The organism is Streptomyces sp. CB01635, from assembly GCF_002803065.1.
In the GTDB taxonomy this organism is placed as follows: Bacteria; Actinomycetota; Actinomycetes; order Streptomycetales; family Streptomycetaceae; genus Streptomyces.
On sequence record NZ_NNBL01000001.1, the window covers coordinates 1 to 57,671 of the forward strand.

General features: G+C 70.7%; 46 protein-coding genes, 1 tRNA gene and 1 pseudogene (1 of these 48 running past the window's edge). 28 read left to right on the forward strand and 20 right to left on the reverse strand.

What is annotated here, in order from left to right; translation table 11 throughout:
* Positions 1-174: 174 nt before the first annotated feature.
* Positions 175-837, forward strand: a complete 663-nt coding sequence (locus tag CG723_RS00005; protein WP_199841645.1) for a DegT/DnrJ/EryC1/StrS family aminotransferase — start codon at positions 175-177, stop codon at positions 835-837.
* Between the two features lie 85 nt (positions 838-922).
* Positions 923-995, forward strand: a tRNA-Thr gene (locus CG723_RS00010).
* 52 nt (positions 996-1,047) lie between these two features.
* Here CG723_RS00010 and CG723_RS00015 read toward each other — a convergent pair.
* Complete coding sequence (locus CG723_RS00015) at positions 1,048-3,726, reverse strand: SpoIIE family protein phosphatase (RefSeq protein ID WP_234374060.1); 2,679 nt, start codon at positions 3,724-3,726, stop codon at positions 1,048-1,050.
* A 271-nt stretch (positions 3,727-3,997) separates the two neighbouring features.
* Here CG723_RS00015 and CG723_RS00025 point away from each other — a divergent pair, with 271 nt between their 5' ends.
* The 9 genes from CG723_RS00025 to CG723_RS47260 all read left to right on the forward strand — a co-directional run bounded on the left by CG723_RS00025 (position 3,998) and on the right by CG723_RS47260 (position 18,622).
* A complete protein-coding gene (locus CG723_RS00025; RefSeq protein ID WP_100591066.1) occupies positions 3,998-9,511 on the forward strand; it encodes a HAMP domain-containing protein in 5,514 nt (1,837 codons plus the stop codon).
* A 274-nt stretch (positions 9,512-9,785) separates the two neighbouring features.
* Positions 9,786-10,469: a response regulator gene (locus tag CG723_RS00030; protein ID WP_100591067.1), complete on the forward strand. Its 684-nt coding sequence runs from the start codon at positions 9,786-9,788 to the stop codon at positions 10,467-10,469.
* Between the two features lie 115 nt (positions 10,470-10,584).
* Complete coding sequence (locus CG723_RS00035) at positions 10,585-13,356, forward strand: DNA translocase FtsK (protein WP_100591739.1); 2,772 nt, start codon at positions 10,585-10,587, stop codon at positions 13,354-13,356.
* A 280-nt stretch (positions 13,357-13,636) separates the two neighbouring features.
* On the forward strand, positions 13,637-14,515 hold the full coding sequence (locus tag CG723_RS00040) for a helix-turn-helix domain-containing protein (RefSeq protein ID WP_100591068.1): 879 nt from the start codon (positions 13,637-13,639) through the stop codon (positions 14,513-14,515).
* Between the two features lie 78 nt (positions 14,516-14,593).
* Complete coding sequence (gene rimO, locus CG723_RS00045; RefSeq protein ID WP_100591069.1) at positions 14,594-16,054, forward strand: 30S ribosomal protein S12 methylthiotransferase RimO; 1,461 nt, start codon at positions 14,594-14,596, stop codon at positions 16,052-16,054.
* Entirely contained in the window at positions 16,051-16,731 is a 681-nt protein-coding gene (gene pgsA, locus CG723_RS00050; RefSeq protein ID WP_100591070.1) for a CDP-diacylglycerol--glycerol-3-phosphate 3-phosphatidyltransferase, read from the forward strand. The genes rimO and pgsA overlap by 4 nt, the downstream gene beginning before the upstream one ends.
* A 53-nt stretch (positions 16,732-16,784) precedes the next feature.
* Positions 16,785-17,381 (forward strand): CinA family protein, encoded by a 597-nt coding sequence (locus CG723_RS00055; RefSeq protein ID WP_100591740.1) that lies wholly within the window; start codon positions 16,785-16,787, stop codon positions 17,379-17,381.
* A gap of 109 nt (positions 17,382-17,490) precedes the next feature.
* Positions 17,491-17,865, forward strand: a complete 375-nt coding sequence (locus tag CG723_RS00060) for a helix-turn-helix domain-containing protein (protein WP_100591071.1) — start codon at positions 17,491-17,493, stop codon at positions 17,863-17,865.
* 421 nt (positions 17,866-18,286) lie between these two features.
* Positions 18,287-18,622: a hypothetical protein gene (locus CG723_RS47260; protein ID WP_100591741.1), complete on the forward strand. Its 336-nt coding sequence runs from the start codon at positions 18,287-18,289 to the stop codon at positions 18,620-18,622.
* Here the strand turns inward: CG723_RS47260 and CG723_RS00070 are convergent.
* From CG723_RS00070 to CG723_RS00080, 3 genes are all read right to left on the reverse strand, one after another.
* Positions 18,570-19,346, reverse strand: coding sequence for an SDR family NAD(P)-dependent oxidoreductase (locus tag CG723_RS00070; RefSeq protein WP_100591072.1), 777 nt, complete (start codon positions 19,344-19,346; stop codon positions 18,570-18,572). The two genes, CG723_RS47260 and CG723_RS00070, sit on opposite strands and share 53 nt — an antisense overlap.
* A gap of 81 nt (positions 19,347-19,427) precedes the next feature.
* On the reverse strand, positions 19,428-20,258 hold the full coding sequence (locus CG723_RS00075; protein WP_100591073.1) for an Fpg/Nei family DNA glycosylase: 831 nt from the start codon (positions 20,256-20,258) through the stop codon (positions 19,428-19,430).
* Positions 20,259-20,398: 140 nt separating this feature from the next.
* Entirely contained in the window at positions 20,399-25,318 is a 4,920-nt protein-coding gene (locus tag CG723_RS00080) for an ATP-dependent helicase (protein ID WP_100591074.1), read from the reverse strand.
* 111 nt (positions 25,319-25,429) lie between these two features.
* Here CG723_RS00080 and CG723_RS00085 point away from each other — a divergent pair.
* The 3 genes and pseudogenes from CG723_RS00085 to CG723_RS00095 all read left to right on the forward strand — a co-directional run.
* Positions 25,430-26,185, forward strand: a pseudogene (locus CG723_RS00085) (AraC family ligand binding domain-containing protein); the annotation flags it as partial.
* 140 nt (positions 26,186-26,325) lie between these two features.
* Positions 26,326-27,201, forward strand: coding sequence for an AzlC family ABC transporter permease (locus tag CG723_RS00090; RefSeq protein ID WP_442802515.1), 876 nt, complete (start codon positions 26,326-26,328; stop codon positions 27,199-27,201).
* A complete protein-coding gene (locus tag CG723_RS00095; protein WP_100591076.1) occupies positions 27,198-27,506 on the forward strand; it encodes an AzlD domain-containing protein in 309 nt (102 codons plus the stop codon). Before CG723_RS00090 ends, CG723_RS00095 begins: the two co-directional genes overlap by 4 nt.
* 45 nt (positions 27,507-27,551) lie before the next feature.
* On the opposite strand, the gene CG723_RS00100 is transcribed toward CG723_RS00095, so the two are convergent.
* Positions 27,552-28,862 carry an MFS transporter gene (locus CG723_RS00100; protein ID WP_100591077.1) on the reverse strand — a complete coding sequence of 437 codons (1,311 nt, stop codon included), beginning with the start codon at positions 28,860-28,862 and terminating at the stop codon, positions 27,552-27,554.
* Positions 28,862-30,253, reverse strand: a complete 1,392-nt coding sequence (locus tag CG723_RS00105) for an alkyl sulfatase dimerization domain-containing protein (protein ID WP_100591078.1) — start codon at positions 30,251-30,253, stop codon at positions 28,862-28,864. The genes CG723_RS00100 and CG723_RS00105 overlap by 1 nt, the downstream gene beginning before the upstream one ends.
* 164 nt (positions 30,254-30,417) lie before the next feature.
* Between CG723_RS00105 and CG723_RS00110 the strand changes: the two genes are divergently transcribed.
* The gene (locus CG723_RS00110; RefSeq protein ID WP_100591079.1) at positions 30,418-31,602 is read left to right on the forward strand and encodes a PucR family transcriptional regulator; all 1,185 of its coding nucleotides are present in this window, start codon (positions 30,418-30,420) and stop codon (positions 31,600-31,602) included.
* Between the two features lie 19 nt (positions 31,603-31,621).
* Here CG723_RS00110 and CG723_RS00115 read toward each other — a convergent pair whose 3' ends face one another.
* Complete coding sequence (locus tag CG723_RS00115; protein ID WP_100591080.1) at positions 31,622-32,575, reverse strand: hypothetical protein; 954 nt, start codon at positions 32,573-32,575, stop codon at positions 31,622-31,624.
* 79 nt (positions 32,576-32,654) lie between these two features.
* On the opposite strand from CG723_RS00115, the gene CG723_RS00120 reads away from it, so the two are divergent.
* Positions 32,655-32,849 (forward strand): DUF3046 domain-containing protein, encoded by a 195-nt coding sequence (locus tag CG723_RS00120; protein ID WP_100591081.1) that lies wholly within the window; start codon positions 32,655-32,657, stop codon positions 32,847-32,849.
* Between the two features lie 59 nt (positions 32,850-32,908).
* Positions 32,909-34,189 carry an AI-2E family transporter gene (locus CG723_RS00125; RefSeq protein WP_199841612.1) on the forward strand — a complete coding sequence of 427 codons (1,281 nt, stop codon included), beginning with the start codon at positions 32,909-32,911 and terminating at the stop codon, positions 34,187-34,189.
* A gap of 25 nt (positions 34,190-34,214) precedes the next feature.
* Here the strand turns inward: CG723_RS00125 and CG723_RS00130 are convergent, their stop codons facing one another.
* The 3 genes from CG723_RS00130 to CG723_RS00140 all read right to left on the reverse strand — a co-directional run bounded on the left by CG723_RS00130 (position 34,215) and on the right by CG723_RS00140 (position 35,864).
* Positions 34,215-35,033 (reverse strand): hypothetical protein, encoded by an 819-nt coding sequence (locus CG723_RS00130; RefSeq protein WP_234374063.1) that lies wholly within the window; start codon positions 35,031-35,033, stop codon positions 34,215-34,217.
* Complete coding sequence (locus CG723_RS00135; RefSeq protein WP_100591083.1) at positions 35,033-35,470, reverse strand: hypothetical protein; 438 nt, start codon at positions 35,468-35,470, stop codon at positions 35,033-35,035. Before CG723_RS00135 ends, CG723_RS00130 begins: the two co-directional genes overlap by 1 nt.
* A gap of 151 nt (positions 35,471-35,621) precedes the next feature.
* The gene (locus tag CG723_RS00140) at positions 35,622-35,864 is read right to left on the reverse strand and encodes a hypothetical protein (protein WP_100591084.1); all 243 of its coding nucleotides are present in this window, start codon (positions 35,862-35,864) and stop codon (positions 35,622-35,624) included.
* An 816-nt stretch (positions 35,865-36,680) separates the two neighbouring features.
* On the opposite strand from CG723_RS00140, the gene recA reads away from it, so the two are divergent.
* The 4 genes from recA (at position 36,681) to CG723_RS00160 (ending at position 42,049) form a co-directional block, all read left to right on the forward strand.
* On the forward strand, positions 36,681-37,805 hold the full coding sequence (gene recA, locus CG723_RS00145) for a recombinase RecA (protein WP_100591085.1): 1,125 nt from the start codon (positions 36,681-36,683) through the stop codon (positions 37,803-37,805).
* 3 nt (positions 37,806-37,808) lie between these two features.
* Complete coding sequence (gene recX, locus CG723_RS00150) at positions 37,809-38,576, forward strand: recombination regulator RecX (RefSeq protein WP_100591086.1); 768 nt, start codon at positions 37,809-37,811, stop codon at positions 38,574-38,576.
* 210 nt (positions 38,577-38,786) lie between these two features.
* Positions 38,787-39,512, forward strand: coding sequence for an ArsR/SmtB family transcription factor (locus CG723_RS00155; RefSeq protein WP_100591087.1), 726 nt, complete (start codon positions 38,787-38,789; stop codon positions 39,510-39,512).
* Entirely contained in the window at positions 39,509-42,049 is a 2,541-nt protein-coding gene (locus CG723_RS00160) for an FtsX-like permease family protein (protein WP_100591088.1), read from the forward strand. Before CG723_RS00155 ends, CG723_RS00160 begins: the two co-directional genes overlap by 4 nt.
* A gap of 77 nt (positions 42,050-42,126) precedes the next feature.
* Here CG723_RS00160 and CG723_RS00165 read toward each other — a convergent pair whose 3' ends face one another.
* The 7 genes from CG723_RS00165 to CG723_RS00195 form a co-directional block, all read right to left on the reverse strand.
* Entirely contained in the window at positions 42,127-42,570 is a 444-nt protein-coding gene (locus CG723_RS00165) for a rhodanese-like domain-containing protein (RefSeq protein ID WP_442802516.1), read from the reverse strand.
* Positions 42,571-42,617: 47 nt separating this feature from the next.
* A complete protein-coding gene (locus tag CG723_RS00170) occupies positions 42,618-43,145 on the reverse strand; it encodes a cysteine dioxygenase (protein ID WP_100591089.1) in 528 nt (175 codons plus the stop codon).
* A 218-nt stretch (positions 43,146-43,363) separates the two neighbouring features.
* The gene (locus tag CG723_RS00175; protein WP_100591090.1) at positions 43,364-44,971 is read right to left on the reverse strand and encodes an FAD-dependent monooxygenase; all 1,608 of its coding nucleotides are present in this window, start codon (positions 44,969-44,971) and stop codon (positions 43,364-43,366) included.
* Positions 44,972-45,156: 185 nt separating this feature from the next.
* The gene (locus CG723_RS00180; RefSeq protein ID WP_100591091.1) at positions 45,157-46,044 is read right to left on the reverse strand and encodes an amino acid ABC transporter permease; all 888 of its coding nucleotides are present in this window, start codon (positions 46,042-46,044) and stop codon (positions 45,157-45,159) included.
* Positions 46,041-46,688, reverse strand: a complete 648-nt coding sequence (locus tag CG723_RS00185) for an amino acid ABC transporter permease (RefSeq protein ID WP_100591744.1) — start codon at positions 46,686-46,688, stop codon at positions 46,041-46,043. The genes CG723_RS00180 and CG723_RS00185 overlap by 4 nt, the downstream gene beginning before the upstream one ends.
* A gap of 135 nt (positions 46,689-46,823) precedes the next feature.
* The gene (locus CG723_RS00190; protein WP_100591092.1) at positions 46,824-47,744 is read right to left on the reverse strand and encodes a glutamate ABC transporter substrate-binding protein; all 921 of its coding nucleotides are present in this window, start codon (positions 47,742-47,744) and stop codon (positions 46,824-46,826) included.
* Positions 47,745-47,806: 62 nt separating this feature from the next.
* Entirely contained in the window at positions 47,807-48,583 is a 777-nt protein-coding gene (locus CG723_RS00195) for an amino acid ABC transporter ATP-binding protein (protein ID WP_100591093.1), read from the reverse strand.
* Positions 48,584-48,876: 293 nt separating this feature from the next.
* Here CG723_RS00195 and CG723_RS00200 point away from each other — a divergent pair, with 293 nt between their 5' ends.
* Together CG723_RS00200 and CG723_RS00205 are read left to right on the forward strand one after the other, a co-directional pair.
* Positions 48,877-49,563 carry a response regulator transcription factor gene (locus tag CG723_RS00200; protein ID WP_100591094.1) on the forward strand — a complete coding sequence of 229 codons (687 nt, stop codon included), beginning with the start codon at positions 48,877-48,879 and terminating at the stop codon, positions 49,561-49,563.
* A gap of 9 nt (positions 49,564-49,572) precedes the next feature.
* Positions 49,573-50,979 carry a HAMP domain-containing sensor histidine kinase gene (locus CG723_RS00205; protein ID WP_100591095.1) on the forward strand — a complete coding sequence of 469 codons (1,407 nt, stop codon included), beginning with the start codon at positions 49,573-49,575 and terminating at the stop codon, positions 50,977-50,979.
* Positions 50,980-50,997: 18 nt separating this feature from the next.
* On the opposite strand, the gene CG723_RS00210 is transcribed toward CG723_RS00205, so the two are convergent.
* A complete protein-coding gene (locus CG723_RS00210) occupies positions 50,998-51,993 on the reverse strand; it encodes a TAXI family TRAP transporter solute-binding subunit (RefSeq protein WP_100591096.1) in 996 nt (331 codons plus the stop codon).
* Between the two features lie 99 nt (positions 51,994-52,092).
* On the opposite strand from CG723_RS00210, the gene miaB reads away from it, so the two are divergent.
* Together miaB and CG723_RS00220 are read left to right on the forward strand one after the other, a co-directional pair.
* The gene (gene miaB / locus CG723_RS00215) at positions 52,093-53,577 is read left to right on the forward strand and encodes a tRNA (N6-isopentenyl adenosine(37)-C2)-methylthiotransferase MiaB (protein WP_199841613.1); all 1,485 of its coding nucleotides are present in this window, start codon (positions 52,093-52,095) and stop codon (positions 53,575-53,577) included.
* Positions 53,578-53,624: 47 nt separating this feature from the next.
* Positions 53,625-54,350 (forward strand): class III extradiol dioxygenase subunit B-like domain-containing protein, encoded by a 726-nt coding sequence (locus CG723_RS00220; protein ID WP_100591745.1) that lies wholly within the window; start codon positions 53,625-53,627, stop codon positions 54,348-54,350.
* Positions 54,351-54,450: 100 nt separating this feature from the next.
* On the opposite strand, the gene CG723_RS00225 is transcribed toward CG723_RS00220, so the two are convergent.
* Together CG723_RS00225 and CG723_RS00230 are read right to left on the reverse strand one after the other, a co-directional pair.
* Positions 54,451-54,714, reverse strand: a complete 264-nt coding sequence (locus CG723_RS00225; RefSeq protein ID WP_100591098.1) for an antitoxin — start codon at positions 54,712-54,714, stop codon at positions 54,451-54,453.
* 24 nt (positions 54,715-54,738) lie between these two features.
* On the reverse strand, positions 54,739-55,026 hold the full coding sequence (locus tag CG723_RS00230) for a hypothetical protein (RefSeq protein ID WP_100591099.1): 288 nt from the start codon (positions 55,024-55,026) through the stop codon (positions 54,739-54,741).
* Between the two features lie 182 nt (positions 55,027-55,208).
* Between CG723_RS00230 and miaA the strand changes: the two genes are divergently transcribed.
* From miaA to dapF, 3 genes are all read left to right on the forward strand, one after another.
* Positions 55,209-56,147 (forward strand): tRNA (adenosine(37)-N6)-dimethylallyltransferase MiaA, encoded by a 939-nt coding sequence (gene miaA / locus CG723_RS00235; RefSeq protein WP_100591100.1) that lies wholly within the window; start codon positions 55,209-55,211, stop codon positions 56,145-56,147.
* 107 nt (positions 56,148-56,254) lie between these two features.
* The gene (locus tag CG723_RS00240) at positions 56,255-56,722 is read left to right on the forward strand and encodes a hypothetical protein (RefSeq protein WP_100591101.1); all 468 of its coding nucleotides are present in this window, start codon (positions 56,255-56,257) and stop codon (positions 56,720-56,722) included.
* 84 nt (positions 56,723-56,806) lie between these two features.
* Positions 56,807-57,671 carry the 5' portion of a diaminopimelate epimerase gene (dapF, locus tag CG723_RS00245; RefSeq protein ID WP_100591102.1) on the forward strand. The gene runs 14 nt beyond the window's last position, so only the first 865 of its 879 coding nucleotides appear in the window; its start codon is at positions 56,807-56,809; its stop codon lies beyond the right edge, outside the window.

Below are 57,671 nucleotides of genomic sequence, written 5' to 3' on the forward strand. Positions count from 1 at the left end.
CCTCACAGCGCCGATGGTACTGCAGGGGGGACCCTGTGGGAGAGTAGGACGCCGCCGAACTCCTTTTATAGAGCTGGTCCCCGAACTTCGGTTCAGGGACCAGCTCTTTTTTGTTTTGCGTCACTTGGCGTTCACGTTGCGCAGCCAACATCCCGTGTCATGGGGACAGTTGCAATGCTGAGGGCCGCCGGTATCGGAACCGGTGACGAGGTCATCGTGCCCGCCTACGGAAACGTCGAGGTCGCGGAGGCCGTCGAACTGGCGGGAGCCAGGCCCGTGTTCGCGGACATAGACCCGGACACATACTGCCTCGCCCCCGCTTCGGTCGAGGCCGGCGTCAGCGCACACACCGCGGCGATCATCGCCGTACACCGCTTCGGGCAGCCGGCCGATGTGGCGCGGCTTCGGCAGATCGGTGGGCGGCGCGGGCTGCTCGTCCTGGAGCAGGGCGAGTCGGAGCAGCCGCACGACGGGCTCGCCGAGCGGCGGGCGCACGCCGGCTATCTGAACGCGCGGCTCAGCGGCGTACGGACACCCGCCGGGAGTGAGCGGCACACCTACCAGCAGTACGTCGTCCGGGTGCCCGGCAACGGGCGGCCCGACCGTGACGCGTTCGCGCATGCCGTGCGGGCCAGGGGAATTGAGTGTCGCGTGCCGGTGAAGACGCCCGTGCACCGGTTGCCGCGGTTCCGGCGTGACGTCGCGCTGCCGGAGACCGAGCGGGCCGCCGACGAGACTCTTGCGCTGCCCGTCAGTGCCACGCTGTCGCGGCGCGAGCTGCAGAAGGTCGTCTCCGCATGCAATGCGCTCGGCGGGCTGCTGCAGCCTGCTTTCTGACGCGCAGGCGGGGCGGTTCGAACCGAGCTGAAGTTCGGGTATGCTTAATTCCGTTGCTGCGGGGGAAAGCCCGGGAAAGCAACAGGCCCCTATAGCTCAGTCGGTAGAGCGTCTCCATGGTAAGGAGAAGGTCAGCGGTTCGATTCCGCTTGGGGGCTCAGACATAAAGGCCTCCGCCCTTTCGGGCGGGGGCCTTTTGCGTTGGGGCTCTCAGTCCTTCTGGAGTTCCGGGACACGCATCGTCAGGATGGCCATGTCATCCGAAGGGGCGTCAGACGCGAAACGCTCGACCGCGCGCATGATGCGGGCCGCCACGGCGCCGGCCGTCAGGCCCGTACAGGTCGTCAGGACGTCCGCCAGGCCGTCGTCGCCGAGCATGCGGGTGCCTTCGCGGCGCTCGGTGATGCCGTCCGTGACGCAGAGGAGGACGTCGCCCGGGTCGAGCGTCATCGTCTGCTCGTAGAGCTCCAGGTCCTCCATGACGCCGAGGAGCGGCTGCGGCTCCGCGTACGGTTCGACCGTGCCGTCCTGGCGCAGGCGCAGGGGGAGCGGGTGGCCGGCGCAAACCATCTTCAGGACCGCCGAGCCGTCCTCCTGCGGCCACAACTCGCCGTAGAGGAGCGTGAGGAAGCGGCTGCGGGCGCCCTCGTCGAGGATCGCGGCGTTCAGACGCTCCAGGACCGCGGGGCCGCCGAAGCCCTCGCGGGCCAGGAGACGCAGGGCGTGACGGGCCAGGCCGGTCACTGCCGCGGCCTCGGGTCCCGTACCGCAGACGTCGCCGATGGCGAAGCCGTAGGCGCCGTCGCGGATCGGGAACAGGTCGTAGAAGTCGCCGCCCACCTCGTTGCCCTCGCCGGCCGCGCGGTAGATGACCTCTACCTCGACGCCCGGGATGTGCGGGAGCTCCGGTGGGAGCAGGCTTCGCTGGAGGGACTGGCTGATGGCCATGCGCTCCGAGTAGAGGCGCGCGTTGTCCAGGGCGAGCGCGGCACGGCGGCTCAAGTCCTCGGCCAGTTCCAGGATTTCCTGGCGGAAGTGTTCGTCGGACGGCTTGCCGAGCGTGAGCATGCCGATGACGCGGTTGCGGGCGACCAGGGGGAGAACGACCGTCTCGCCGCCGACCGCGGAGGCCGTCGCGAGGGTCGTGCCGATGCCCGAGCTGACGCTCGTCGGTGCGCCGAGGCCGAGGCTGCGCTTGGACGTCCGTAGAGCCGCCTGGTGGGCCGCCTCGGCGGGCGCCGCCCAGACGCGGGCTCCGGGAGTGGGGACCGGGTCGGGCGGGGCGATCTTGGAGAGGAGCGCCTTGAGGCCGTCGATGCGCTCCTCGTCCTCGTGCAGGACGTACGAGAGGTACGGCTCCGAGGACTGGTCGGCGATCGTGTAGACGGCGCACCAGGTGGCGAGCGTCGGGACCGTCATCTGGGCCATCAGGGCCAGGGTCTGGTCGCGGTCGAGGGTGCCGGCGAGGAGGTCGGAGGCCTCGACGAGGAAGCTGAGGGAGCCGCGGCGGAGCTTTTCGAGCTCGCCGAGGCGGGCCGACTCGACGGCCAGTGCGATGCGGTCGGCAGCGAACTGGAGGCGCAGTGCCTCCTCGTTCGAGTACCGGTCGGGTGCCTCGGCTGCGACGCCGAGGGAGCCGGTGAGGCGGCCCTCGACCTTGAGCGGGACCGTGACGACCGAGCGCATGCCTGTTCCGTTGAGGAGCGGGACGGCGCCGGGGACGACCGTGAGGTCCTCGTGGACGGCCGGCATGCGGGCCGAGCCGTAGCGGCCGGGGCCCACCTCCACGGGGACGCGGGCGAAGCGCTGGCGGGCCGAGGGCAGGCCTGTGGAGGCGCGGACCTCCAGTTCGGTCTCGTCGTCCGTCGCGAGCAGCAGGAAGGCGGAGTCGCCGTCGAGCATGTCGCGGGCGCGTTCGACCGTGCGCTGGAGCAGGCCGTCGAGGTCGTCGGGGGCGGGTGAGCCGATGAAGACCTGGAACGGGTCGGACGCGTTGCCCTCGGACAGAGTCCCGCTCTCCGAGGTGGTCTGGCCGCGCAGCGGGGTCTGGAGGACGGCGCGCTCGTGGTCGCGTACGAGGAGGCAGACCGTGGAGGGATCGCCGTCGGCGTCGCGGACGCGGAGGTGGGACGCGTAGACGGGCGTCACGCGGCCGTTGGCGCCGCGGATGCCGTAACTGCCCTCCCAGCGCGAGAACTGCAGCGCGTCGGCGATCCCCGTGCTCGTGCCGGGGGTGTGCGGCCAGGCCGCGAAGTCGGTGAGGGGTTTGCCGACGACCTGTTCGGCGACATATCCGAACAGGTGCTCCGCGTCCTCGCTCCAGGCGGCGACGGCTCCCGTGCGGTCGATCTGGACGACGGCGACCCGGACTCTGCCGTCGGCCAGCGGAAGGAGGTCGGTGGGGAGCGCGGGGCCCGCGGTGCGGGTGCCTACCGAACGCTGGGGAAGGGCGAGTTGGAACCAGACGAGTTTGTGCGTCGGCGTGTAGTCGACGCCCCAGCGGGTGGCGAGGGCGGCGCAGAGCTGGAGGCCGCGGCCGCCCTCGCGGTCGGGGCTGCCCATGTTGATCGCGGCCTGCTGGAGCGGGATCTCGCGTTCCGGGTAGCGGTCGGCGACCTCGATGCGTACGCCGTCGTCGGTGCGCAGGCACAGGACCTCCGCGGAGGTGCCGGCGTGCACCACGGCGTTCGTCACGAGCTCGCTGGTCAGGACGACCGCGTCGTCGATGATGTCGGGGAAGCCCCACCCCTGGAGGGTGTCGCGCACAAAGGCGCGGGCGGTCGCGACGGACCGCCCGACGGGGTCGAAGGTGGCAGCCGCGCGCGCGGTGATCACAGAACTCCCTGTATCAGTCGTACAAGTCTCGACGCCCATGTCTCCCGAACTCATGGCGCGGCCGCCCCCTCCGATGCCCGTCGTCCTCGTGCCACCGCCCTGGCCGGGCGGACCGGGGTGGGTGGACAGCCGCATGCAAGGTTACTTACCTTCGCCGTCCATGCGGATGCCGGTCGCGAGTGTTTCCGCCCGGAGGGTGTGCGGACGGTGTGCGAAGCTGCCGAACTGTTATGGCCTGGTTCTGCCATGGTGAAACACTGGGCAGGCTTCCGAAGAGAACCCGAGCAATCCGAGCAGTACGGCCGACCCTTGCGGGAGGGACACAGTGGAGTCTGGCGCAGCGTCGCGAGGCACGAATACGCGCGCAAAGGGCGGACAGTCCCTGGCGAAACAGCGTAAACCGCGCAATGGGACCACAGCGGTGGACACCGCTGCCCTGAACAGACTGCTCGCCGGGCTTGTGGCGATGCGGGACGGCAACTTCCGCAAGCGGCTCACGGTGTCGGGCGACGGCCTCATGACCGAGATCGCGGCGGTCTTCAACGAGGTCGCGGACCGGAATCTGCACCTCACCGGCGAGCTGTCGCGGGTGCGGCGGATGGTCGGGCGTGAGGGAAAGCTCACTGAACGGCTCGAGACGGGCGCCTGTGAGGGCTCGTGGGCCGCGGCGATCAACGCCTCGAACGCCCTGGTCGACGACCTCGTACGCCCGGTCTCCGAGGTCGGACGGGTGCTCACGGCGGTCGCGGAGGGCGATCTGTCGCCGCGCATGGAGCTGCGCTCGCAGGTGCCGGACGGCAATGGCCATCCGCTGCGGGGCGAGTTCCTCAAGGTCGGGCGCACCGTCAACAACCTGGTGGACCAGCTGTCGACGTTCACCGACGAGGTCACACGGGTGGCCAGTGAGGTGGGCACGGAGGGAAAGCTGGGCGGTCAGGCCCGGGTGCGCGGTATGTCTGGTTCGTGGAAGGATCTCACGGATTCGGTCAACACCATGGCGTACCGGCTGACAGCTCAGGTGCGTGACATTGCTCTCGTGACGACCGCGGTGGCGAAGGGCGATCTGTCCCGGAAGGTCACGGTTCACGTCGCGGGCGAGATGCTCGAGCTGAAGAACACCGTCAACACGATGGTGGACCAGCTGTCGTCCTTCTCGTCCGAAGTGACCCGGGTGGCCCGCGAGGTGGGCACGGAGGGCGAGCTCGGCGGTCAGGCGCAGGTGCCGGGTGTGGCGGGTGTGTGGAAGGACCTCACCGATTCCGTAAATCTTATGGCCGGCAACCTGACGGCCCAGGTGCGTGGGATCGCGCAGGTCACGACGGCGGTCGCCAACGGTGATCTGTCGCAGAAGGTGACGGTGTCGGCACGCGGCGAGGTCGCCCAACTCGCCGAGACGATCAACCAGATGACCGAGACGCTGCGCACGTTCGCCGACGAGGTCACGCGCGTGGCCAACGAGGTCGGTGCGGAAGGGCAGCTCGGCGGCCAGGCGAATGTGCCGGGTGCGGCGGGAACGTGGAAGGACCTCACCGATTCGGTGAACACGGTCTTCCGGAATCTGACCACTCAGGTGCGCGACATCGCGACCGTCACGACGGCGGTGGCGAACGGTGATCTCTCGCAGAAGGTGACCGTCGATGTCGCCGGCGAGATGCTCGAACTGAAGAACACCGTCAACACGATGGTCGATCAGCTCTCCGCGTTCGGCTCGGAAGTCACGCGCGTGGCGCGGGAGATCGGTGTCGAGGGTGAGCTGGGCGGCCAGGCGCACGTCCAGGGCGCGGCCGGTACGTGGAAGGACCTGACGGACTCCGTCAACACCGCCTTCCGCAACCTGACGGGCCAGGTCCGCAACATCGCGCAGGTGACGACGGCGGTGGCCAACGGCGACCTGTCGCAGAAGGTCACCGTCGACGTGTCCGGCGAGATGCTCCAGCTGAAGAACACCGTGAACACGATGGTGGACCAGCTGTCCTCGTTCGCCGACCAGGTGACGCGCATGGCGCGCGACGTGGGCACCGAGGGCCGGCTTGGCGGTCAGGCGCGCGTGGACGGCGTGTCCGGCACCTGGAAGGAACTCACCGACTCCGTCAACTTCATGGCGGGGAACCTGACTTCGCAGGTGCGCCAGATCGCACAGGTGACCACGGCGGTGGCGCGGGGTGATCTGTCGCAGAAGATCGACGTGGACGCGCGCGGCGAGATCCTCGAACTCAAGAACACCATCAACACGATGGTCGACCAGCTCTCCGCGTTCGCCGACCAGGTGACCCGGGTGGCCCGTGAGGTGGGTACGGAGGGCCGGCTCGGCGGGCAGGCGCAGGTGCCCGGCGTCGCCGGTGTGTGGCGCGACCTGACCGACTCCGTGAACGGCATGGCCGGCAACCTCACCGCCCAGGTGCGCAACATCGCGCAGGTCGCCACGGCGGTGGCGCGCGGTGACCTGTCGCAGAAGATCGACGTGGACGCGCGCGGCGAGATCCTGGAGCTGAAGAACACCCTCAACACGATGGTGGACCAGCTCTCGAACTTCGCCGAGCAGGTCACGCGGGTCTCCCGCGAGGTGGGTACGGAGGGCATCCTCGGCGGGCAGGCCGAGGTCCAGGGTGTCTCCGGCACCTGGAAGGACCTCACGCAGTCCGTGAACGGCATGGCCAACAACCTGACCCTTCAGGTGCGCAACATCGCCGAGGTCACCACGGCCGTCGCGCGGGGCGACCTGTCCAAGAAGATCACCGTCGACGCGAAGGGCGAGATCCTCGAACTCGTCACGACCGTCAACACGATGGTGGACCAGCTGTCGTCGTTCGCCGAGCAGGTGACCCGCGTGGCCCGTGAGGTGGGTACGGAGGGCCAGCTGGGCGGCCAGGCGCGCGTTCGGGGCGTCACGGGCATCTGGAAGGACCTCAGCGACAACGTCAACCTGATGGCCAACAACCTGACCAGCCAGGTGCGCAACATCTCGCAGGTCGCGACGGCCGTCGCCAACGGAGACCTCACCAAGAAGGTCACGGTCGAGGCGCGCGGTGAGGTCGCGCAGCTCGCCGACACGGTCAACACCATGGTGACGACGCTGAGTTCGTTCGCCGACCAGGTGACCCGGGTGGCCCGCGAGGTGGGCACCGACGGCATCCTCGGCGGGCAGGCCCGCGTACCGGGAGTCTCCGGTACGTGGAAGGACCTCACCGAGTCCGTGAACGGCATGGCGTCGAACCTGACCGGACAGGTCCGCAACATCGCGATGGTCACGACCGCCATCGCCAAGGGCGACCTGACCAAGAAGATCGACATCGACGCCCGCGGCGAGATCCTCGAACTCAAGACGACCATCAACACGATGGTCGACCAGCTGTCGTCGTTCGCCGAGCAGGTGACCCGTGTCGCCCGTGAGGTGGGTACGGAGGGCCAGCTGGGCGGCCAGGCGCGCGTGCGCGACGTCGACGGCACCTGGCGCGACCTGACCGAGTCCGTGAACGAGATGGCCGGGAACCTGACCCGTCAGGTGCGCGCCATCGCGGCCGTCGCCACGGCGGTGACCCGCGGCGACCTGAACCTCAAGATCGACGTCGACGCGGCGGGCGAGATCCAGGTCCTCCAGGACAACATCAACAAGATGATCTCCAACCTGCGCGACACCACGATCGCCAACGAGGAGCAGGACTGGCTGAAGGGCAACCTGGCGCGCATCTCCGGCCTCATGCAGGGCCGCCGCGACCTCGAGGACGTGGCCTCGCTGATCATGAGCGAGCTGACGCCGGTCGTCTCCGCCCAGCACGGCGCGTTCTTCCTGGCGCTGCCGACGGACGAGGCCGAGGCCGGTGGCGCGCCCGAGGACGCGTACGAGCTGCGCATGCTCGGCAGTTACGGCTACTCGATGGGGTCCATGCCGACGTCCTTCCGGCCCGGTGAGACGCTGATCGGGACCGCGGCCCAGGAGAGGCGCGCGATCCTCGTGGAGAACGTGCCGCAGGGCTATCTGAAGATCGCTTCCGGGCTCGGGGAGGCGCCGCCCGCACATGTCATCGTGCTGCCGGTGCTCTTCGAGGGGACGGTCCTCGGTGTGATCGAGCTGGCGACGTTCCAGCCGTTCACGCAGATCCAGAAGGACTTCCTGAACCAGATCGCCGAGATGATCGCGACGAGCGTGAACACCATTTCCGTCAATACGAAGACGGAGGTGCTGCTCAAGCAGTCGCAGGAGCTCACCGAGCAACTGCGCGAGCGTTCCGCCGAGTTGGAGAACCGGCAGAAGGCGCTCCAGGCGTCCAACGCGGAGCTGGAGGAGAAGGCCGAGCTGCTCGCCCAGCAGAACCGCGACATCGAGGTCAAAAACACCGAGATCGAAGAGGCCAGGCAGGTCCTGGAGGAGCGCGCCGAGCAGCTCGCGGTCTCCATGCGGTACAAGTCCGAGTTCCTGGCGAACATGTCGCACGAGCTGCGTACGCCGCTCAACTCCCTGCTGATTCTGGCCAAGTTGCTCGCCGACAACGCGGACTCGAACCTGACCCCGAAGCAGGTCGAGTTCGCCGAGACGATCCATGGCGCCGGCTCCGACCTGCTCCAGCTGATCAACGACATCCTCGACCTGTCGAAGGTCGAGGCGGGCAAGATGGACGTGTCGCCGACCCGCATCGCTCTGGTGCAACTCGTCGACTACGTAGAGGCCACTTTCCGCCCGCTGACCGCCGAGAAGGGCCTCGACTTCTCCGTACGGGTCTCTCCCGAACTGCCCGCGACGCTCCACACGGACGAACAGCGCCTGCTCCAGGTGCTGCGCAACCTGCTGTCCAACGCGGTCAAGTTCACCGACTCCGGAGCCGTCGAACTGGTCATCAGGCCGGCGGGCGCGGACGTGCCCAACGCCATCCGTGAGCAGCTCCTCGAGGCGGGCTCCCTGCGGGAGGCGGACGGCGACCTGATCGCCTTCTCCGTGACCGACACCGGCATCGGCATCGCGGCCAGCAAGATGCGGGTGATCTTCGAGGCGTTCAAGCAGGCCGACGGGACGACGAGCCGCAAGTACGGCGGTACGGGTCTCGGCCTGTCCATCAGCCGTGAGATCGCGCGGCTCCTCGGCGGTGAGATCCACGCGCAGAGCGAGCCGGGCCGTGGTTCCACGTTCACGCTGTACATGCCGCTGCACGCGAGCGAACTGCCGCCGCAGGGCTACCCGCAGCTCGCTCCGTCCATCGAGCCGGGGATGTACGCCGTGCCGATGGAGGGTGCCATGCCGACCGAGGCGTCGATGCCGCCGGAGGTCAGGTCGTACCAGGACACCCAGCACGGTCCCGCCGCGCTCTTCAGGCGGCGCCGCAAGCAGGTGGCCGCGCCCGAACAGCGGCCGGCGCTGCCGGGACAGCCCGAGCAGCAGGCACCGGTGGCACCCTCGCAGGACCGTGCCCAGGAGCAGTGGGCGGGGACCGGACAGGAAGGGGCGCCGCAGGAGCGACGCACGTTCCTCTTCGGTGGCGAGAAAGTGCTCATCGTCGACGACGACATCCGTAACGTCTTCGCGCTCACCAGCGTCCTGGAGCAGCACGGTCTGTCCGTGCTGTACGCCGAGAACGGCCGGGAGGGGATCGAGGTCCTCGAACAGCACGACGACGTGACGGTCGTCCTGATGGACATCATGATGCCGGAGATGGACGGCTACGCGACGACGACGGCGATCCGCAGGATGCCGCAGTTCGCCGGGCTGCCGATCATCGCGCTCACGGCGAAGGCGATGAAGGGCGACAGGGAGAAGGCCATCGAGTCCGGGGCCTCCGACTACGTCACGAAGCCGGTCGATCCGGATCACCTGCTTACGGTGATGGAGCAGTGGATGCGCGGGGAGTGACCGGGTAGGTGTGCGTTACTGAGCAGTTGTTGACTGAGTGTGGCCGAAGCCGTGTAGAAGTGCGGTATTCGGGGAACCTTCTGGTCTCCCACTGCGTTTGTGCTACGTGCACAGTGACATCGCGGTGACAGGGTGTGGCGACAGGCGGGGTGCGGCTACCATGACCGGCACAAGGACGGGCGACGCAAGGGAGTCGCCCTCTGGGGCGGCTTCCGGAGCCGTCCCAAGTCCTGCGGACAGGGGCGGCCCCATGCCGGGGCGAGGAGGGCGGGCCATGGTGCAGAAGGCCAAGATCCTCCTGGTCGATGACCGGCCGGAGAATCTGCTGGCGCTGGAGGCCATCCTCTCCGCGCTCGATCAGACACTGGTGCGGGCATCGTCCGGGGAGGAAGCACTCAAAGCGCTACTCACGGACGATTTCGCGGTCATTCTGCTGGATGTTCAGATGCCGGGAATGGACGGTTTCGAAACCGCGGCGCACATCAAGCGCCGTGAGCGGACACGCGACATCCCGATCATCTTCCTCACTGCCATCAACCACGGCCCGCACCACACGTTCCGTGGGTACGCGGCCGGTGCGGTGGACTACATCTCGAAGCCGTTCGACCCGTGGGTCCTGCGCGCGAAGGTCTCGGTCTTCGTCGAGCTGTACATGAAGAACTGCCAACTGCGGGAGCAGGCAGCCCTGCTGCGGCTCCAGCTCGAGGGCGGCGGGAAGTCCGACGTCGGCGGCCCCAAGGAGCCGGCCGGGCTGCTGGCCGAACTCTCCGCGCGGCTCGCGGCCGTTGAGGAGCAGGCCGAGGCGCTCTCGAAGCAGCTCGACGACGACTCGGCGGACGCCGCCGCGGTCGCCACGGCAGCGCATCTCGAGCGCAAACTCACCGGACTGCGCCGCGCTCTTGACGCCCTGGAGCCCGGCACGGGAAGCGGCGCACCGTCACTTCCCTCGCAGAACTGAGCAGCAGCCCACCTTTTGAGGAAGCGTCACCTCCGGGCACACCGATCCGCGACACGGACGGGTGAAGCAGTAGGCACACGTGTCCGTGGTGGTCTCCACCGGTAACCTCACACCCATGGCCTCACGTCCCGCAGCCAAGAAGTCGCCCGCAAAGAGGGCGGCCGCGCCGACCAAGGCCCCGGCGAAGAAGGCCCCTGCCAAGAAGGTGGCCGCGAAGAAGCCCGCGGCCAAGAAGGCGCCCCCGAGGAAAGCCGCGGCGAAGAAGCCCGCGCCCAAGCCGGCGCCCAGCCCCACCGGGGGCGTGTACCGGCTCGCGCGCGCGCTCTGGCTCGGCGTCGCGCACAGTGTGGGCGCGATGTTCCGCGGCATAGGACGTGGCGCCAAGGGGCTCGACCCGGCACACCGCAAGGACGGCCTCGCACTCCTGCTCCTCGGCCTGGCGCTGATCGTCGCGGCGGGCACCTGGTCCAATCTGCGCGGACCCGTCGGCGACCTCGTCGAAATGCTCGTCACGGGCGCGTTCGGCCGCCTCGACCTGCTCGTACCGCTGCTGCTCGGCGGCATCGCCGTACGCCTCATCCGGCACCCCGAGAAGCCCGAGGCCAACGGGCGCATCGTGATCGGCCTGTCCGCGCTCGTCATCGGCGTGCTCGGCCAGGTCCACATCGCCTGCGGCTCGCCCGCCCGCACCGACGGCATGCAGGCCATAAGGGACGCCGGAGGGCTCATCGGCTGGGGCGCCTCCACCCCGCTGAGCTTCACCATGGGGGAGGTGCTCGCGGTACCGCTCCTCGTCCTGCTCACCGTCTTCGGACTGCTCGTGGTCACCGCGACGCCCGTGAACGCGATCCCGCAGCGGCTGCGGCTGCTCGGCGTGAAACTCGGCGTCGTCCATCCGGACCCCGAGGGCGACCTTCGCGGCGCCGACGGTGCGGCGGACGACGACGAGCGCTACGACGACCAGTGGCGCGAGTCCCTGCCCGCGCGCTCCAGGCGACGCCCGGCGGACCCGGAGGCGTACGACCCCGACCAGGCGGAGCAGGAGGCGCTCTCCAAGCGGCGCAGGCCCCGGCGCACGCCTGTGCAGCCCGTCGTGACCCGGCCCATGGACGCGGTCGACGTGGCCGCGGCGGCCGCTGCAGCGCTCGACGGGGCCGTGCTGCACGGCATGCCGCCGTCGCCGCTCGTCGCCGATCTGACACAGGGGGTCGGTACGGAGCGGAAAAGCGCTCCGGAGCGCACGGCGCCGGTACCGACCGCGCGGGCGAAGACCCCGGTGAAGGAGACCAAGGAGGCGGACCCGGAGCCCGCGGCCGCGGCGGCCAAGGCCGGCGTGCCCGACCTGACGAAGTCGGCCCCTGACGCCCCCCGCGACCTCCCTCCGCGCGCCGAGCAGCTCCAGCTGTCCGGCGACATCACCTACTCGCTGCCCTCGCTCGACCTCCTGGAGCGCGGCGGCCCCGGCAAGTCGCGCAGCGCGGCCAACGACGCCGTCGTCGACTCGCTGTCGAACGTCTTCTCCGAGTTCAAGGTCGACGCCACCGTCACCGGCTTCACGCGCGGCCCGACGGTCACCCGCTACGAGATCGAACTCGGCCCCGCCGTGAAGGTCGAGAAGATCACGGCGCTGGCGAAGAACATCGCCTACGCCGTCGCGTCCCCGGACGTCCGGATCATCTCGCCCATCCCCGGCAAGTCAGCCGTCGGCATCGAGATCCCGAACACCGACCGCGAGATGGTCAACGTGGGCGACGTGCTGCGCCTCGCCGACGCGGCCGAGGACGACCACCCGATGCTCGTCGCGCTCGGCAAGGACGTCGAGGGCGGCTACGTCATGGCCAACATGGCGAAGATGCCGCACATCCTCGTCGCCGGCGCCACCGGCTCCGGAAAGTCCTCCTGCATCAACTGCCTGATCACCTCGATCATGTGCCGGGCGACCCCCGAGGACGTGCGCATGGTCCTCGTCGACCCCAAACGCGTCGAGCTCACCGCGTACGAGGGCATCCCGCACCTGATCACGCCGATCATCACCAACCCCAAGCGGGCCGCCGAGGCGCTGCAGTGGGTCGTGCGCGAGATGGACCTGCGCTACGACGACCTCGCGGCATTCGGATACCGGCACATCGACGACTTCAACCAGGCGATCCGCGACGGCAAGCTCAAGACGCCGGAGGGCAGCGAACGCGAGCTGAAGACGTACCCGTATCTGCTGGTCATCGTCGACGAGCTCGCGGACCTGATGATGGTCGCGCCGCGGGACGTCGAGGACTCGATCGTGCGCATCACGCAGCTCGCCCGCGCGGCCGGCATCCACCTGGTGCTCGCCACCCAGCGGCCGTCGGTCGACGTCGTCACCGGCCTCATCAAGGCCAACGTCCCCTCCCGGCTCGCCTTCGCCACCTCCTCGCTCGCCGACAGCCGCGTCATCCTCGACCAGCCCGGCGCCGAGAAGCTGATCGGCAAGGGCGACGGGCTCTTCCTCCCGATGGGCGCGAACAAGCCCACCCGTATGCAGGGCGCGTTCGTCACCGAGGACGAGATCCACGCCGTCGTCCAGCACTGCAAGGACCAGATGGCGCCCGTCTTCCGGGAGGACGTCACCGTCGGGACCAAGCAGAAGAAGGAGATCGACGAGGACATCGGCGACGACCTCGACCTGCTGTGCCAGGCCGCTGAGCTGGTCGTTTCCACGCAATTCGGGTCCACGTCGATGCTCCAGCGCAAGCTGCGCGTCGGCTTCGCGAAGGCCGGGCGGCTCATGGACCTCATGGAGTCGCGGAACATCGTGGGCCCGAGTGAGGGTTCGAAGGCACGTGACGTTCTTGTGAAGCCTGACGAACTGGATGGAGTGCTCGCCGTGATCCGCGGGGAGGCTCAACCCTGAGGCGCGCGTCGCAGGGACAGCGCGCGCCCCCGCAGAAAGAACGGACGGCTCACACTCGCGATCGACGCTCACTCGTAAGGGAGCGTGAGGCAACCGTTTCCCCTCCTCGTACGTCAAGTTGGGGGAGGGGCCAGGTACGTGTCCCAGCATCGGGGTGACCGGCCGTTGTGTCCGGCCATTCCGATGGCGTACAAAGTCGGACCGCCCGGTTGCCCCACCCTTTCGTACCCCCCCTAGACTGAACCTCCAGCAGGTGGTTACACGCTCGAAAGGCGCCCCCGTGTCCATCGGCAACTCCCCTGAAGACGACCGTCCTTCGGATGACCTTCACGCGACGCCCCCGCCGGCCGTCGAGCAGGTGCCCACGCCCGCGGACGACCGTCCCTCGATCGGACGTGTCCTCCGTCAGGGGCGCGTCGACGCCGGGATGACCGTCGACGAAGTCAGTACGTCCACCCGGGTGCGTGTCCCGATCGTGCACGCGATCGAGGAGGACGACTTCTCCCGGTGCGGCGGCGACGTCTACGCCCGCGGTCACATCCGGACCATCGCGCGCGCCGTGGGCATCGATCCCGAGCCGCTTCTCGCCCAGTTCGCCGACGAGCACGGCGGGCGGCCCGCCCCGACTCCGGCCGCTCCGCTGTTCGAGGCCGAGCGGATCAGGTCCGAGCCGCGCCGGCCGAACTGGACGGCGGCCATGGTCGCCGCGATCGTCGCGGTGATCGGCTTCGTCGGGTTCACCGCGTTCGGCGGCAGCGACGACGGTGCCAAGCAGCAGGCGGCCGAGGGTGCGACACCGGCCACCGGCAAGCCCAAGCCCACGCAGACCCCCAAGGCCAACAAGCCCACCGACCCCAAGCCCGACCCGACGGACAGCGCGATCGCGGCCGCACCGCGCGACAAGGTCACCGTCAAGATCAACGCGGCGGACGGGCGCAGCTGGATCTCCGCGAAGGACCACAACGGACGGATCATGTTCGACGGCCTGCTCGAGCAGGGTGAGTCGAAGACCTTCCAGGACAACCAGAAGGTCGACCTCGTCCTCGGCGACGCGGGCGCCATCCAGCTGTACGTGAACGGCAAGCAGGTGGACAACGAGTTCGAGCCCGGACAGGTCGAGCGCCTTACCTACACCAAGGGTGATCCCGAGGTCGGATGAGCGGGAGGTTGCCCGGTGATGATCTCCGGGTAACCCTCGCGGGCGGGGCTGTCGGTGGGACGAAGTAGTCTTGAGCCCATGCCCGAACGCCGTACCGTCGCCCTTGTCACTCTTGGCTGCGCCCGTAACGAGGTGGACTCGGAGGAGCTCGCAGGCCGCTTGGAGGCGGACGGCTGGGAGCTCGTCGAGGACGCCGAGGCCGCAGACGTCGCTGTCGTCAACACCTGTGGCTTCGTCGAAGCCGCCAAGAAGGACTCCGTCGACGCCCTTCTCGAAGCCAATGACCTCAAGGGCCATGGCAGAACCCAGGCCGTCGTGGCCGTCGGCTGCATGGCCGAGCGGTACGGCAAGGACCTGGCGGAAGCCCTCCCCGAGGCCGACGGCGTGCTCGGCTTCGACGACTACGCGGACATCTCCGACCGGCTCCAGACCATCCTCAACGGCGGCATCCACGCCTCCCACACCCCGCGCGACCGGCGCAAGCTGCTGCCGATCAGCCCTGCCGAGCGGCAGGACGCGGGCGCCGAGGTGGCGCTTCCCGGGCACGCCCCCGTGGACCTGCCCGACGGTCTCGCGCCCGCGTCCGGCCCCCGTGCCCCGCTGCGCCGCCGCCTCGGGACGAACCCCGTCGCCTCGGTGAAGCTGGCGTCCGGCTGCGACCGCCGCTGCTCGTTCTGCGCCATCCCGTCCTTCCGCGGCTCCTTCATCTCACGCCGGCCCAGCGACGTCCTCGGTGAGACGCGCTGGCTCGCCGAACAGGGCGTCAAGGAGGTCATGCTCGTCTCCGAGAACAACACCTCGTACGGCAAGGACCTGGGCGACATCCGACTCCTGGAGACGCTGCTGCCCGAGCTGGCCGCCGTCGAAGGGATCGAGCGGGTGCGCGTCAGCTACCTCCAGCCCGCCGAGATGCGCCCCGGCCTCATCGACGTCCTCACGGGCACCGACAAGGTCGTCCCGTACTTCGATCTCTCGTTCCAGCACTCGGCGCCCGCCGTGCTGCGCTCCATGCGGCGCTTCGGGGACACCGACCGGTTCCTCGACCTGCTCTCCACGATCCGGGACAAGGCGCCGCAGGCCGGTGTCCGGTCGAACTTCATCGTGGGCTTCCCCGGCGAGAGCGAGGCCGACCTGGCCGAGCTGGAGCGCTTCCTCACCGGCGCCCGCCTCGACGCGATCGGCGTCTTCGGCTACTCCGACGAGGAGGGCACCGAAGCTGCGACGTACGAGCACAAGCTCGATGAGGACGTCGTCGCCGAGCGCCTCGCGCGCGTGTCGCGGCTCGCCGAGGAACTGGTCTCGCAGCGCGCGGACGAGCGCGTCGGCGAATCGGTCCACGTGCTCGTCGAGTCCATCGACGACGAGGACGGCGCTGTCGGGCGCGGAGAGCACCAGGCGCCCGAGACGGACGGACAGGTGCTGCTCACGAGCAGCGAGGGCCTGAGCGTGGGTCGTATCGTCGAGGCAAAGGTGATCGGCACCCAGGGCGTGGACCTGGTAGCCGAGCCGCTCGGGTGTTCTGAGGAGGCGGGCAGATGACCGGAGTCCCGGCGTCCGCTACGGGCGGTTCCGGTAGGCCGGCGCCCGGCGGGAAACTGGGCGCTGCGGCCGTCAACCAGGCCAGCCTGTGGAACATCGCGAACATCCTGACCATGGTCCGGCTCCTCCTCGTGCCGGGTTTCGTCGTGCTCTTGCTCACCGACGGCGGCTACGACCCCGTCTGGCGCGCCTGGGCCTGGGCGGCCTTCGCCGTCGCCATGATCACGGACGTCTTCGACGGGCATCTGGCGCGCACGTACAACCTGGTCACGGACTTCGGAAAGATCGCCGACCCCATCGCCGACAAGGCGATCATGGGGGCGGCCCTCATCTGTCTCTCCAGCCTCGGCGACCTCCCCTGGTGGGTGACGGGAGTGATCCTCGGGCGTGAGCTCGGGATCACCCTGCTGCGCTTCTGGGTCATCCGGTACGGGGTGATCCCGGCCAGCCGCGGCGGCAAGATGAAGACCCTCGCACAGGGCACGGCGGTCGGGATGTACGTCCTGGCGCTGACCGGGCCGCTGGCCACCTTCCGGTTCTGGGTGATGGCGGTGGCGGTCGCGCTGACCGTGCTCACCGGGCTCGACTACGTGAAGCAGGCCGTGGTGCTGCGGCGGCAGGGCATGGCGGCCGAGCGTGCCGCCCGCGACGAACGTGAGGCGGCGGCGGAGCAGTGACGTCCGGAGCGGTCGGCGGTGGCGGGGCGGACGGCCTCGCCACCGCCGCCGTGGTGCTCCGGCTGCTCACCGAGCGCGGCGAGACCCTCGCGGTCGCCGAGTCGCTCACCGGCGGCCTCGTGGCGGCCGACATCACTTCGGTGCCGGGTGCCTCGCGCGTCTTCCGCGGGTCCGTGACCTCGTATGCGACCGAGCTGAAACGGGACGTCCTCGGCGTCGACGGCACTCTCCTGGCCGAGCGAGGAGCAGTGGATCCCGAGGTCGCCCTGCAGATGGCGACCGGGGTGCGCAGGGTCCTCGGTGCGGACTGGGGAATCGCGACCACAGGCGTGGCCGGGCCCGACGAGCAGGACGGGCAGCCGGTGGGGACGGTGTTCGTGGCCGTCGCCGGTCCGGGGGATTCCATGGCCTTCGAGGCACGCTCCGGAGGGGCTGACGCGGGAACCGGCGCCGGGGTTGAGGGGGTCGGGGGTCAGGCCGGCAGTTTCGCTCGTAGCCGGAAAGTGGCCGCGTTGCGGTTGAACGGCGACCGTTCGGAAATCCGTATGAAGAGTGTACGGAGTGTGCTTGAGCTGCTGCTTGAGCGGCTCTTGAGCGAACGCGCAGAGAATGAGCGGGCACAGGATACGGAACAGAACGGGGGGTTTTGATGTTTACAGCCCTGAGTGAACACGACATCGCTCCCCGCACGGCCGCGGCGCAAGGCGGTACGGTGGGGCGTGAAGGATGCGGCTACGCGGTCCGAGGAGGGAGCCACCGATGATTCTGCTCCGTCGCCTGCTGGGTGACGTGCTGCGTCGGCAGCGCCAGCGCCAGGGCCGTACTCTGCGCGAAGTCTCCTCGTCCGCCCGAGTCTCGCTCGGCTATCTCTCCGAGGTGGAGCGGGGGCAGAAGGAGGCATCCTCCGAGCTGCTGTCCGCTATTTGCGACGCGCTTGACGTACGGATGTCCGAGCTCATGCGCGAGGTGAGCGACGAGCTCGCGCTCGCCGAGCTGGCCGAGTCGGCAGCGGCTACTGATCCGGTGCCCGCACCGGTTCGCCCGCGGCTCAATTCTGTCTCCGTGGCCGGTGTCCCACCGGAACGGGTGACCATCAAGGCGCCTGCGGAAGCGGTGGACGTCGTCGCTGCGTGAGTTCGCGCGGCGTGACGCCTCGTGCAGGTGTCACTCATAAGTGTGTGAAAGCCCCGGCCGGGAGATCGGCCGGGGCTTTTGCATGCCGAGGGGGCTGGGTGGTGGGAGCGGTGTGTCAGGGGAGGGGCTGAGTGGCGGGAACGGGGTGTCATGAGGGGCGGGCCGGGGTGCTTGGAGCGGTGGGCCAGAGGTGCCGAGGCGGGCTCGACATGCCCGCATCAGGGCATTCGTGCCATGGTGAAGGGGATTTCGACGTGGGCGGGAGCGCCTTCGGTGTGCGGGAACGCCTCCGTAGCGCCCTGCCGCCGGGTGGCGCCGGCGTTCGGGTTCGATCCGATCCGGCATCGGGCAGGAGGTGGCGGCCGTGGCGTGGCGGACCGTGCGCGGAATACCGGCCGGGGTGTGGCGGAACGCGCGCTGGATACCGGCCGTGGCCTTCGGGGCGCTGTGGTGGTGGGGCCTGCTGCGGCTCGCCTTCTCGCCGGACGCGGGAGCGTTCGAGGGAGCCGTGGCGGCCGGTGGGTGGGGGCTGAGCCTGCTGCCGGTGCACTGTGTGCCCAAGGCCCGGGCCGCGAGGGCGGTGGGGGCCGTGAGGCGGGGCGGGACTTCTGTGGGGGCGGGGCGGTCTTCTGGGACGGCTGTGGGGGCGACGGGGGCCGATGGGGCGGCTATGAGGGCGAGGCGGTTCGCTGGGGCCGGCCTGCTTACCAGGGCATGGCGACGCCGCCGTTCGGGCGGAGGATCTGGCCCGTCGTGAACGATGACGCGTCCGACGCCAGGTGCAGGACGGCGTGGGCGATGTCGTCCGCCTCGCCTACGCGGCCCAGCGGGGACATCCGGACCATCAGAGCCTCGGTGTGCGACTGCTCCGACGCGTCGTGGCGGCCGGTCATGGGCGTACGGATCCAGCCGGGCGCTACCGCGTTGACCCGGATGCCCTGCGGGCCGACCTCGGTCGCCAGGGTCTTCGTCAGCTGGACGACCGCGGCCTTCGAGGCGCCGTAGCACAGCAGTCCCGGGCCGCCGGTGTCCACGGCGCCCGACGCCATCGTGACGATGCTGCCGTGAGTGCCCGTCGCGATCATGGCGCGGGCGGCCTCCTGGCAGGCGTACAGCACCCCCTTGAAATTGATGCCTAGGACGCGGTCGAGGTCCTCGTCGCGGGTCTCCAGGACGGTGCTGCTGTGCATGATCCCGGCGATCGCGGCCATGACGTCGAGACGGCCCGTCGTGTCGACGGCCGCGGCCACCGCCTCGGCGAGCTGGGTGCGGTCCGCGACGTCGAGGGCGTGGGTGCGGGCCGTGCCGCCCCTGGCCTTGATCAGTGTCTCCGTCGCGTGCAGGCCCTGCGCGTCGCGGTCGGCACAGTGCACGGTGGCTCCGGCGTCGGCCAGGAGCAGGGCGGAAGCGCGTCCGATGCCGCTCGCGGCGCCGGTGACGAATGCGGTGCGTCCGGTGAGGTCGTACGCGGTGACGGGCATGAGGGGACCGTACGAGCATTTCTGACGGGTCGTCAATTAGCTTGTACGGGCTATCTGGTGTGGCTGCGGAGCGGGGCTTCGTTATCTGGCGTGCGCAGGCTTGGCGTACGGGCGTGGGGCCGGGCCGTGTTGGCAGGAGGGGCACCAGTAGGTGGGGCGGTCGCGGGAGCCGTCGCCCTGGTCGGCCACGCGGATCGGGGTGCGGCAGCGCAGGCAGGGGCGAGGCGCCCGGCCGTAGACGTAGAGCCGCTGGCCGGGGCGGCCGCTGCCGGTGGTGACGCGTGCGGGGCGGTCGCGATTGGCTTCGAGGAGCTTCTTGGCGAGCTCGGGGAGTCGAGCGGCGGTTTCGTCGGGGAGGTCGCCGACGGGCAGCCATGGGGTGACCTGGAGTAGGAAGCACAGCTCGGACTTGTAGACGTTGCCGATGCCCGCGAGATTGCGCTGGTCGAGGAGTGCCTCGCCGAGGGGGCGAGCCGGGTCACTGAGGAGGTTGCGCAGGGCCGTTTCGGCGTCCCAGTCCGGGCCGAGCAGGTCGGGGCCGAGGTGGCCGACCACCTTGATCTCGTCGGCCGTGCGCATGAGTTCGAGGATGGGGAGGCGGTAGCCCACGGCGGTGCGGGTGGCGTTGCCGAGGATGGCGCGGATCTGGTGGCCGGGGCCACCGGTCCAGCGCTCTCCCGGTGCGTACACCTTCCAGGAGCCGTCCATCCGGAGGTGTGAGTGCAGGGTGAGGCCGCCCTCGATGCGGGTGAGGAGGTGCTTGCCGCGCGGGGTGACGTCGAGGACCGTGCGGCCGGTCAGGTCGGCCGTGGCGAAGCGGGGGACGCGCAGGTCGGAGCGGATGAGCACCTGGCCCGCGAGGGCGGTGTGCAGACGCCGCGCGGTCTGCAGGACGGTGTCTCCTTCGGGCATGGGTCAAGGGTGGCACGGGTGGCAGCGGTGGGGTGGTCGGCGTGGGGCAGCGGTGGGCGGCATGGGGGAGCGGTGGGCCGGTGAGGGTTTGGGGTGACGTCGGAGGGGGGCGGGTGGGCGTGATCCGTGCGGGGTCGGGTCTATGCGCGCAGGCGTAGGCCTCGCGGGGTTGCATGGAAGCCGGCTGTTTCCAGGAGGGGCGAGAACGGAGAGGTCAGAGCGGCGGAGCCGTTGATCCGCTCCACGGTGATCGTGCCGAGGGAACCCGCTCTGGCGGCGTCGGCCAGTGCCTCCGCGGCGGCGGGCAGCCGGGAGTCCTCGGCGACGTCGGCCGCGGAGAGCGCGCCGACGTCGCCTTCGGACGCCGGCCAGGCCAGCAGGGTCTTGCCGCCGCGCTCCATGTAGAGGGTCAGCTCGCCGTCGACGAGCACGACCAGGGAGCCCGCCTTGCGGCCCGGCTTGTGTCCGGCGCCGGTGGGGGAGTCGGGCCAGGTCAGGGCAGCGCCATAGGCGTTCGCCGGGTCTGCGGCGGCGAGAACGACGGCTCTGGACGCGGCTCTTCGGCGGCGCGGGGTGCGATCGGGGCCTGGGCCTGGGCCTGGGCGGCCGGGTGCGGGCCGGGCGTTGTGTTCCGCGAAGTCCGGGGAAAAATCCGGGACGGCGTCCTGGGAGAAGCCGGGAGGAAAGTTCGGGGGGAAGTCCGGGATGGTGTGCGGTCCTGTGGCGGTGGACCACGACGGGTCCCAGGTAGCCGACGGGTCGGTCGTGGGGGGCGTGGGCGCGCCGGGCGGACCGGCGTAGGGGTCGGGCGGGGCATCCCCGCGATCGCGTGCGTTCGCGGCCGCGCGCAGGCGGTCCACCGCCCCGTCCATCGCGAACTGCGCGGCGCCGAGGCCCTCGACGACGTACCCCCGCCGGGCCTGGCCGCTCTCCTCGAAGGCGGACAGGATGCGGTACACCGCGGAGAAACCGCCCTCCACGCCCTCCGCGGCGACGGCGCCCCGGGTCACCACGCCGTGCCGGTCGAGGAGCGTGCGGGCCAGGGCGTGGGCGCGCACTGTCGGGTCGGGGTCGACTGTGGGCAGCAGTGACCAGCGGCCAGCGACGGTCGGCGGGCCCGAGCGGGAGGCGGTCCGCGCGGCGGCGGTGAGGCCCCCGTAGCGCCCGCGCGGGATCGTGCGGCGGGCGCGATGAGCCGTGGATCCCGCGGTGCGGCCCGACCCGAGGAGGGAGCGCATCGGGGCCAGCGTGTCGTTCGTGAGCCGCCCGGACCAGGCCAGGTCCCAGAGTGCGTCCGCCAGTTGAGGATCGGTGGCGTCGGGGTGCGTCGTCGCGCGGACCTGGTCGGCGATCTGGCGGAAGAACAGGCCGTAGCCACCGGAGAGCGTGTCCAGGACGGACTGGTGGAGGGCGGTGAGCTCCAGGGGGTGCGGCGCGGGCAGCAGCAGGGGTGCCGTGTCGGCCAGGTACAGGGAGACCCAGCCGTCCTTGCCGGGCAGGGAGCCCGCGCCCGCCCACACGACCTCGCCCGACGACGTGAGTTCGTCGAGCATCGCGGGCGTGTAGCCCGAAACCCGGGACGGCAGGACGAGTTTCTCCAGGGCGGACGCCGGTACGGACGCGCCCTGCAACTGCTCGACCGCGCGCACCAAACCGTCGACACCGCGCAGCCCTTGCCCGCCCAAGTGCTGCCACTGGGGCAGGAACTGGGCGAGGGCGGCGGGCGGGACCGGCTCCAGCTCGTGCCGCAGGGCCGCGAGCGAACGCCTGCGCAGACGCCGGAGCACCGTCGCGTCGCACCACTCCTGGCCGATGGCGGCCGGATGGAACTCGCCTTGCACCACCCGCCCGTTCGCCGCCAGGCGTTGCAGCGCGCCGTCCGTTACCGCCGCGCCGAGGCCGAAGCGGGTGGCGGCCGCGGCCGAGGTGAACGGGCCGTGCGTGCGCGCGTACCGGGCGAGAAGGTCACCCAGGGGATCTTTGACGGGCTCCGTGAAGGCCTCGGGTACGCCCACGGGTAGCGCGGTGCCGAGCGCGTCCCGCAGCCGGCCCGCGTCCTCGATCGCCGCCCAGTGGTCGGCTCCCGCGACACGGACTCGGATGGCGCGGCGGGCGGACGCCAGCTCCGGGGCCCACCCCGGCTCGGCGCCCCGATCCGCCAACTCGGCGTCCGTGAGCGGCCCGAGGACGCGCAACAGGTCCGCGACGCCCTCGACGTCCCTGATGCGGCGGTCGTCGGTGAGCCACCCGAGCTCCTGTTCCAGCTCGGCGAGCACGTCCGCGTCGAGGAGCTCGCGCAGCTCGGCCTGCCCGAGCAGTTCGGCGAGCAGCCGCGAGTCCAGCGAGAGGGCGGCGGCGCGCCGCTCGGCGAGCGGGGAGTCGCCCTCGTACAGGAACTGGGCGACGTAGCCGAACAGGAGGGAACGGGCGAACGGGGAGGCCTCCGGGGTGGTGACCTCGACGAGGCGGACCTTGCGGGACTCGATGTCACCCATCAACTCCGCGAGGCCGGGCACGTCGAAGACGTCCTGGAGGCACTCCCGTACGGCTTCGAGGACGATCGGGAACGAGCCGAACTCGCTGGCCACCTGGAGGAGTTGGGAGGCGCGCTGGCGCTGCTGCCACAGGGGGGTGCGCTTGCCGGGGTTGCGGCGGGGCAACAGCAGGGCGCGGGCCGCGCACTCGCGGAAGCGGGCCGCGAACAGGGCCGAGCCGCCGACCTGGTCGGTGACGATCTGGCTGACGTCGCCCTTGTCGAAGGCGACGTCGGCGGCCCCGAGGGGCGCCTGGTCGGCGTCGTACTCCGAACCGGCCTTCGAGGGCTCCTGGTCCAGGAGGTCGAGGCTCATGAGGTCGGCGTCGGGAAGGCGCAGCACGATGCCGTCGTCGGCGTGCATGACCTGGGCGTCCATGCCGTACTTCTCGCCGAGCCTGGCGCCGAGGGCGAGCGCCCAGGGGGCGTGCACCTGCGCGCCGAAGGGGGAGTGCACGACGACCCGCCAGTCGCCCAGCTCGTCACGGAACCGCTCGACCACGATGGTCCGGTCGTCCGGGATGTGGCCGCAGGCCTCGCGCTGTTCGGACAGATAGGCCAGCACATTGTCGGCGGCCCACGCGTCGAGGCCCGCCGCGAGCAGCCGGAGCCGCGCGTCCTCCGTGGACAGGGAGCCGACCTCGCGCAGGAACGCGCCCACCGCGCGCCCCAGTTCGAGCGGGCGGCCGAGCTGGTCGCCCTTCCAGAACGGCAGCCTGCCCGGGACGCCCGGCGCGGGGGAGACCAGCACGCGGTCGCGCGTGATGTCCTCGATGCGCCAGGAACTCGTACCGAGGGTGAACACGTCGCCCACCCGGGACTCGTAGACCATCTCCTCGTCGAGCTCACCTACCCGCCCGCCGCCCTTCTTGGGGTCGGATCCGGCGAGGAACACCCCGAAGAGGCCGCGGTCCGGAATCGTGCCCCCGGAGGTGACGGCCAGGCGCTGGGCACCGGGGCGTCCGGTGACCGTGCCGGCGATGCGGTCCCACACCACGCGTGGACGCAGCTCGGCGAACGCGTCGGAGGGATAGCGGCCCGCGAGCATGTCGAGAACGCCGGTGAACGCGGACTCCGGAAGCGACGCGAAGGGGGCCGCACGGCGGACGAGCGCGAGCAGGTCGTCCACCTGCCACGTGTCGAGCGCCGTGATCGCGACCAGCTGCTGCGCCAGCACGTCCAGGGGGTTGGCGGGGACACGAAGGGACTCGATGGAGCCCGTGCGCATCCGCTCGGTGACCACCGCCGCCTGGACGAGGTCGCCCCGGTACTTCGGGAAGACCACGCCCGTGGAGACCGCGCCCACCTGGTGTCCCGCGCGGCCCACGCGCTGGAGGCCGGAGGCCACGGAGGGCGGGGACTCCACCTGGATGACGAGGTCCACCGCGCCCATGTCGATACCCAGCTCGAGGCTGGACGTGGCCACCACGGCGGGCAGCCGGCCCGCCTTGAGGTCCTCCTCGACGAGGGCGCGCTGCTCCTTGGAGACCGATCCGTGGTGCGCGCGGGCAATGACCGCCGGCGCTCCGTTCGCCGCGCCCGAGCCCCCCATCAGCTCGGCCGGTGCGTGGTCCTCGGGGAGGGCCTCGCCCGTCGCCCGCTCGTACGCGATCTCGTTCAGCCGGTTGCACAAGCGCTCGGCCAGGCGGCGGGAGTTGGCGAAGACGATCGTCGAGCGGTGCGACTGGACCAGGTCGGCGATGCGCTCTTCGACATGCGGCCAGATCGACGGCCGCTCCGCGCCCTGGTCGGAGTCGGCGACGGGTGAGCCGCCGAGCTCGCCCAGATCCTCCACGGGGACGACTACCGAGAGGTCGAACTCCTTGCCCGAGCGCGGCTGGACGATCTCCACCTTGCGCTGCGGCGACAGATAGCGCGCCACCTCGTCGACAGGGCGGACCGTCGCAGACAGTCCGATCCGGCGGGCGGGCCGGGGCAGCAGCTCGTCGAGCCGTTCCAGGGACAGCGCGAGATGGGCGCCGCGCTTGGTGCCCGCGACCGCGTGCACCTCGTCGAGAATCACCGTCTCGATGCCCGTGAGCGCGTCACGCGCGGCGGACGTGAGCATCAGGAACAGCGACTCCGGCGTCGTGATCAGAATGTCCGGGGGCCGGGTCGACAGGGCGCGGCGCTCGGCCGGGGGAGTGTCCCCGGAGCGGATGCCGACCTTCACCTCGGGCTCGGGCAGCCCGAGGCGCACCGACTCCTGCCGGATACCGGTGAGCGGGCTGCGCAGATTGCGCTCCACGTCGACCGCGAGGGCTTTGAGCGGCGAGACGTACAGGACGCGACAGCGCTTCTTCGGGTCGGCCGGCGGTGGTGTCGACGCCAGCTGGTCCAGGGCGGCCAGGAACGCGGCCAGCGTCTTGCCGGAACCCGTCGGCGCGACGACCAGCACGTCCGAGCCCTCGCCGATGGCCTGCCACGCCCCGGCCTGTGCGGACGTGGGCGCGGAGAACGCCCCCGTGAACCAACTGCGGGTCGCGGGGGAGAAACCGTCGAGCGGGCTGCGTGCGGACCTGACCATGTACCCATCGTGCACCTCCCCACTGACAATGGCCCGGACCTGCGCAAACGCTCCGCATCCTGACGTCGGCGGCGGGGTGGCGCGGCCCGGTCGTGGCGCAGAATGGAACACATGGCAGGTTCGAGAACGAAGGAATGGGCCAGGCACTGGCGCTACGAACAGCTGCCGGGCCTCGACCTGCTGCGGGCGCGCTACGTCCGTCACACCTTCCCCCGTCACAGCCACGACGGGTACGTCTTCGGTGCGGTCAACAGCGGGGTCGAGGACGTGGGCCTGCCGACGGGCACGGTGCACGCGGGCCCCGGCACCGTCGTCATGATCAACCCCGAGGTGGCGCACACTGCGAGGGCGGGGGAGCCCGAAGGGTGGGCCTACCACACGCTCTACCCGTCGGCCGATGTCATAGCCGAGATCGCGGGCGAGACCATGGCGGTCCGAGGGACCGCGGCGTTCGCCGAGCCGATCGTGAATGACCCGCAGGCGGCTCACCTCATCAGTGAGGTGCACCGCGCTGCCGAGGAGGGCAACGCGCTCGCCGCCGACAGTCTGCTGCGCATCGTGGTCGCGCGGCTGCTGCGCGATCACGGGCAGCCCATGACTGCGCGCCCCATGCGGTCCGCCGGCGCCTCGATCGCGGCACGCGCGCGTGCCGTGCTCGTCGAGCGGATGGCCGAGCCGCCGTCCCTGGAGACCCTCGCCACCGAACTCGGCACCAGCCCGTTCGCTCTGCTGCGCGCCTTCAGGGACGCGTACGGCATGCCGCCGCACACCTGGCTCACCGACGCGCGCGTGCGGGCCGCCCGCCGCCTCCTGGACGGCGGCACGGTACCGGCCGACGCGGCCGTGGAAGTCGGCTTCACGGACCAGCCGCACCTGAACCGGCACTTCACGCGGATCGTCGGCGTACCGCCCGGCGCCTACCAGCGGGAGCGCAAGAACGTACAAGACCCGGCCGCGCGCTCCCTCGTACCGTCGGAGGCGTGGCAGAACAGACAACATCCACAGCGATATGCACCGGATCGGGACGCGCCGGATCAGCACGGGAGCCGGGCGAGCCTGGGCAAGCAGGGACTCCCGGGGAGGGCAGGCCCGGAGCAGGTGGGCCTGGAGGCGGAGGGCCTGAGAAGGCCGATTCCGCCGTCGTCCGGGACGCGCTCGGCGTCGGCGTCGCCGTCGGACTCTCCGGATTCGCCTTCGGCGTGACCTCGGCCGGCAGCGGCCTCAGCGCGCTCCAGACCTGCGCGCTCAGCCTGCTCGTGTTCACCGGGGCCTCGCAGTTCGCCCTCGTGGGCGCGATCGCGGCCGGCGGCAACCCGCTCACCGCCGCTGCGGGCGCCTTCTTCCTCGGCGTGCGCAACTCCTTCTACGGGCTGCGCCTTTCCCAGCTGCTCGCCCTCCCGCGCGTGCTGCGCCCCTTCGCCGCGCACTGGGTCATCGACGAGACCACGGCCGTCTCGCTCGCCCAGCCCACGCGCCGCAGCGCCCGTATCGGCTTCACCGTCACGGGACTCACCCTGTACGTGCTGTGGAACCTCACGACCCTGCTCGGGGCGCTCGGCGCGGAGGCCATAGGCGACACCGACGCCTGGGGGCTCGACGCGGCCGGACCAGCGGTCTTCCTGGCGCTGCTCGCGCCGATGCTGCGGACCTCAACGGAACGGGCCGTGGCCGGTATCGCCGTCGTCCTCGGCCTCGGGCTGTTGCCCGTCCTGCCGGCCGGTGTGCCGGTCCTGGTGGCCGCACTCGCCGCGCCGGCCGTGCTCTACGTAGAGGGGCGCCGGGCGGCACGGACGGAGACCGGGGAGAGCCCGCACGAGAGCCCGGACGAGAACTCACGAGTGACCTCGCAGAAGGCCGACGGCCGACAAGGAGAGGACCGATGAACATCTGGATCGCGGTCGCGGTGACCGCAGTCGGCTGTTACGCCGTCAAGCTCATCGGCCTCCTCGTGCCCGCCGGTGCCCTGGAACGGCCTCTGGTCCGACGACTGGCGGCGCTGCTCCCCGTGGCCCTGCTGGCCGCGCTCACGGCCCAGCAGACCTTCGCCGAAGGCACCACGCTCGTCCTCGACGCGAAGGCGGCCGGGCTGGCCGCGGCGGCGGTCGCGCTGATCCTGCGCGCGCCGTTCCTGGTCGTCGTCGCGGCGGCCGTCGTGGTGACGGCCGGACTGCGCGCCGTCACGGGCTGAGCTCCCCACGCGCGCGTGGACCCCTTGCGCGCCTGCCACCCACACTCAGTGCACCACCGGCACCACCGGCACCTGCGGCACCGACCCCGCCGCGGGTTCCGGTAGGCCGAGCCGCCGGGCCGTTGTCTCAGGGCGGCAGAAGAGCGCCGCCAGCACCCCCGCCGTCACCAGCAGCCCGGCGGTGAGGAGCCAGCCCTCCTCGTAACCGGCCGACACGGTCCTCGCGCGGTCCACCATGCCGCCGAGCACGAGGGGCGACAGGATGCCGCCCAGTGCGTAGACGAAGGTCAAGGTGCCCAGGACGACGCCGCGTTGGGCCGGAGGAGCGATGCGGGCACAGGCCGTGGACGCCACCGTCAGCATCACCATGGCGAGCGCCATGGGGCCGAGCATCATGGGCACCTTGACTGCCAGGGAATCCGTCGTGCCGTACACAGCGGTGGCACAGCCCGCGACGGTGACGAGGAGACCCGCTCCAGCCCCTGGCGGCAGGCGCCGGGGTGTGCCCTTGCGGGCGGACCGCTGGGCGATCAGGCCGTGGCCGAGGATGACCGCCCCGCTGGCGAGGGCGCCCAGGCCGACCATCGTGCCCGCCTGGTGCAGGTCCCAGCCGACGACGCTCTCCAGGTAGTCCGGTGCCCACGTCAGCATGGTGCTCATCGACCAGTAGGCGGCGAACGAGCCGAACGCGGCGGTGAGGAACGTGCCGGAGATCAGGATGGCGCGCAACGGCACTGTGTCTGTCGTGGGCGTCCGTTCTGCGGCCTCGGAGTGCTTCTTGGTGACCGACGGGGCCAGCGGCCCGTCCGTGCCCCACAGCCGCCAGCAGACGGCCCACAGAAGTCCCGCCATACCGACCACACCGAACGACCAGCGCCAGCCCCAGTGCGTGATCACCCAGGTGAGCACTGGCGATGCGACGGCCACCCCCGCCGCTGCGCCGACCAGTAGGACCGCGGTGGGCAGGGCCCGCTCACGCTGCGGGAACCAGCCGTGGACGTGGTGCATGGCGACCGGGGAGGCGGGCCCCTCCGCCGCACCGAGGAGCACGCGGGTGGCCAGCAGTGTGCCGAACCCGGCCGCTCCCCACAGCATCGGCAGTTGCGCCACCGACCACAGCAGCGCGAGCACCAGCAGAAGGGTCGTCGTCCGCACGCGCCGCGTCAGGGCCGAGACCCCGAGCGCGGCAAGCGAGAACAGCGTGAAGAACGCCGACTGCGCCGTGCCGAACTCCTGCCGCGTGATGCCGAAGTCCGCCCGGATCTCGGGGCCCGCGAGCCCGAGCACGGCCTTGTCCGCGAAGTTCACGAGCATGAAGGCGAGCAGCAGCCACGTGGTGCGCCACGCCCGGCTCATCAGCAGCAGCCGTCTTCGTCGTCGACCACACCGACGCTGATCGCCCCTTCGGCCCGCTTGCGTCCCGCCGGGGAGCGCGTCAACTCCGTCTGTACGTCCGTGCCGGCGGCCGCGGCCGCCGACTCGGCCGCGGCCCAGTGGAAGACACCGCGGGCCATGGTCGACGTCTCCTGGAGGGCACGCTGTGCGAACACGTCGGCACGTACGCGTGCCACCTCCTGGTCGGCGGGCGCCGCCAGAGCCGCCGTCTCGGCCAGATGCGAGGCGAGGCGCAGCTCCCCGGCGGCGAGCAGCTCGGAGGCGCGTAGCGCCAGCGCGGACGCCCCGCCCGCGGCCCGTGCGAACTCGGCCGCGACGTCCGCCTCCGGGGCGGGCTTGAGGTGCGCAGGATTCTGGTCGTACCAGCCGCCCCACAGGCGCCACAGGTTGCGCACGACGAACTCCGGCTCGTCGTAGGCCGGGTGGAGGTACGGCTTCGCCAGCAGGTCCTCCGGGGCCTTGACCCCGTGGATCACCGCGTCGAGGCGGTGGCCCGCGTTCATCAGCTCCCTGGTCTGCTCGCACAGCGACTCCAGGAGGCGCGCGGTGTCGTCGAGAGCCTGGTGCACGCGGTCGGAGCCGACGACGGGAACGCCGTGCCCAGGCAGCAGGAGTTCGGCGCCGAGCTCCTGCATCGCGCGCAGGGCGCGCGCCCAGTCCTCCGGATAGCGCTGCACCTTCTGGGGGTTGCCCGCGTTCGGCGCGTTCCAGATGAACAGGTCGCCCGTGCACAGCGTCCTGAGTTCGGGGATCCATACGTAGGTGTGGTCGTCGGTCTCCCCGCGCGCGTGCACGAGCTCGAACGTCAGTTCCCCGCGCCGCACGGTGAGACGGTCCCTGTAGACGACGTCCGGATAGCGGTACGTGGTGGGCCACTCCAGGGAGGGCACTCCGAACTGCCGGCGATTGATCCAGGAGTTGTAGTCCGCCGTCTTGATGTAGCGGTCGAACCGCGCGGGGACGGCCTCGTGGGCGATCACCTCGGGGCGCGGTCCGCCGATCTCGTCGGCCTCCTGGTCGAAGGGGGCCACTCCGAAGACATGGTCCACGTGGCCGTGCGTGTACACCACAGAGCGCAGCGGTCCCGCGCCGAACCCGGTGACCGCCTCGTGCAGTTGGTCCGCCGTACGGAAGTCGCCCGAGTCGACGAGGACCACGCCGTCGCCCGTGTCGAAGGCCGCCACGTTGGCGAACGCCGGGAAGAAGCCCACGCGGTCACGCAGGCGCACCAGTTCACTTCCGGAGTACGTGCCCGTCAGATGAGGCAGCAGCGTCTCGGTGCCCTGCCAGACCTGGTCGATGTAGTCGGCGTACGCGGCGTGCTGGGTGCCCCGCTCTTTGTGTTCGGTCATGTCCTCGGCTCCTTGTGTGCAGTGCGGTCGATCGCCACCGGCCACGAGTTTCGGCCCCAGGTGTGAGATCGAACACCGCCTCACGTCACATGTCCCACCCGTGGGTAATGTGACGCGTCACAAACGCAGTGCCCGGTCCACGTCCATGGGGGAATGGAGGAACAGTGGCCCTGTCGCCCGAAGCCCGCTCCCTGGCCGCGCGGTGTGAACCGAGAGTCAACGAACTCGCCCGCCGCATGGCTCGCGAGTCGTTCGAGGAACTGCCCGGATACGCCGAACTTCCCGATGACGTGAAGGACTTGGAAGTCGCCGCGACCGCCCGGCACGGCGTACGGCTCTTTCTGCGCAGTGTCAGCGAGCCGGACCTGGTCCAGCCCGGCAGCCTCCGGCTGTTCCGCGAGCGCGCCGCTCAGCGGGCCGAGGAGGGCATGCCGCTGCACCTCCTCCTACGCACCCACGCACACGGCGCCTACGTCCTGTGGCGGGCCTTGCGTGACGCTGCGGGCCCCGGTGAGGAAGGCGCGCTGGTCGAACTCGTCGACGTACTGCTGCAGTCGCACCCGGGGATCGTGGGGGCCGTGGCGGAGACGTATCTCGACGAGCGGTCCGCCCTGGAGGCCGAGCAGCGGGCCCAGGTCCGCTCCCTGGTGCGCGGCCTGCTCGACGGGATGGTCCCGCCCGGGCACGTCCTCCTGGACCAGCTCCGCCTCGAAGGGCCCGCGCTCGTACTGGCCCTCGGTCTCGACGCGGATCCCGCCGAGGGACGGGTCGCCGTGCGGCGCAGGCTGCGTCGGGTGCAGACCGCCCTGGACCACGCCTTCGGAGTGGAAGTGTTCGCGCTCCTGGAGGCCGACGGCGGGCGGGTCATCGTGCCCAAGGACTGCCCGGCCCCCGACGATCTGGCCGGCCGCCTCGCCAAGGCCGGCGGGTTCGAGGTCCGGGTGGCCGCCGTGCAGGCGGCCGGCCCCGAGGAGGTGACCGCGGCGGCCCGCACCGCGACCGAGATCCTGCGCATCACGCGCGCGTGCGGCATCCCGGCCGGACTGCACCGACTGGACGACGTGCTCCTGGAGTACCACCTGTCCCGTCCCAGCGAGACGAGCCACCGGATAGCGGCCCTCCTGGACCCGGTGGCCGACCGGCCCGAACTCCTGGAGACCCTGCGGACCCATCTCGCCCACCAGCAGGACCGCAGGGCGACAGCCGCCGCGCTCGGCCTGCATCCCAACACGGTCGACAACCGGCTCGCCCGCATCGGCGAGCAGACGGGCATCGACCTGTCGGCTCCGCGCGGGACGGCACTCGCCATCGCCGCGCTTCTACTGAGGGACGCGGCCGACACCTCCTGAGGTGCCGCCCACGAAGGCGTCAGGCGATGGGCCGCCCGTACGCCCGCAGCGTGCGCAGCGCCTCGACCGTCATCATCGGGCGCGCCTCCAGTGCGACCGCCGGAGCCCACTGGCGCCAGCGGATCGGCCACCCGCCGTCGTCCTGCTGCTCGCCCGCGAGGAAGTCCAGCGAGCGCGCCATCTCCTCGTCCGTGAACCACGCGCGCGCCAGTGACTCCGGAGTCTTCGCGTAGTCGTGCGGAAGGTGGTGCTCACCTGGCGCGTACCCGGGCGCTACGGGGTACTCCTCCGGCCGCTCGGCATCGAGCAGCGCAAGCCGCTGCTCGCGCACGAGCCGGCCGAGCCGGTCGGCGGCCGCCTCCGCGCGCGGGCGATCGGGCGCGCCGTCCAGGAAGGCCACGGCCGCCTCGACCTCGTAGGGATGGGACTTCTTCAGGGACTCGACCGCGGCCCAGCAGAAGTCGGTCGCCCGGAACAGCCACGCGTGCCACACCTGGTTGCGGTGCAGCAGGCCGACCACGGGGCCCGTGGCGAGCAGCTCGCTCGGCGGGTCGTCCACCACGGGCATGAAGGGCGCGCACGGGTAGCCGCGCTGGCTGGGATGGATCGCCGGGAGAGCACCCTCGCGGGTCGACATGGACGTCAGGTAGCGGCACACCCGCTCCACCCGCTGGCCGCTGCAGCGTCCGATCGAGTCGAGGACCCGCAGCGCGTGCCCGGTGTGCAGCGGCTGGCTCACCGGGCCGCGGAGATCGGGTTCGAGGGCGTGACCGTAACCCTCGTCCTCGTTGCGGTAGGCGGCGAGGGCGGTCTCGACGGCGTCTGCGCCCGCCCGGCCCGCGCCGAGGAAGTGGTAGGCGAAGCGGCGCTGTTCCAGCACGCGCGCGGTCAGCCAGATGAAGTGCTCGGCACGGGAGAGCGGGGAGGGCGCCGAGGTGGTCTGAGGGAGTGGGGATGCTCCGTTTTCGGCCATGCACCGACCGTAGGACGGAAAGCGTTCTCGGTGAGCCTTCCGTGCCGGGCTGCACTCTCAGGGGCGGGATACTGGTGGCATGCGGTTGACGGTCTTCTGGCAGCGGATGGCGGATCACTTCGGTCCTGGCTACGCCGAAACATTCGCGCGTGATCATGTGATGACGGAACTCGGTGGGCGCACCGTGCACGAGGCGCTCGACGCCGGCTGGGAGGCGAAGGACGTGTGGCGTGCGGTGTGCGCCACGATGAATGTTCCGTCGGAGAACCGCTGACCTGCTCGAACGAGCGGGGGCGGTGCCCGGCTGTCAGCGGCGTGGGCGAGACTGGCTCCGTGGCACCCACAGACGAGACCTTGCAGGCGACAGCCGACGCCTCCCCGCCCGGCCCGACGCCCCCCGGGGGCGGGGCCGCGAGCGCGCGTGCGCGGATGCCGGGCTGGCTGCCGCGGGCCATGGTGCTCGCCCTGGCCCTCATCGCCTGCTTCCAGCTGGGCAGTTGGGCGTTCCACCAACTCACCGGGCTGTTGATCAACGTATTGATCGCGTTCTTCCTGGCGCTCGCCGTGGAGCCGGCGGTCAGCTGGATGGCCGGGCGCGGCATGCGCCGGGGGCTGGCCACCGGGATCGTCTTCCTGGGCGTCACGATCGCCGGCGCGGGTTTCGTGGTCCTGCTCGGCTCGATGCTCGCGGGCCAGATCGTCAGCATGGTCGAGGACTTTCCCGCCTACCTCGACTCGGTGATCAACTGGATCAACCAGACGTTCCACACGGAACTGAGCAGGGTCGCGATCCAGGACAGTCTGCTGCACTCCGACTGGCTCCAGAAGTACGTGCAGAACAGCGCGAGCGGCGTCCTCGACGTGTCGGGGCAGGTCCTCGGAGGCCTGTTCCAGCTGCTGACGATTCTGCTGTTCTCGTTCTACTTCGCCGCCGACGGCCCCCGGCTCCGGCGCGCGCTGTGCTCGGTGCTGCCGCCCGCCAGGCAGGCCGAGGTGCTGCGCGCCTGGGAGATCGCGGTCGACAAGACCGGCGGCTATCTCTACTCGCGCGGCCTGATGGCACTGATCTCCGGGATCGCGCACTACATCCTGCTCCAGGCCCTGGGCGTGCCCTACGCGCCCGTGCTCGCCGTCTGGGTCGGTCTCGTGTCCCAGTTCATCCCGACCATCGGCACGTATCTGGCGGGGGCCCTGCCGATGCTGATCGCCTTCACGGTCGACCCCTGGTACGCGCTGTGGGTGCTGATCTTCGTGGTCGTCTACCAGCAGTTCGAGAACTATGTGCTCCAGCCCAAGCTGACGGCGAAGACCGTGGACATCCACCCGGCGGTCGCCTTCGGCTCCGTCATCGCGGGCACGGCGCTTCTCGGCGCGGTCGGCGCACTGATCGCCATCCCCGCGGTGGCGACGCTGCAGGCCTTCCTCGGGGCGTACGTGAAGCGCTATGCCGTCACGGACGACCCGCGGGTGCACGGCCATCGGACCAGATCCGGTTCGTCCCCCTTCGCGCGCATACGGGCCGCCCTGCGCAATCCGGACGATCCGAGGGGCGAAGCGGCGACCGGGCCGGAACCGGAACGGGACGCGGACGATACCCGCGACGGCTCTGAGTAGGCGTCCTGGGCGGGCCTCCTAGGTCTCAGTAGGTGATCGCCGCCCAGATCCCGGCGGCGGCGACGGCTGCCAGGTAGCAGGCGACCGCACCGCGCATCACGCCGTTCCTGGTCCTCTCGCTCCATGCCGTACGGGACATCAGCCAGGCCATCGCGGGCAGGACGAGCACGGCGTGCAGGCTGACGCCGTGCAGCGGCTTGAGGGGCGCGGTCGAGTGGTAGGCCGCCTCCTGGTGGCCGGTCTTCGTGAGGATCACTCCGCGTGCGATCATCGCGGCGCCGGACGCCAGCGCGACGAGCAGAATCGCGAACCCGGACCACAGCGCGAGCGGCATCCCCGTGGGCCCCGACGGCCGGCGCCGGAACGAGGCGACCGCGAACCCGGAGAGCAGCACGACCAGGATCCCGCCGCCCACCGCGAGGGACATGGACACGGCGGTGTCGAAGCCGGACTCCATGTTGAGATGCGACGGCACCCGCCGCCATGCCTGGAGGGTGATCCCGCCGACCTCCAGGACGCAGTCGGCGGCGAACACGACGAGCAGTACGTTCCTGGCGCGGTCGCCGATCCGCAGATACGACGTCACCCAGGTGAGCGCGATCAGCGTCAGGCCGAAGGAGACGCCGAACGTGACCGGCTTGCGCCACGAGACAGGGCCGCCCCAGGGCCCTCCGTCGACCGCGAAGACCAGCAGGTGGGCGAGGCCGGAGAGGGTGAGTACGGCGCCGGTGGCGCAGCAGAGGCGCTCGGAGGGGCGGGCGGCGCGCCACAGGTCCCGTACCGCGCCGGTCAGGGCGGGGCCTGTCGGGCCCGGCAGGGGAGTGGCTGTAGTGGGCGAGGACATCAGACGCGCACCTCCTTGGGACGGCCGAACCGCAGTACGGACACGGCGCCGGCCACGACCGTGCCGGCGAGGGCGAGGAGCTCGGCCAGAGTGGAGACGATCAGCAGGGAGTCGCCGGAGGAGAGGTGGTCTCCGGTGTCGGGGGTGACGACTGCGCCGACGCCGATGAACAGGCCGACGGCCAGGGCGAGCCCGGCGGTCCGGCGGTTCGGCCGCCAGGCCAGCAGCGCGGCGGCTGCCACCGGGATGACGAGGCCGGGCGGCACGGCGGGGTAGTCCGCACCGGCCACGATCTGGCCGACGATCGACAGGGCGAGCAGCGCCAGGGCGGCGAGCGTGACGACGACGGTGGGGCGCCGGACCGGGCGGCGGTCTCGCGGGCGCTCCGGGAGCTGGTCCTGCGGGATCCCCGGGCGGTGGTTCTGCGCGTTCTCCATGGCGCAAGCCTCGCGGCCGGGGGACGCGCCGTCGCCCCCGGCCGAAGACACCGCCTGTACGCCGGGGGGAGTATCCCCGGCGGGGGGAGCGGCCGGTGGCCTGCCGGTGATGGCCTGGCTTCAGGCCGGGCTGCTGGTCGAGACCGGGCTCTCAGGAGGAGCTGTAGGTCACCACCACGCCGTGGTAGAAGTTCTCCTCGTCGGCCCCGCCCGACCCGATGTACCCAACGCCCCAGACCTGTTGCGGGACGGAGGTCCACCGGCTGCCGTCCCAGTGCCACGCCGCCTGCTCGCCGTCCGGCCGATGGCCTGGGGGCGGCCTCCTCTGCTCTCCGGCGAGCAGCCAGACGTCGTCGGGGGCGAAGACCGCCGCGTTCCCCACCTTGTCCGTCATCGACGGAGGGAGCGGCACCTCCCGCCGGCGCTTGCCGTCCCAGCGCACGAAGGCAGGGTCGGTCCCCAGGGTGCCCAGCGGAAGATCGGTACTGAACAGCCAGACGTTGTCCGGCCCCGGATGCCTCCAGGACGGTCAGCCCGAGGGTGGCGAGCTTCGGCAGCTCGGCGGCAGCCGTAGTCCCGCCACCTCTTTCCGTCGTGGTGGAGGAAGAACATCGAGTACCCGGAGGCCTTCTCGATTGCGGTGCTGACATGGAACCTGCCGCGGCCGATCGCCCAGTCCTCGGTGGCGGAGGCGGCGGCGACATCCCTGATCTCGGCGTCGCCGGACTCGCTGACGTACGCGCTGCGCCAGCTGTCCCCCTCCGGCAGACCGGCGGAGGGCGAGGCAGGCGTGGGCGAAGCCCGCGTGCGCGAGGCCTTCCCGGAATCGCTCGCATCCGGCCCGCACCCGGCCGGAGAGAGGATGAGTACAGCCGACAGCACCGCGCGTTCTGCAGCGCAGGGGCAAGGGCATCTGCGAACCCTCCAGGCCGCGGGAGCCCCGGAGCCGCCTCGGGGAGCGCCAGAGTCTACGAGCTTCCGCTCGCAGGGCGCGTGGTGCGCGTGGTGCGCTTGACATCAAAATCGAACATCCATTCTTATGGAGTGTCTGGCGGCTCTCTCCCCAGTGTTTCCGGGGATTTCGGTGAGAGCGGCAGGGCTGTGAGCCTCGAGTTATCCACAGGCGGACGGGCGCCGAGGCCGATTGTCAGTGGCAGGCGCTAGCGTCATTGACGTGAAGCGATCGACTCAAGCAAATCGGGTGGAACCCATGGCAGGTACTGACCGCGAGAAGGCGCTCGACGCCGCGCTCGCACAGATTGAACGGCAATTCGGCAAGGGCGCAGTGATGCGCATGGGCGAGCGGCCGAATGAGCCCATCGAGGTCATCCCCACCGGGTCGACCGCGCTCGACGTGGCCCTCGGCGTCGGCGGTCTGCCGCGCGGCCGTGTGGTGGAGGTGTACGGGCCGGAGTCCTCCGGTAAGACGACCCTGACGCTGCACGCCGTGGCGAACGCCCAGAAGGCCGGCGGCTCGGTGGCCTTCATCGACGCCGAGCATGCGCTGGACCCCGAGTACGCCAAGAAGCTCGGCGTGGACATCGACAACCTGATCCTGTCCCAGCCGGACAACGGCGAGCAGGCGCTCGAGATCGTCGACATGCTGGTCCGCTCCGGCGCGCTCGACCTGATCGTCATCGACTCCGTCGCCGCCCTGGTGCCGCGCGCGGAGATCGAGGGCGAGATGGGCGACTCGCACGTGGGTCTGCAGGCCCGCCTGATGAGCCAGGCGCTCCGGAAGATCACCAGCGCGCTCAACCAGTCGAAGACCACCGCGATCTTCATCAACCAGCTGCGCGAGAAGATCGGCGTGATGTTCGGCTCCCCGGAGACGACGACCGGTGGCCGTGCGCTCAAGTTCTACGCCTCGGTGCGACTCGACATCCGCCGTATCGAGACGCTGAAGGACGGCACCGACGCGGTCGGTAACCGCACGCGCGTCAAGGTCGTCAAGAACAAGGTCGCGCCGCCCTTCAAGCAGGCCGAGTTCGACATCCTCTACGGCCAGGGCATCAGCCGCGAGGGCGGCCTGATCGACATGGGCGTGGAGAACGGCTTCGTGCGCAAGGCCGGCGCCTGGTACACGTACGAGGGCGACCAGCTCGGCCAGGGCAAGGAGAACGCGCGCAACTTCCTGAGGGACAACCCCGACCTGGCCAACGAGATCGAGAAGAAGATCAAGGAGAAGCTGGGCGTCGGTGTGAAGCCGGAGGCGCCCACGGCCGAGCCCGGTGCCGACGCGGCGGGTGCCACCCCCGCCGAGGACGCGGCCAAGACGGTGCCCGCGCCCGCGGCCAAGGCCACCAAGTCCAAGGCCGCGGCGGTCAAGAGCTAGTCCGTGACGCGACGAACCGACTGGGCCGATCACGCCTACTCCACCTCCCCGGCGGACCTGGGCGACGGAAGCCCGGGCGACCTGGACGGGCACGGGGCGCCGCGTGACGGCGACGGACCGCGTGACGGCGACAGTCCACGGGGCGGTGGCGGTACTCGTGACGGCGGACGCAGTCGTGGCCGTCGGCGCGGCAGCTTCGGCGAAGCGGCCGGAGGACGACAGGGCAGCGGCTCCCCAACCTCGTCGAGGGCCGAGAAGGGGGAGCCGCCTGCCGACCCGGCGGAGCGGGCGCGCGGCATCTGCCTGCGCCTGCTCACCGGACAACCGCGTACGCGCAAGCAACTCGCCGACGCGCTGGCGAAGCGGGACATCCCCGATGAGGTGGCGGAGGAAGTGCTGTCCCGCTTCGAGGAGGTCGGCCTGATCAACGACGGCGCCTTCGCGGACGCCTGGGTGGAGTCGCGGCACCACGGCCGGGGGCTGGCCCGGCGGGCGCTCGCCCGGGAGCTGCGCACCAAGGGGGTGGACTCCACGGTGATCGACGAGGCCGTCGGGCAGCTCGACTCCGAGCAGGAGGAGGAGACCGCCCGCGAGCTCGTGGCCCGCAAGCTCCGCTCCACACGCGGCCTCGACCGCGACAAGCGCCTGCGCCGCCTCGCGGGCATGCTCGCCCGCAAGGGATACCCGGAGGGCATGGCGCTCAGGGTGGTCCGCCAGGCGCTGGAGGAAGAGGGCGAGGAGACCGAGGACCTCGGGCTGGGGGACTTCTAGCCCCCCGGGTGAGGACTCTGAGCTTTCCTCGGTAAGGGGCTGAGCTCTGCCGGGTGAGGAGCTGGTGAGCTCCGCCTGGTGAGGGGGAGGGCGGCGTCGGTACGGGGGTCCGACGCCGCCCTCGCCCTCACCCAGGTGGGGTTAACCCCCGGGTCATGACGCCTGGTCACCGCAGTGCACAAGGATGTGTGCACAGGCGACTGTGTACGCATGACACCGGAACCCGGCTCCGCCACTCCCGCCGGCGGCCAGGAGCTGAGCGATCTCAGCGCTCTGAAGGCGCTGGCTCAGCCCCGCCGCCAGCAGATCCTCCAGCACCTCACCCTCCACGGCCCCGCGACCTCGGCGATGCTCGCCCGCGACCTCGGGCTCAACACCGGTGCCACCAGCTACCACCTGCGTGAGCTGGCCCGCTACGGATTCACCGAGGAGAGCTCGCCCCAGGACCAGAGTGTGGGCGGGCGCGAGCGCTGGTGGCGAGCCGTCCCGGGCGACCGCCGTTTCCCACCCCACAGCCGCCAGAACCCCGAAACCCGGCTCGTCATGGACGAGTTGAACCACCTCTCGTACGCCGCCGACCTCGAACTCTTCGAGCGGCTCCAGCGGCAGGGGCAGAACCTGGGGGAGTGGGCCGACGCCTTCCCGTACTCACGCGGCACGATCCGACTCACGCTGCCCGAACTCCGCGCGTTCTTCGAGGAGTTCATCGCGCTCCTCAACCGCTACAAGCGCCCCGACAGCGAGACTCCGGACGGCGCACGCACCGTCCTGACCCGCCTGCTCGCCTTCCCCGCGCCGGCCCACCCCGACGACGCCGACGACGCCCGCCCCAACGACGCTAAGGCCCCGGCGCGCCGGGCTCCGGCCGACGGGAATCAGACCCCGGCCGAGGGAATCCAGGCCCTCGACAACACCGCAGAGACGGACACGCCATGATGCTGCGCTACGCACTGCACACCGTCCGGGACCGCAAAGGGGGGTTCCTCGGTGCCTTCCTCGCCCTCATGTGCGCGGCCGCACTCATCACGGCCTGCGGCACCCTTCTGGAGACCGGCCTGCGCGGCACCATCCGCACCGAGCGGTACGCGGCCGCCCCCGTCGTCGTATCCGCCGACCAGAACGTCCACAAGACCACGGTCAAGCACAAGAAGGGCAAGACCAAGGTCAAGCACAAGGCCAAACCGATCGCCGAGCGGGCCTGGCTGCCTGAGGACACCGCGCGACGGCTCCGCGACCTCCCGGGCGTCGAGCGGATCGTCCCCGAACTCACCTTCCTGGCCCATCCCTTGTCGCCAGGAGCCGCCGACCCCGACCGGCCCGCGTACGGGCATGCCTGGGACTCCGCCGCGCTGACCCCCTACGCGCTGACAACCGGCACCGCACCCACCAAGCCCCAGGACCTCGTCGTGGACCGGGACCTGGCCGACCGCACCCACCTGGCGCCAGGAGACAGCCTCACCGTCCAGTCCACCCAGGCACCGCGCACCTACCGCGTGACCGGAATCGCCGCGCCCGCCGGGCACGCGTCAGTGACCCACCAGACCTCGCTGTTCTTCACCACCTCAGAGGCCCGGCGCCTCGCCGACCACCCCGGCCGGGTCACCGCCATCGGCGTCATCCCCGCCTCCGGCCAGAAGCCGGCAGAGCTGGCGCGTGCCGTCGCGAAGGCTCTCGACGGCACGACCGCCCAGGTCGCCACCGGCGACGCCCGAGGCCCCGTCGAGTTCCTCGACGCCGCGGGGGCTCGCATCAAGCTCGTCAGCATGGGTGGCGCGATGGGCGGCACCTCCCTCCTCGTCGCCGTCCTGGTAGTCGTCGGCACCTTCGCGCTCTCCGTCCAGCAACGCCACCGCGAACTCGCCCTGTTGCGCGCCATCGCCGCCACGCCCGGGCAGATCCGCAAGCTCCTCGGGCGTGAGGCGCTCATCGTCGGCGCCGCCGCGGGCGTCCTCGGCTCCCTCGCCGGGCTTCCGCTCGGAGGGTGGCTGTACCACCGCTTCGTCGCACTCGGAGCGGTGCCGCCGACCCTCGAACGGACCGTCAGCGTCTTCCCGCTGTTCGCGGCCGTCGGCGCCACGCTGCTCGGCGCCTGGGCCGCCGCCCAGATCTCAGCCCGCCGCATCGCCCGTATCCGCCCCGCCGAAGCGCTCGCGGAGGCCAGGGTCGAGCGTTCTCGGCCCACCTGGGGCCGCATCGCAGCCGGAATCGCGCTTCTCGCGGGCGGCGCCGTCCTCGTTGCCGTACTCAGCGTGCTGCGCACCGAACCCGCGTCAACTCCCGTGACCTTCCTAGCCGTTGTCGTCCTCGCCTCCTCCGTCGCGCTGCTCGGCCCGCTCCTGGTGAAGGGCGCCGCGGCCCTCCTCGCCGGACCTCTGGGCCTTGCGGGACCCGGCGGCAAACTGGCCACCGCCAACCTCCGCGGCAACGCGGCCCGGATGGCCGCCGTCGTCACCCCGCTCGCCCTCCTCATCGGTATGACCTGCACCGTCCTCTTCACCCAGCCGACCTTGGGCAACGCGGCCCGCGCCCAGGCACGCGAAGGCATCCGGGCAGACTGGATCGTCGCGGCGCAGGGTCCTGGTGTGCCCGCCGAGGCCGCACGCGAGATCCGCAAAACCAAGGGCACCGTCGCGACCGAGGTCGTCTGCACCACCGTGCGCGTAGGACTTGCCAAGTACCCGGCTCAGGGAATCACCCGCGAAGGCCTCACCCGCACGTGGGACCCGGACGTCACCGCGGGATCGCTCAAGGATTTCCGGCAGGACGGCGTCGCCGTCAGCGAACTCGCCGCCGACCAGCTCCACTTGAAGCCTGGCAGCAGGCTGAAGCTGACGCTCGGGGACGGCACACCGGCCACCCTCACCGTGACGGCCGTCTACGCGAAGGGTCTCGGCTTCGGCGATCTGACCCTGGCCCATGATCTGGTGGCCCGGCACGTCGACAATCCCCTCGCCTCCTCCGTACTCGTCAGGACCAGCCGTACACAGAAACAACTCGTGGGCACCGTTCGGGAGTTCCCGGGTCTGCGCGTCCTCGCCCCCGCGGCGGCCGACGACCTCCAGGCCGAACGCCAGCAGGACAACGCCGAGGTCAACCTCCTCGCCATGGGCCTGATCCTCGCGTTCACCGCGATCGCCGTCGTGAACACCCTCGCGATGTCGGTCTCCGAACGCATCCGGGAGTTCGCGATGCTCCGTCTCGCCGGCGCCACCCGCCGTCAGGTCCTGAGGATGCTACGCACCGAGGCCCTCGCCGTGCTGTTCATCGGCACGACTCTGGGCAGCGGTATCGCTCTGGCCGTCCTGACGGCGTTCAGCGTCGGCATGACCGGCAGCGCCGCCCCCGCCGTCACACCCCTCGTCTACATGGCCGTGATCGCCGCCGCCGGACTCCTCGCGCTCACCGCGACCGCGCTGCCAGGCCGCGCCGCCCTGAAGCCCCGTCCGGTCGAGGTGGCAACAGCCAAGGAGTAAGGGGCAGTACGCAATGGTGGGCGCCCCTTACCTCGGGGGTGCCCACCATCACGTACACCTGCGACCTCACGCGACCGTCACTCGGCTGCCACCGGCAGTCCCGCCGCCTTCCACGCCTGGAAGCCGCCCACCAGATCGGTGGCCCGGTGCAGCCCCAGCTGCCGCAGGGAGACGGCGGCGAGGCTCGACGCGTATCCCTCGTTGCACACGACCACGACGCGCAGATCGTGGCTCGTCGCCTCGGCTGCGCGATGGCTGCCCTGGGGGTCGAGCCGCCACTCCAGTTCGTTGCGCTCCACCACGAGCGCCCCGGGGATCAGCCCGTCCCGCTCCCGCAGCGCCGCGTACCGGATGTCGACGAGGAGCGCGTCGCCCGTCGTGGCGGCCGCGTACGCCTCACCGGCCTCGACCCGGTCCAGACCGAGGCGCACCCGATCGAGCAACTCGTCGATTCCCTCAGGCCGTTCACTCCGCGAGCCGCTCAAGCCACCCGCGCCACCCGCGCCACCCACGCCGCTCACGCCGCCACTCACCTCATTAGTCACGTCACCCACCCTGCCCCCTCCGCTCACTGCCAGTCCTCCGGCCGCTCCACCGTCTCGAGCCGCAGCACCGCGCCCGCGCGGCTGTAGCGGCGGATCTGGGGGAGTGGCGGGTAGTAGGCGTGCACGGAGATCGCGTGCTCGCTGGTGGACTCGTTGAGGACCTCGTGCACATGGTGCTGTCCGAAGGCCCTGCCCTTGCCCGCGGCCAGCGTCCGTTCGCGGTCCACGTCCTCGGACAGCTCAAGCGTCTTCCAGCCGTCGGCGGGCAGCCGGGCCGCGAGTGAGTTCTCCTTGAGTTCGCCCGACGCCGTGAGGAAGGCGCCGACGGATTCGGCGTGGTCGTGCCAGCCGGTGCCCGTGCCGGGCGGCCAGCCGATGAGCCATGCCTCGCTGCCGCCGGGCCCTTCGAGCCGCACCCACGTGCGGCCCTCGGGGTCCAGGGGGAGCGAGGCGATGAGTTCGTGGTCCTCGGCGGTACGGCGTACGAAGTCGAGGAGGTCACGCTGCGTGGGCGCGGCGGTCGCCAGGGAAGGGGAGGGTGAGGCAGACACAGATACCGTCCTGAAGGTTCGCGGAGAGTGCGCGAGAAGCCCCGGAAGAACCGGTGAACCCGGGAAGAAGGGGGGATCGCGCAGAGGGAAGAAGCGAATTCAGCAGGACGGGCGACACACGCAGCCCACATAGCGGACGAGGTCCATATGGACCCTCCGCCACAGGCGCACATCGGTGTCGGTCACGCTCCGGAGTACACCATGGCGGAGGGGGTCGGTCAACTCGTTCCGGCGGCGCTCCCGGCCTTCGCGCCGTTCTCCACGGGCCCCCCGAGCGCGGCTTGCGCGGCCGCGTACAGCTGAGCGGGATGCACCCCGCTCAGGGCCGTGACCAGGTGGCCGTCCGGGCGTACAAGCAGCACGGAGTGCGCCGGGGCGCCCGGGTAACTCTCCGCAACGAGCAGCTCCGCCTCGTGCGGCAGCGCCGTGACGGCGGCCGCGAGCCGTGGCATGACCCCGGCCGAGACCCAGTGCCGCCGCTCCCACACGCCAGTGCCGGGCGCGATCAGAACGACGAGCAGGCGCCCGAGGCCGAGCCGGTCCCGCAGCCGGGCGAAGGACCCGTCGGGCGCCGTGACCCGCACGTCCCGGATGGGCGCGCCCGGAGCCGTACCCACGTCGACCGCGGCTTCCGGGGGCTCCGGCGCGAGAGGCGACTCGGCGTACGCCCCCAGAGCGCCCAGCGCCCCGTGCCCCAGATGACCGTCCGTGAGCAGCGCGTCATGGCCGCGCGCTGATCCGGCGACGTACGAGCGCAGCCCTTTGCCGCCTCGCAGTATCGGCAGCGCCTGGTCGGCGGCGCGCAGCCGGCCCGCGACGACGGCGCGGCGCTCGGCCTGATAGCTGTCGAGGAGCGCCTCGTGCGGGCCGTCGTGCCAGGCGAGGGCCAGCTTCCAGGCGAGGTTGTCCGCGTCCCGCAGGCCCTCGTCGAGGCCCTGGGTGCCGAGCGCGCCGAGCAGGTGCGCCGCGTCACCGGCGAGGAAGACCCGGCCGACCCGCCACCGCCGGGCCAGGCGGTGGTGAACCGTGTGCACCCCCGTGTCCAGCAGCTCGTACGGCGGTGTCGAGCCATCGCACCAGCCGGCCAGCGTCTCCCGGATGCGGGTCACCAGGATGTCGGGCGTGACCAGCTCGCTACGGGGCGGCAGCAGCCAGTCGAGGCGCCAGACGCCGTCGGCGAGGGGGCGGCCGACGACCTCCCCGCCGGACGGGCCCGACGTCCGCCAGCGAAGGCTCCGATGGAGCAACGCCTCGCCGGGCCACGGAAGTTCCGTGCGCAGCGCGGCGACGGCGTGTCGCTCGACGGCCGTGCGGCCGGGGAAGCGGATGTCGAGCAGCTTGCGGACCGTGGAGCGCGGTCCGTCGCAGCCCACCAGGAAGCTCCCGCGCCACCAGGTGCCCTTCGGCCCGCGCGTGTGTGCGGTCAGTGCGCCGCTCTCCTGCTCGATCGAGTCGAGGCGGCTGTTCACGGCGATCCTGATGAGCCGCTCGCCGTCGGCGGCCTCCCGCAGTGAGCCGGTCAGCTCGTGCTGGGCCAGATGCAGGGGCGAGGGCATCTGCTCACCGAAGGTGAGCTCCCGCATCACCTGTTTGCGCCGCAGGGAACGCCAGCCGGTCCAGCGCGTGCCCGTCTTGTCGAACGACGTCCGGGCGAGCCGCTCCACGAGGGCGGCGGTGTCCTCGCGGAGGATCACGGTCCGTGCGGGCCGTTGTTCGTCCTTGCCCGGGCCCTCGTCGAGCACTACGGAGGGCACGCCCTGGCGGGCGAGAGCGAGGGAGAGCGTGAGCCCGACGGGGCCGGCGCCGACGACGATCACCGGGTCCACGGCGCGGCTCCTCCTGCCCCGGGGAGTGCTGTGGGAGGCGTACAAGAAAGGGCAGTTGGAGCGGGGTGCGCGATCACAGAACGTATGCAACCCATTGCCGGTGCTTGCGTCAAGTGACGGAGGCAGTGGCGATCATGCCACTGCCTCCGTTTGCTCACATCTCGTCAGTTCTTCTGCAGGGCCGTTCAGTCGGTCCCGTTGACGACGGAGGGGTTGGTGGCGGTCGCCACCGCGATACCGGTCCTCGCGCGACGGCCGCGCCGCTCGATCCAGGTGGCGAGCGCGGCCAGGGCCAGACACAGCGCCACGTAGATCGCACCGACGACGATGACCACCGCGGTGATCGGGTTCTCGCCGTTGACGATGATGTTGCTGGCCATCGTGCGCGCCGCGAACAGCAGCTCGCTGTACGTGATGATGTAGCCGAGAGAGGTGTCCTTGAGGGTCACCACGAGCTGGCTGATCATCGTCGGCAGCATGGAGCGCACGGCCTGCGGCAGCAGCAGCATTGTCATGACCTGCGACTTGCGCAGCCCCAGTGCGTACGCGGCTTCCACCTGTCCGCGCGGCACGGCGTTGACGCCCGCCCGGATCACCTCGGCCTGCACGCAGCCGTTGTAGACGGTCAGACCGATGACGAGCGCCCAGAAGGCGGTGTTGTCGCCGACGACACCGAGGCTGGTCTTGTAGGTCAGGAACAGGAACCAAAGGGCGTAGATCGTGATCAGCAGCGGGATCGCGCGGAACAGTTCGATGAAGCCCGTGGCGGCCCAGCGGACCGTCTTGTGCTCGGACAGGCGAGCGACGGCCAGGAGCAGGCCGAGCACCAGGGAGAGCACGCCGGCGACGGCGAACACCTTCAGCGTGGTGAGCACGCCGTCGCGGATGCTGGTCCGCACGCCGGCGTTGTTGAAGATGTTCCAGACCTCGGGCTCCAGCTGCCCCTTGACGTTCATCCGGTAAAGGGTGAACGCGATCAGGCCGAGCACGGCCAGGGAGCCGACGACCGTGTAGATGCGGTTGCGCACCCGGGCCTTGGGGCCCGGTGCGTCGTACAGGACGCTCGAACTCATCGTGCGACCCCCATGCGCCGCTCGAGCAGCCGGAAGAGACCGCTGATGGTGAAGGTGATGACCAGGTAGCCGAGAGCCACCCAGAGGAAGATCCAGGCGATGGCGAAGCCCTGGTCGCTGAGCAGCTTCTGCACGCCGAACAGCTCGGTGACGCTGAACGCGCCCGCGATCGCCGAGTTCTTCGTCAGCGCGATGAAGATCGAGCTGAGCGGCGGCAGGACGGTCCGGGTGGCCTGCGGAAGGATGATCAGACGCAGCGTCTGGAAGAAGGTCATCCCGATGGACCGGGCGGCCTCGGCCTGTCCCAGCGGCACCGTGCTGATGCCGGACCGGACGGCCTCGCACACGAACGCCGAGGTGTAGAAGCTCAGCGCCATGAGGGCCTTGGCCCACGGGCTGAGGCCCGGCATGAAGATGACCGGAACGACGAACCACGCCACAAGGAAGAGCAGGGTCAGCGGGGTGTTCCTGAAGAGCGTGACCCAGGCGGTGCCGAAGAAGCGCAGCGGGGGTACGGGTGAGACACGGAACCCGGCGATGATGACACCCAGGACCATCGCGAGGAGCCCGCTGGCCAGGGTCAGCAGGACGGTGCCTATGAACCCCTCGCGGAATTCCGCGAGATGGTCGAGCAATACGTTCACGGGGATGTCCTCGTGGGCGGCGGCGGACAGGCAGCGCGGGCCGTGCCACGGGCGCACTGTGCGGTTGCGCCCGTGGCGGGCCGTTCACTGCCGGGGGGTCGTACGGTGCGGGCCGGGGCCCGCACCGTCAGCGCGTCAGTAGCGCTCGAGCGCCGGCGGCGCGGTGTACGCGGACTTGGACAGGCCGAGCGTCGCGTCGTACGCCTTCTTGTAGTCGCCGTTCTTCTCGTGGGCCTCGATGGCCTTCGAGACCGCCTCGCGCAGCGCCTTGTCGTCCTTGTTCATGCCGACGCCGTACGGCTCCTCGGTGAACGGCTTGCCGACGACCTTCAGCTTGCCGGGGCGCTGTGCGGCGTAGCCCTTGAGGATCGCGTCGTCGGTGGTGACGGCGTCGACCTCGTTGTTGAGCAGCTGCTGCACGCACTCGGAGTACTTGGAGAGCTCGACGGTCTTGGCACCGTACTTGGGCTTCTTGATCTCCTGGAGCGGGGTCGAGCCCTTGATGGAGCAGACCGACTTGCCCTTGACGGAGTCCGGGCCCGTGATGCCCTTCTCGTCGCCGCGGACGAGGAGGTCGGCGCCGGCCATGAAGTACGGGCCGGCGAAACCGACCTGCTTCTTGCGCTCGTCGTTGATCGTGTAGGTGCCTACGTAGAGGTCGACCTCGCCCTTGGAGATGGTCGTCTCACGGACGTTCGAGTCGATCGTCTTGAACTCGATCTGCGACGGCTTGAAGCCGAGGTCGGCGGCGACCATCTTGGCGATCTCGATGTCGAAGCCCGAGCGCTTGCCGTCGGTGTCCTGGAAGCCCAGGTACGGCTGGTCGTTCTTGGCGCCGATGACGAGCTTGCCGGCCTTCTGCGCCCGCTTCAGCGTCGCGGAGTCCAGCTTCACGCCCGAGGCGACCGTGTACGTGGGCAGCTTCGGCTGGTCCTTGCCGCCGGCGCCGCCGGCGGGCTTGTCACCGGCGTTGCCGGAGTCGCCGCCACACGCGGTGGCGGTGAGGGCGAGCACGGCGACAGTGGCCGCCGCCGCGGCGGACTTGCGGAGCTTCATGGTGAACATCCTTCGTGTCGGCAGATTTCGGCCGTGAAAAGTCAGACGCCCGTGCGTCAGCGTCAGTGGTGCAGGATCTTCGACAGGAAGTCCTTGGCCCGGTCGCTGCGCGGGTTGCTGAAGAACTGGTCGGGGGTGGCCTCTTCGACGATCCGTCCGTCCGCCATGAAGACCACGCGGTTGGCCGCCGAGCGCGCGAAGCCCATCTCGTGGGTGACGACGATCATCGTCATGCCGTCACGGGCGAGCTGCTGCATGACCTCCAGGACCTCGTTGATCATCTCCGGGTCGAGGGCCGACGTCGGCTCGTCGAAGAGCATGATCTTGGGGTCCATCGCCAACGCCCGTGCGATCGCGACGCGCTGCTGCTGCCCGCCGGAGAGCTGCGCGGGGTACTTGTCCGCCTGCGTGCCCACGCCCACCCGGTCGAGCAGGGTGCGCGCCTTGGCCTCGGCCGCCTTCTTGTCCGTCCTGCGGACCTTGATCTGCCCCAGCATCACGTTCTCGAGCACGGTCTTGTGCGCGAAGAGGTTGAAGGACTGGAAGACCATGCCCACGTCCGCGCGGAGGCGGGCCAGCTCCTTGCCTTCCTGGGGCAGCGGCTTGCCGTCGATCGTGATGTCACCTGTGTCGACGGTCTCCAGGCGGTTGATCGTGCGGCACAGCGTCGACTTGCCGGAGCCCGAGGGTCCGATGACGACGACGACCTCACCACGCGCGATGGTCAGGTCGATGTCCTGGAGCACGTGCAGCGCGCCGAAGTGCTTGTTGACTTGGTTCAGCACGACCAGCTCGTCGGCCGCGGGAATGGCGTCCTTGGTCACCGATACATCGGTCATCGGGGTCTTGCTCCATCCTCCTCGGTTGGGAGGACAGTAGTAATGCCGTACGACCAGCGTCATTACATCTGAGGGGAACTTGAGCATAACGATCCGGCTTCAACCGGCCACGATGCGTGAAGAGGGTGGCCCCGCGCGTACCGGCTGGATAACGGAAGGCGCCCGTAACCGGAACGCTCTTGACGGCGTCCTTATGTATCGGAGTGGATGCCCTGGTGTGCCGCACTCGCGTGCACGGATAACGCCTGCCGGCGTGCCGGGGCCGAACGACCGATGAACCGAAGGGGGCCGTGATGAGACTGCTTCTCGTCGAGGACGACGACCATGTCGCCGCTGCTCTGTCGGCGGTCCTCGCCCGGCACGGCTTCGAAGTGGCGCACGCCCGCAGCGGCGAGGAAGCGCTCCGGGCGCTCGTCCCCGAGGCGGACGCCTTCGGAGTCGTACTCCTCGATCTCGGCCTGCCCGACCAGGACGGCTACGAGGTGTGCGGCAAGATCCGCAAGCGCACGTCGACACCCGTGATCATGGTGACCGCGCGCGCGGACGTGCGCTCCCGCATCCACGGCCTCAACCTCGGTGCCGACGACTACGTGGTCAAGCCGTACGACACCGGGGAGCTGCTCGCCCGGATCCATGCGGTCAGCCGGCGCAGTGTGCCGGACGAGTCCTCCGTGCCGGCCGAGGACGGACTGAGGCTCGGGTCCGTGCACATCGAACTGCCCACCCGCCAGGTCAGCGTGGACGGTTCGGTTGTCCAACTGACCCGCAAGGAGTTCGACCTCCTGGCGCTTCTCGCGCAGCGCCCCGGGGTGGTGTTCCGCCGGGAACAGATCATCAGCGAGGTCTGGCGCACCAGTTGGGAGGGGACGGGCCGCACGCTGGAGGTGCATGTCGCGTCCCTGCGCTCCAAGCTGCGCATGCCCGCCCTCATCGAGACCGTGCGTGGCGTCGGGTACCGGCTCGTCGCGCCGGCCGCCTAGAGGCCGCGGGTGCGCGCTCGCCTCCTCCCGCTGCTCATCGTCCTGATGGCGGGTGTGCTGCTCGCGCTCGGCTTCCCGCTCGCCGCGAGCGTGGCGGCCGCCCAGCAGCAGAAGGTCGTCGTCGACCGCATCGACGACACGGCACGCTTTGCCGCGCTGGCCCAGTTCGTCACCAAGCGCTCGACGGGCTCCCGTGTACGCGTCACGGACGAGCGCCAACAGACCCTGCAGAACGAACTCACGCGCTACTACGAGGTGTACGGGATCCGCGCGGGCGTCTTCTACCGCAACAGTGACCCCATGGGGCGCGCCCCGGACGACTGGCAGCTGCCCCGCGACGGAGCTGTGCGCGAGGCCTTCGACGAGGCCCTGTTCTCGCGCGGCAGCCACGACCCGCAGCAGGTGTGGCCCTGGAGGCGCGGCCGGCTCGTCGTCGCGTCACCGGTCATCAGCGACGGCGATGTCGTCGCGGTCGTCGTCACCGACTCACCCACCGGCAAGATGCGCTCCAAGACGCTTCAGGGGTGGCTGCTCATCGCGGCGGGCGAGGCGGCGGCGATGCTTCTGGCCGTAGGCGCGGCCCTGCGGCTGACGGGCTGGGTCCTGCGGCCCGTGCGCGTCCTCGACGCGACCACCCACGACATCGCCACCGGCCGCCTGAAGTCGCGCGTCGCCTCGGCCGGCGGACCGCCGGAACTCCAGCGCCTGGCCCGGTCGTTCAACGAGATGGCCGACAACGTCGAGGACGTCCTGGAGCAGCAGCGCGCCTTCGTCGCCGACGCCTCGCACCAACTGCGCAATCCGCTCGCCGCCCTGCTCCTGCGCATCGAACTCCTGGCCTTCGAACTGCCCGAGGGGAACGAGGAGATCGCCTCCGTGCGCACGGAGGGCAAGCGGCTCGCCTCGGTCCTCGACGACCTGCTCGACCTGGCCCTCGCCGAGCACACCGAGGCGGATCTGCGGCTCACGGACATCGGCGAGCTGGTGACCGAACGCGTGGGCGCCTGGCGGCCGGTCGCCGACGAAAAGGGGGTACGGCTGACCGGGGACTGCCCCGCGGTCACCGGGTGGGCGGACCCCGTGACGCTGTCGAGCGCCCTGGACGCGGTGATCGACAACGCCCTGAAGTTCACCCCCTCCGGCGAGGAGGTACGGGTCTGCGTCGCCCGTAACGGAGAGTCCACGGAGATCGTGGTCGCTGACCGGGGGCCGGGCCTGCGCGAGGACGAACTCGCGCGGATCGGCGACCGGTTCTGGCGCAGCGCCGGCCATCAGAACGTCAAGGGATCGGGCCTCGGCCTGTCCATCTCGCGGGCGCTGCTCGCGGCCGGCGGCGGCTCCATCACGTACGCCCCTCACGAGCCCCACGGGCTGTGCGTGACGGTGGCGGTGCCCCGGACCCACCGCGAAGGCTGAGGCGGCGGGTCAGGGGCCCTACGGCTTCACCGAGCGGTAGTAGCGGCGGGCGCCCTCGTGCAGCGCCAGCGGATCCGTGTAGAGCGCCGTCCGCAGGTCCACGAGCTGCGCCGCGTGCACCTGCGTGCCGATGTGGTCGCGGCTGTCTATCACCGTGCGCGTCAGCGCCTCCGTCAGGCGGGGGTCGGCACGGTCCGTGGTCACCAGCAGATTCGCCACGGCCAGCGTGGGCACCGAGACACCCTGCTGCGCGTCCGGATAGGCGTCGGCGGGCATCACGGCGGCCCGGTAGTAACGGGACGCGCCGCCCTGCTTGTGCAGTGCGTCGACGAGGTTGCCGAGCTCGACAAGACGGATGGGGTAGTTCTCGGACAGCTTGCGCACATGGTTCGTCGGCAGGCCGCCCGACCAGAAGAAGGCGTCGATGTCGCCGTCCTTGAGCGCCTGGGGCATGCCGTCGATCCCTGTGGAGACGGGGTTCATGTCCCTCTCCAGGTCGAGCCCGGCCGCCTTGGCCACGCGCTCCGCGATGAGCCGGACCCCGGAGCCCTTGCCGCCCACGGCGACCTTGCGGCCGCGCAGATCCTGGACCGACCTGATCGACGACGAGCGGGGCACGACCAGCTGCACGTAGTCGTCGTACAGGCGGGCACAGCCACGCAGCCGGTCCCCTCCGGCGCCGCCCTGGAGCTTGTACTTCTCCACGGCGTCAGCGGCCGCGATCGTGAAATCGGCCTTCCCCGTGGCGACCCGTTCGACGTTCTCCTGGGACCCCTCGCTGTTCGTCAGGCGCACATCGAGGTCCGGCAGGTCGTGGCCGAGCGCGGTCTTGAGGAGGTTGCCGTAGCGCTCGTACACCCCGGTCCGCTGGCCCGTACTGAACGTCACGTTGCCCCCCGGTGTCCCGTCGTCCAGCGGCAGCAGCCACCACAGGAGCAGCCCGAGGACGACGAGGGCGGCGGCCGAGCCCTCCAGGGCTCGGCGCCTGCTGACACGGGGGAGGGCCTTGTGCATGCGGGCGATCCTGCCATTTCACTCACCGTGAGGACCAGGGCGGAGGTCAGGGAACACCGGGGCACGCGCGCGTGGTGACCCCGTACCCTGGTGTGCGAGATGAGCGCGAAGACCTACGAGGTGCGCACCTACGGGTGCCAGATGAATGTCCACGACTCCGAGCGGCTCTCCGGCCTCCTTGAGGACGCCGGATACGTCCGTGCGCCCGAGGGCGCCGACGGTGATGCCGATGTCGTCGTCTTCAACACGTGCGCCGTCCGCGAGAACGCGGACAACAGGCTGTACGGCAATCTCGGTCGCCTGGCGCCGATGAAGACGAAGCGGCCCGGCATGCAGATCGCCGTCGGCGGCTGCCTCGCGCAGAAGGACCGCGACACCATCGTGCAGCGGGCCCCGTGGGTGGATGTCGTCTTCGGCACGCACAACATCGGCAAGCTGCCGGTCCTCCTGGAGCGTGCCCGCGTCCAGGAGGAGGCGCAGGTCGAGATCGCCGAGTCCCTGGAGGCGTTCCCCTCGACGCTGCCCACGCGCCGCGAGAGCGCGTACGCGGCCTGGGTCTCCATCTCCGTAGGCTGCAACAACACCTGTACCTTCTGCATCGTGCCCGCCCTGCGCGGCAAGGAGAAGGACCGCAGGACGGGCGACATCCTCGCCGAGATCGAGGCGCTCGTCGGCGAGGGCGTCAGCGAGATCACGCTGCTCGGCCAGAACGTGAACGCGTACGGCTCGGACATCGGCGACCGCGAGGCCTTCAGCAAGCTTCTGCGCGCCTGCGGGAAGATCGAGGGCCTGGAGCGGGTGCGCTTCACCTCCCCGCACCCGCGCGACTTCACGGACGACGTGATCGCGGCCATGGCCGAGACGCCGAACGTGATGCCGCAGCTGCACATGCCGATGCAGTCCGGCTCGGACACCGTCCTGAAGTCGATGCGCCGGTCCTACCGGCAGGAACGCTACCTCGGGATCATCGAGAAGGTGCGCGCCGCGATCCCGCACGCCGCCATCTCCACGGACATCATCGTGGGCTTCCCCGGCGAGACCGAGGAGGACTTCGAGCAGACCATGCACGCGGTCCGCGAGGCCCGCTTCGCGAATGCCTTCACCTTCCAGTACTCCAAGCGCCCCGGGACCCCGGCGGCGACCATGGAGGGCCAGATCCCCAAGGAGGTCGTCCAGGAGCGCTACATGCGCCTGGTCGAGCTCCAGGAGGAGATCTCCTGGGACGAGAACAAGAAGCAGGTCGGCCGCACCCTGGAGCTGATGGTCGCCGAGGGCGAGGGCCGCAAGGACGGCGCCACGCACCGCCTGTCCGGCCGCGCCCCCGACAACCGCCTGGTGCACTTCACCAAGCCGGACGCCGAGGTGCGCCCCGGTGACGTCGTCACTGTCGAGATCACGTACGCGGCCCCGCACCACCTGCTCGCCGAGGGCGACGTCCTCGACGTGCGCCGCACGCGCGCGGGTGACGCCTGGGAGAAGCGGAACGCGGAGCCCCAGCAGAAACAGGGCGTCTTGTTGGGCCTGCCCTCGGTGGGCGTCCCGGCCCCGCTGCCGGCGGCCACGGGCGGCTGCGCCGTCAACTGACGGCACCGCTCCCTGCGGGCCACGTGCCGCGCAGTAGGCTGCCGATCATGCTTGTCGCCGCCGCCGTCTGTCCCTGCCCGCCCCTGCTCGTACCCGAGGTCGCCGTGGGCGCGGCCCCCGAGCTGGAGGCCGCGCGCGCGGCCTGCGACGAGGCCGTCCGCGCGGTCCTGGCCGCCCGGCCCGACCTGATCGTGGTCGTCGGCGAAGGGCCCGCGACCCGTACGCACAAGCACGGCGCCATGGGCGGTTTCCAGCCGTTCGGTGTCGACCGCGAGGTCCGCCTGGGCGCGGCTCCCGACTCCGAGGCACCGGCGCACCGGCTGCCCCTGTCCCTCACGGTGGGCGCCTGGCTGCTCGACCGGGCCGGGTGGACCGGCCCTGTGGAGGGCTACGAAGTCGAGAGCGACAGGTCCTGGCCCGCCAACGGCGAGGACGGCGTGCACCTCGCGGCACGGGCCGACCGCGTGGGATTCCTGGTCATGGGCGACGGGACGGCCTGCCGCAGCGTCAAGGCTCCCGGGTATCTGGACGACCGTGCCGAAGGGGTCGACGCGTCGATCGCTCAGGCCCTGGGCAACGGCGACCACGACGGATTCTTCGCGACCCTCGACGCGGACCTCGCCCGCGAACTCAAGATCTCCGGCCGCTCCCCGTGGCAGATTCTCACGGCGGCCTCCGTCGAGGACGAGGACCAGGACGAGTGCCAGAACTGGAGCGTCCTTTACGAGGACGCTCCCTACGGAGTCGGCTACTTCGTCGCCAGCTGGTCGTAGACGAGCGCGCACGCACTTGTAGCAGAGCGCTCACAGACGAAAGGTGACGGTCGCGGAACCGCAAGGGTCCGCGACCGTCACCGTGTGCGGGTACCGCGTCTCAGGAGGCGGGAGGAGGTGGCGGGGTGGCCCCACCGCCCGAGCTACCGCCCTTGTCCTGGCCCGGACCCCCGAAGCGGTCCATAGCGTCCTTGGCCTTGCTCGTGCCTGTCTGGATCTGGTCGCTGTACTTGCCCTGGGTCTTCTGGTCGGCCGTCTTCCCGGCCTTGTCCAGACCCTGGTCGATCTTGTCCCCGTGCTGCTGCGCGAGGTCCGAGGCCTTGTCCTTGCTGAGCTTGGCTTTCAGCGTGTCCATGATTCCCATGGGTTCACCTTCACTGGCGGGGGACTACTTGCGGGCGCTGTCACCGGCCTCGTTGTCGGCGGCCTGCTCCGCGGACTGCTGCTTCGGGATCTCCACGGGCTCCGCCGTGGCGGGCTCGGGGGTATCGGCAGCCTCCGTGGACGCCTCCGGCGCCGCAGCGTCGGCGGCTGCGGAGGTGTCGGCAGCCTCGGAAGTCCCGGCGGAGGAGCCCTCGGCCTCGGGCTCGGCCGTCAGAGTGGCGGCCTGCGCCTCACTGGTTGACGCCTCCTCCGTGTCCTTCGACTTCCGGCGGAACCTGGCGAAAACACCCATTTCAACTCCATACGTTACTCGTGCGGGCGAAATCCCGCGTCGCCCGGTGCGTCCGATTGCATCGCCCGGGCCTGAGGTACTCGAAACCGGCGGTCGGAACCTCGCAACAGGGAACGACCCCGGACCTGTGGCGTCACGTAGCTCGTTCGGGAAGACGTCCCGAGGTTTGCGAGACTGGGGCGGTGAGTAGTGCAGCTCCCGCTCCGCGGGTCATCGCCGTCGTCGGACCCACTGCGGCCGGAAAGTCCGATCTGGGTGTTTTTCTCGCCAGAGAGCTGGGCGGTGAGGTCGTCAACGCCGACTCCATGCAGCTCTACCGGGGGATGGACATCGGCACCGCCAAACTGACGCCCGAGGAACGTGACGGGGTGCCGCACCACCTCCTGGACATCTGGGACGTCACCGAGGCGGCCAGCGTCGCGGAATACCAGAAACTCGCCCGCGCCGAGATCGACCGGCTGCTCGCCGCAGGACGCTGGCCCGTCCTGGTCGGCGGCTCCGGCCTCTACGTCCGCGGAGCGGTGGACCACCTGGAGTTCCCGGGCACCGACCCCGAGGTGCGCGCACGCCTGGAGGAGGAGCTCACCCTGCGCGGCTCCGGCGCCCTGCACGCCCGCCTCGCCGTCTGCGACCCCGGGGCCGCCAAGGCGATCCTGCCGAGCAACGGCCGGCGCATCGTCCGGGCCCTCGAAGTCATCGAGATCACAGGCAAGCCCTTCACGGCCAACCTGCCCGGACATGAGTCCGTCTACGACACCGTCCAGATCGGCGTGGACGTGGCGCGCCCCGAACTTGACGAGCGCATCGCAACCCGCGTCGACCGCATGTGGGACGCCGGGCTCGTGGACGAGGTGCGCACCCTGGAGGAGCGCGGCCTGCGGGAAGGGCGTACGGCGTCGCGCGCGCTCGGCTACCAGCAGGTGCTCGCCGCGCTGGCCGGGGAGTGCACCGAGGGCGAGGCGCGCGCCGAGACCGTCCGCGCCACCAAGCGCTTCGCGCGCCGTCAGGACTCGTGGTTCCGGCGCGATCCGCGCGTCCACTGGCTCAGCGGCGAGGCGGCCGAACGCGGGGAACTCCCGGCCCGGGCAATGACGTTGATCGAACGACCGGTTACAGCCTGATCACGTGATGGCATCGGGACGCTCCGGCCGTCATCGCGGCCCCTGGGAGCGTGCCATCATCGACCATCGATCGACCAGTGGAGTCCGAAGTGGGAGGGCGCGTGGCGATGGAGGCCGGCCCTCGTGACACCGCACCCGGCGGGGAACAGCTGAGCCCTGACGGACCGGACGCGACCCCGGACGGTGTGATCGCCGACGGCCCCACGGCCGAGGAGCTCGCATCGCAGACCGGAGGCGCCGAGGTCGAGGTGGAGCTGCGCCCGCAGCGGCGCCTGCGCCTGTGGCAGCTCGCGCCCATTGTGATCCTCTCCGCGATCGGCTCGCTGATGTTCGCCTTCCCGCTCTTCTTCGAGTTCGGGGACGGCGGAGCCGTCGTGGCGATGTTGGGGCTGCTGATCAGCTCCTGCGCCGCCGGCTGGGGAATGATGGCCGCGCGCCGCGTCGGCTACACCTGGCCCGGCTTCCCGGCCCGGGGATCGGGCCGGCGCCCGGACTGGCGGGTCGTCGGCGCGTACGCAGTCGTGGTTGCCGCAGTCGCCGTCCTCGCCGTGTGGCGCGTCGCCCGCCTGCGCTAGTGCTTTTCGTTCGGATCAGGCTGGGCCGGTCCGCGTAACGGGACGTCCCGATGGGTTGTCGTCGCCACCCCGTACGATCGAGGAATGAGCACGCGGATCGCCTTCCTCAAGGGGCACGGGACCGAGAACGACTTCGTGATCGTCCCCGACCCGGAGAACGCCCTGGAGCTGCCCCCGGCGGCCGTCGCAGCCCTGTGCGACCGACGAGCCGGAATCGGCGGTGACGGCCTGCTGCACGTGGTGCGCTCCGCAGCCCACCCCGACGCGCGGCACCTGGCTTCCGAGGCCGAGTGGTTCATGGACTACCGCAATGGCGACGGCTCGGTCGCCGAGATGTGCGGCAACGGCGTGCGTGTGTTCGCCCACTATCTTCAGCGCGCCGGCCATGTCGGCGAGGGCGACCTCGCGGTGGCCACGCGCGGAGGCGTGAAGAGCGTGCACATCGACAAGGAGGGCGACATCACGGTCGGCATGGGCAAGGCCCTCCTCCCCGAAGGGGATGTCACCGTCAGCGTCGCCGACCACAGCTGGCCCGCGCGCAACGTGAACATGGGCAACCCCCACGCCGTCGCCTTCGTGGACGACCTCGCCCAGGCCGGCAACCTCTTCTCCGCCCCGCCCTTCACCCCGGCCACGGCCTACCCGGACGGGGTGAACGTCGAGTTCGTCGTCGACCGCGGCCCCCGTCGCGTAGCCATGAGGGTCCACGAGCGTGGCGTGGGCGAGACCCGCTCGTGCGGCACGGGCGCGTGCGCCGTGGCCGTCGCGGCGGCCCGCAGGGACGGCCTGGACCCGGCGGTCACCGGATCGCCGGTGACGTACGCAGTGGATCTGCCCGGCGGACAGCTGGTGATCACGGAGCGGGCCGACGGGGAGATCGAGATGACAGGACCCGCGGTGATCGTCGCCGAGGGAGAGATCGACACGGACTGGCTGGCGGGTCTCGAAA

What these genes read in the sequence shown, in the direction of transcription:
- CG723_RS00160 (WP_100591088.1), top strand. Translation starts at nt 39,509, where the DNA reads ATGATGCTGCGCTACGCACTGCACACCGTCCGGGACCGCAAAGGGGGG.
- CG723_RS00155 (WP_100591087.1), top strand. Translation starts at nt 38,787, where the DNA reads ATGACACCGGAACCCGGCTCCGCCACTCCCGCCGGCGGCCAGGAGCTG.
- CG723_RS00225 (WP_100591098.1), bottom strand. Translation starts at nt 54,714, where the DNA reads ATGGGAATCATGGACACGCTGAAAGCCAAGCTCAGCAAGGACAAGGCC.
- CG723_RS00075 (WP_100591073.1), bottom strand. Translation starts at nt 20,258, where the DNA reads ATGCCCGAAGGAGACACCGTCCTGCAGACCGCGCGGCGTCTGCACACC.
- rimO (WP_100591069.1), top strand. Translation starts at nt 14,594, where the DNA reads ATGCCCGAACGCCGTACCGTCGCCCTTGTCACTCTTGGCTGCGCCCGT.
- CG723_RS00200 (WP_100591094.1), top strand. Translation starts at nt 48,877, where the DNA reads ATGAGACTGCTTCTCGTCGAGGACGACGACCATGTCGCCGCTGCTCTG.
- CG723_RS00230 (WP_100591099.1), bottom strand. Translation starts at nt 55,026, where the DNA reads ATGGGTGTTTTCGCCAGGTTCCGCCGGAAGTCGAAGGACACGGAGGAG.
- CG723_RS00060 (WP_100591071.1), top strand. Translation starts at nt 17,491, where the DNA reads ATGATTCTGCTCCGTCGCCTGCTGGGTGACGTGCTGCGTCGGCAGCGC.
- CG723_RS00070 (WP_100591072.1), bottom strand. Translation starts at nt 19,346, where the DNA reads ATGCCCGTCACCGCGTACGACCTCACCGGACGCACCGCATTCGTCACC.
- CG723_RS00190 (WP_100591092.1), bottom strand. Translation starts at nt 47,744, where the DNA reads ATGAAGCTCCGCAAGTCCGCCGCGGCGGCGGCCACTGTCGCCGTGCTC.
- CG723_RS00100 (WP_100591077.1), bottom strand. Translation starts at nt 28,862, where the DNA reads ATGAGCCGGGCGTGGCGCACCACGTGGCTGCTGCTCGCCTTCATGCTC.
- CG723_RS00240 (WP_100591101.1), top strand. Translation starts at nt 56,255, where the DNA reads ATGGAGGCCGGCCCTCGTGACACCGCACCCGGCGGGGAACAGCTGAGC.
- CG723_RS00095 (WP_100591076.1), top strand. Translation starts at nt 27,198, where the DNA reads ATGAACATCTGGATCGCGGTCGCGGTGACCGCAGTCGGCTGTTACGCC.
- CG723_RS00105 (WP_100591078.1), bottom strand. Translation starts at nt 30,253, where the DNA reads ATGACCGAACACAAAGAGCGGGGCACCCAGCACGCCGCGTACGCCGAC.
- CG723_RS00135 (WP_100591083.1), bottom strand. Translation starts at nt 35,470, where the DNA reads ATGGAGAACGCGCAGAACCACCGCCCGGGGATCCCGCAGGACCAGCTC.
- pgsA (WP_100591070.1), top strand. Translation starts at nt 16,051, where the DNA reads ATGACCGGAGTCCCGGCGTCCGCTACGGGCGGTTCCGGTAGGCCGGCG.
- CG723_RS00195 (WP_100591093.1), bottom strand. Translation starts at nt 48,583, where the DNA reads ATGACCGATGTATCGGTGACCAAGGACGCCATTCCCGCGGCCGACGAG.
- miaB (WP_199841613.1), top strand. Translation starts at nt 52,093, where the DNA reads ATGAGCGCGAAGACCTACGAGGTGCGCACCTACGGGTGCCAGATGAAT.
- CG723_RS00210 (WP_100591096.1), bottom strand. Translation starts at nt 51,993, where the DNA reads ATGCACAAGGCCCTCCCCCGTGTCAGCAGGCGCCGAGCCCTGGAGGGC.
- CG723_RS00080 (WP_100591074.1), bottom strand. Translation starts at nt 25,318, where the DNA reads ATGGTCAGGTCCGCACGCAGCCCGCTCGACGGTTTCTCCCCCGCGACC.
- recA (WP_100591085.1), top strand. Translation starts at nt 36,681, where the DNA reads ATGGCAGGTACTGACCGCGAGAAGGCGCTCGACGCCGCGCTCGCACAG.
- CG723_RS00120 (WP_100591081.1), top strand. Translation starts at nt 32,655, where the DNA reads ATGCGGTTGACGGTCTTCTGGCAGCGGATGGCGGATCACTTCGGTCCT.
- CG723_RS00180 (WP_100591091.1), bottom strand. Translation starts at nt 46,044, where the DNA reads ATGAGTTCGAGCGTCCTGTACGACGCACCGGGCCCCAAGGCCCGGGTG.
- CG723_RS00220 (WP_100591745.1), top strand. Translation starts at nt 53,625, where the DNA reads ATGCTTGTCGCCGCCGCCGTCTGTCCCTGCCCGCCCCTGCTCGTACCC.
- CG723_RS00015 (WP_234374060.1), bottom strand. Translation starts at nt 3,726, where the DNA reads ATGAGTTCGGGAGACATGGGCGTCGAGACTTGTACGACTGATACAGGG.
- CG723_RS00130 (WP_234374063.1), bottom strand. Translation starts at nt 35,033, where the DNA reads ATGTCCTCGCCCACTACAGCCACTCCCCTGCCGGGCCCGACAGGCCCC.
- CG723_RS00035 (WP_100591739.1), top strand. Translation starts at nt 10,585, where the DNA reads ATGGCCTCACGTCCCGCAGCCAAGAAGTCGCCCGCAAAGAGGGCGGCC.
- CG723_RS00030 (WP_100591067.1), top strand. Translation starts at nt 9,786, where the DNA reads ATGGTGCAGAAGGCCAAGATCCTCCTGGTCGATGACCGGCCGGAGAAT.
- CG723_RS00140 (WP_100591084.1), bottom strand. Translation starts at nt 35,864, where the DNA reads ATGACGGACAAGGTGGGGAACGCGGCGGTCTTCGCCCCCGACGACGTC.
- CG723_RS00115 (WP_100591080.1), bottom strand. Translation starts at nt 32,575, where the DNA reads ATGGCCGAAAACGGAGCATCCCCACTCCCTCAGACCACCTCGGCGCCC.
- CG723_RS00005 (WP_199841645.1), top strand. Translation starts at nt 175, where the DNA reads ATGCTGAGGGCCGCCGGTATCGGAACCGGTGACGAGGTCATCGTGCCC.